Annotated in this window: 54 protein-coding genes and 1 other RNA gene (1 of these 55 running past the window's edge); 50 read left to right on the forward strand and 5 right to left on the reverse strand. The window is 52.5% G+C overall.

Annotated elements, in window-relative coordinates; translation table 11 throughout:
- Positions 1-339 precede the first annotated feature (339 nt).
- The 32 genes from addB (at position 340) to rnpB (ending at position 35,882) form a co-directional block, all read left to right on the forward strand.
- Positions 340-3,954: a helicase-exonuclease AddAB subunit AddB gene (gene addB, locus SBI19_RS15405; protein WP_317969680.1), complete on the forward strand. Its 3,615-nt coding sequence runs from the start codon at positions 340-342 to the stop codon at positions 3,952-3,954.
- On the forward strand, positions 3,935-7,873 hold the full coding sequence (gene addA, locus SBI19_RS15410; RefSeq protein ID WP_317969682.1) for a helicase-exonuclease AddAB subunit AddA: 3,939 nt from the start codon (positions 3,935-3,937) through the stop codon (positions 7,871-7,873). Before addB ends, addA begins: the two co-directional genes overlap by 20 nt.
- A gap of 41 nt (positions 7,874-7,914) precedes the next feature.
- Positions 7,915-8,526, forward strand: coding sequence for a hypothetical protein (locus tag SBI19_RS15415; protein WP_317969684.1), 612 nt, complete (start codon positions 7,915-7,917; stop codon positions 8,524-8,526).
- Positions 8,527-8,617: 91 nt separating this feature from the next.
- Complete coding sequence (locus SBI19_RS15420) at positions 8,618-9,136, forward strand: hypothetical protein (protein ID WP_317969686.1); 519 nt, start codon at positions 8,618-8,620, stop codon at positions 9,134-9,136.
- A gap of 206 nt (positions 9,137-9,342) precedes the next feature.
- On the forward strand, positions 9,343-9,699 hold the full coding sequence (locus SBI19_RS15425; protein WP_317969688.1) for a histidine triad nucleotide-binding protein: 357 nt from the start codon (positions 9,343-9,345) through the stop codon (positions 9,697-9,699).
- Between the two features lie 83 nt (positions 9,700-9,782).
- On the forward strand, positions 9,783-9,956 hold the full coding sequence (gene rpsU, locus SBI19_RS15430) for a 30S ribosomal protein S21 (protein WP_005547957.1): 174 nt from the start codon (positions 9,783-9,785) through the stop codon (positions 9,954-9,956).
- Between the two features lie 15 nt (positions 9,957-9,971).
- On the forward strand, positions 9,972-10,415 hold the full coding sequence (locus tag SBI19_RS15435) for a GatB/YqeY domain-containing protein (protein WP_317969690.1): 444 nt from the start codon (positions 9,972-9,974) through the stop codon (positions 10,413-10,415).
- Positions 10,416-10,576: 161 nt separating this feature from the next.
- Positions 10,577-11,986, forward strand: coding sequence for an NfeD family protein (locus tag SBI19_RS15440; protein ID WP_317969692.1), 1,410 nt, complete (start codon positions 10,577-10,579; stop codon positions 11,984-11,986).
- A gap of 15 nt (positions 11,987-12,001) precedes the next feature.
- The gene (gene floA, locus SBI19_RS15445; protein WP_317969694.1) at positions 12,002-12,997 is read left to right on the forward strand and encodes a flotillin-like protein FloA; all 996 of its coding nucleotides are present in this window, start codon (positions 12,002-12,004) and stop codon (positions 12,995-12,997) included.
- A gap of 5 nt (positions 12,998-13,002) precedes the next feature.
- Positions 13,003-13,494, forward strand: a complete 492-nt coding sequence (locus SBI19_RS15450; RefSeq protein ID WP_317969696.1) for a hypothetical protein — start codon at positions 13,003-13,005, stop codon at positions 13,492-13,494.
- 150 nt (positions 13,495-13,644) lie between these two features.
- Positions 13,645-13,920: a sporulation protein YqfC gene (gene yqfC / locus SBI19_RS15455; RefSeq protein ID WP_317969698.1), complete on the forward strand. Its 276-nt coding sequence runs from the start codon at positions 13,645-13,647 to the stop codon at positions 13,918-13,920.
- 14 nt (positions 13,921-13,934) lie between these two features.
- Positions 13,935-15,128, forward strand: a complete 1,194-nt coding sequence (yqfD, locus tag SBI19_RS15460) for a sporulation protein YqfD (protein ID WP_317969700.1) — start codon at positions 13,935-13,937, stop codon at positions 15,126-15,128.
- A gap of 6 nt (positions 15,129-15,134) precedes the next feature.
- Positions 15,135-16,106 (forward strand): PhoH family protein, encoded by a 972-nt coding sequence (locus SBI19_RS15465; RefSeq protein ID WP_317969702.1) that lies wholly within the window; start codon positions 15,135-15,137, stop codon positions 16,104-16,106.
- A gap of 17 nt (positions 16,107-16,123) precedes the next feature.
- Complete coding sequence (locus SBI19_RS15470) at positions 16,124-18,364, forward strand: HD family phosphohydrolase (RefSeq protein ID WP_317969704.1); 2,241 nt, start codon at positions 16,124-16,126, stop codon at positions 18,362-18,364.
- The gene (gene ybeY / locus SBI19_RS15475) at positions 18,361-18,858 is read left to right on the forward strand and encodes an rRNA maturation RNase YbeY (RefSeq protein ID WP_317969706.1); all 498 of its coding nucleotides are present in this window, start codon (positions 18,361-18,363) and stop codon (positions 18,856-18,858) included. Before SBI19_RS15470 ends, ybeY begins: the two co-directional genes overlap by 4 nt.
- Positions 18,858-19,220, forward strand: a complete 363-nt coding sequence (locus SBI19_RS15480) for a diacylglycerol kinase (protein ID WP_317969708.1) — start codon at positions 18,858-18,860, stop codon at positions 19,218-19,220. Before ybeY ends, SBI19_RS15480 begins: the two co-directional genes overlap by 1 nt.
- Before the next feature lie 48 nt (positions 19,221-19,268).
- Positions 19,269-19,697, forward strand: coding sequence for a cytidine deaminase (locus tag SBI19_RS15485; protein WP_317969710.1), 429 nt, complete (start codon positions 19,269-19,271; stop codon positions 19,695-19,697).
- Positions 19,698-19,748: 51 nt separating this feature from the next.
- Positions 19,749-20,678 (forward strand): GTPase Era, encoded by a 930-nt coding sequence (era, locus tag SBI19_RS15490; RefSeq protein ID WP_317969712.1) that lies wholly within the window; start codon positions 19,749-19,751, stop codon positions 20,676-20,678.
- A 146-nt stretch (positions 20,679-20,824) separates the two neighbouring features.
- Positions 20,825-20,986 (forward strand): YqzL family protein, encoded by a 162-nt coding sequence (locus tag SBI19_RS15495; protein ID WP_317969714.1) that lies wholly within the window; start codon positions 20,825-20,827, stop codon positions 20,984-20,986.
- A 78-nt stretch (positions 20,987-21,064) separates the two neighbouring features.
- Entirely contained in the window at positions 21,065-21,814 is a 750-nt protein-coding gene (gene recO, locus SBI19_RS15500) for a DNA repair protein RecO (protein ID WP_317969716.1), read from the forward strand.
- Between the two features lie 154 nt (positions 21,815-21,968).
- Positions 21,969-23,384: an MATE family efflux transporter gene (locus SBI19_RS15505; RefSeq protein WP_317969718.1), complete on the forward strand. Its 1,416-nt coding sequence runs from the start codon at positions 21,969-21,971 to the stop codon at positions 23,382-23,384.
- 369 nt (positions 23,385-23,753) lie between these two features.
- The gene (gene glyQ, locus SBI19_RS15510) at positions 23,754-24,632 is read left to right on the forward strand and encodes a glycine--tRNA ligase subunit alpha (RefSeq protein ID WP_110046503.1); all 879 of its coding nucleotides are present in this window, start codon (positions 23,754-23,756) and stop codon (positions 24,630-24,632) included.
- Between the two features lie 2 nt (positions 24,633-24,634).
- Complete coding sequence (gene glyS / locus SBI19_RS15515; protein ID WP_317969720.1) at positions 24,635-26,716, forward strand: glycine--tRNA ligase subunit beta; 2,082 nt, start codon at positions 24,635-24,637, stop codon at positions 26,714-26,716.
- A gap of 752 nt (positions 26,717-27,468) precedes the next feature.
- On the forward strand, positions 27,469-27,678 hold the full coding sequence (locus tag SBI19_RS15520) for a hypothetical protein (RefSeq protein WP_317969722.1): 210 nt from the start codon (positions 27,469-27,471) through the stop codon (positions 27,676-27,678).
- Between the two features lie 270 nt (positions 27,679-27,948).
- Positions 27,949-28,758 (forward strand): pyruvate, water dikinase regulatory protein, encoded by an 810-nt coding sequence (locus tag SBI19_RS15525; protein WP_317969723.1) that lies wholly within the window; start codon positions 27,949-27,951, stop codon positions 28,756-28,758.
- A gap of 327 nt (positions 28,759-29,085) precedes the next feature.
- On the forward strand, positions 29,086-29,574 hold the full coding sequence (locus SBI19_RS15530; RefSeq protein ID WP_317969725.1) for a YaiI/YqxD family protein: 489 nt from the start codon (positions 29,086-29,088) through the stop codon (positions 29,572-29,574).
- Positions 29,575-29,613: 39 nt separating this feature from the next.
- The gene (gene dnaG / locus SBI19_RS15535; RefSeq protein WP_317969851.1) at positions 29,614-31,464 is read left to right on the forward strand and encodes a DNA primase; all 1,851 of its coding nucleotides are present in this window, start codon (positions 29,614-29,616) and stop codon (positions 31,462-31,464) included.
- An 18-nt stretch (positions 31,465-31,482) separates the two neighbouring features.
- Positions 31,483-32,619 carry an RNA polymerase sigma factor RpoD gene (rpoD, locus tag SBI19_RS15540; RefSeq protein ID WP_317969727.1) on the forward strand — a complete coding sequence of 379 codons (1,137 nt, stop codon included), beginning with the start codon at positions 31,483-31,485 and terminating at the stop codon, positions 32,617-32,619.
- Positions 32,620-32,685: 66 nt separating this feature from the next.
- The gene (locus SBI19_RS15545; RefSeq protein WP_317969729.1) at positions 32,686-33,516 is read left to right on the forward strand and encodes a hypothetical protein; all 831 of its coding nucleotides are present in this window, start codon (positions 32,686-32,688) and stop codon (positions 33,514-33,516) included.
- Entirely contained in the window at positions 33,516-34,310 is a 795-nt protein-coding gene (locus SBI19_RS15550; RefSeq protein WP_317969731.1) for a tRNA (adenine(22)-N(1))-methyltransferase, read from the forward strand. The genes SBI19_RS15545 and SBI19_RS15550 overlap by 1 nt, the downstream gene beginning before the upstream one ends.
- The gene (locus SBI19_RS15555) at positions 34,286-35,407 is read left to right on the forward strand and encodes a Nif3-like dinuclear metal center hexameric protein (protein ID WP_317969733.1); all 1,122 of its coding nucleotides are present in this window, start codon (positions 34,286-34,288) and stop codon (positions 35,405-35,407) included. The genes SBI19_RS15550 and SBI19_RS15555 overlap by 25 nt, the downstream gene beginning before the upstream one ends.
- A gap of 74 nt (positions 35,408-35,481) precedes the next feature.
- An RNA gene (gene rnpB / locus SBI19_RS15560) (RNase P RNA component class A) lies at positions 35,482-35,882 on the forward strand.
- Between the two features lie 175 nt (positions 35,883-36,057).
- On the opposite strand, the gene SBI19_RS15565 is transcribed toward rnpB, so the two are convergent.
- Positions 36,058-37,932, reverse strand: coding sequence for a S8 family peptidase (locus tag SBI19_RS15565; RefSeq protein ID WP_317969735.1), 1,875 nt, complete (start codon positions 37,930-37,932; stop codon positions 36,058-36,060).
- 228 nt (positions 37,933-38,160) lie between these two features.
- Between SBI19_RS15565 and SBI19_RS15570 the strand changes: the two genes are divergently transcribed.
- The 6 genes from SBI19_RS15570 to thiI all read left to right on the forward strand — a co-directional run bounded on the left by SBI19_RS15570 (position 38,161) and on the right by thiI (position 42,948).
- Complete coding sequence (locus SBI19_RS15570) at positions 38,161-38,661, forward strand: DUF3907 family protein (RefSeq protein WP_317969737.1); 501 nt, start codon at positions 38,161-38,163, stop codon at positions 38,659-38,661.
- 52 nt (positions 38,662-38,713) lie between these two features.
- Positions 38,714-38,914 carry a DUF1540 domain-containing protein gene (locus SBI19_RS15575; RefSeq protein WP_110046452.1) on the forward strand — a complete coding sequence of 67 codons (201 nt, stop codon included), beginning with the start codon at positions 38,714-38,716 and terminating at the stop codon, positions 38,912-38,914.
- Between the two features lie 6 nt (positions 38,915-38,920).
- Positions 38,921-39,340 (forward strand): hypothetical protein, encoded by a 420-nt coding sequence (locus SBI19_RS15580; protein ID WP_317969741.1) that lies wholly within the window; start codon positions 38,921-38,923, stop codon positions 39,338-39,340.
- Positions 39,341-39,511: 171 nt separating this feature from the next.
- Positions 39,512-40,198 carry a lytic transglycosylase domain-containing protein gene (locus SBI19_RS15585; RefSeq protein WP_317969743.1) on the forward strand — a complete coding sequence of 229 codons (687 nt, stop codon included), beginning with the start codon at positions 39,512-39,514 and terminating at the stop codon, positions 40,196-40,198.
- Between the two features lie 359 nt (positions 40,199-40,557).
- Positions 40,558-41,712: a cysteine desulfurase family protein gene (locus SBI19_RS15590; RefSeq protein WP_317969745.1), complete on the forward strand. Its 1,155-nt coding sequence runs from the start codon at positions 40,558-40,560 to the stop codon at positions 41,710-41,712.
- A 21-nt stretch (positions 41,713-41,733) separates the two neighbouring features.
- Positions 41,734-42,948, forward strand: coding sequence for a tRNA uracil 4-sulfurtransferase ThiI (thiI, locus tag SBI19_RS15595; RefSeq protein WP_317969853.1), 1,215 nt, complete (start codon positions 41,734-41,736; stop codon positions 42,946-42,948).
- Between the two features lie 29 nt (positions 42,949-42,977).
- On the opposite strand, the gene SBI19_RS15600 is transcribed toward thiI, so the two are convergent.
- The gene (locus tag SBI19_RS15600; protein WP_483312301.1) at positions 42,978-43,697 is read right to left on the reverse strand and encodes a TerC family protein; all 720 of its coding nucleotides are present in this window, start codon (positions 43,695-43,697) and stop codon (positions 42,978-42,980) included.
- A 299-nt stretch (positions 43,698-43,996) separates the two neighbouring features.
- On the opposite strand from SBI19_RS15600, the gene SBI19_RS15605 reads away from it, so the two are divergent.
- From SBI19_RS15605 to SBI19_RS15635, 7 genes are all read left to right on the forward strand, one after another.
- Complete coding sequence (locus SBI19_RS15605) at positions 43,997-44,680, forward strand: TerC family protein (RefSeq protein WP_317969749.1); 684 nt, start codon at positions 43,997-43,999, stop codon at positions 44,678-44,680.
- A gap of 213 nt (positions 44,681-44,893) precedes the next feature.
- Complete coding sequence (locus tag SBI19_RS15610; RefSeq protein ID WP_317969751.1) at positions 44,894-45,382, forward strand: hypothetical protein; 489 nt, start codon at positions 44,894-44,896, stop codon at positions 45,380-45,382.
- A gap of 67 nt (positions 45,383-45,449) precedes the next feature.
- Positions 45,450-47,297, forward strand: coding sequence for a translational GTPase TypA (gene typA / locus SBI19_RS15615; protein ID WP_317969753.1), 1,848 nt, complete (start codon positions 45,450-45,452; stop codon positions 47,295-47,297).
- A 30-nt stretch (positions 47,298-47,327) separates the two neighbouring features.
- Positions 47,328-47,627 carry a YlaH-like family protein gene (locus SBI19_RS15620; RefSeq protein ID WP_317969755.1) on the forward strand — a complete coding sequence of 100 codons (300 nt, stop codon included), beginning with the start codon at positions 47,328-47,330 and terminating at the stop codon, positions 47,625-47,627.
- Positions 47,628-47,664: 37 nt separating this feature from the next.
- A complete protein-coding gene (locus SBI19_RS15625; RefSeq protein WP_317969757.1) occupies positions 47,665-47,940 on the forward strand; it encodes a hypothetical protein in 276 nt (91 codons plus the stop codon).
- A gap of 27 nt (positions 47,941-47,967) precedes the next feature.
- Complete coding sequence (locus SBI19_RS15630) at positions 47,968-49,044, forward strand: LCP family protein (protein ID WP_317969759.1); 1,077 nt, start codon at positions 47,968-47,970, stop codon at positions 49,042-49,044.
- Between the two features lie 68 nt (positions 49,045-49,112).
- Positions 49,113-49,253: a hypothetical protein gene (locus tag SBI19_RS15635; protein ID WP_317969761.1), complete on the forward strand. Its 141-nt coding sequence runs from the start codon at positions 49,113-49,115 to the stop codon at positions 49,251-49,253.
- Positions 49,254-49,318: 65 nt separating this feature from the next.
- Here SBI19_RS15635 and SBI19_RS15640 read toward each other — a convergent pair whose 3' ends face one another.
- Positions 49,319-49,897, reverse strand: a complete 579-nt coding sequence (locus SBI19_RS15640) for a YhcN/YlaJ family sporulation lipoprotein (protein WP_317969763.1) — start codon at positions 49,895-49,897, stop codon at positions 49,319-49,321.
- A gap of 118 nt (positions 49,898-50,015) precedes the next feature.
- On the opposite strand from SBI19_RS15640, the gene SBI19_RS15645 reads away from it, so the two are divergent.
- Both SBI19_RS15645 and SBI19_RS15650 read left to right on the forward strand, forming a co-directional pair.
- Positions 50,016-51,347 (forward strand): PhoH family protein, encoded by a 1,332-nt coding sequence (locus SBI19_RS15645; protein WP_317969765.1) that lies wholly within the window; start codon positions 50,016-50,018, stop codon positions 51,345-51,347.
- Between the two features lie 160 nt (positions 51,348-51,507).
- Complete coding sequence (locus SBI19_RS15650; RefSeq protein ID WP_317969767.1) at positions 51,508-52,785, forward strand: ABC transporter substrate-binding protein; 1,278 nt, start codon at positions 51,508-51,510, stop codon at positions 52,783-52,785.
- Between the two features lie 24 nt (positions 52,786-52,809).
- Here the strand turns inward: SBI19_RS15650 and SBI19_RS15655 are convergent, their stop codons facing one another.
- The gene (locus SBI19_RS15655) at positions 52,810-53,895 is read right to left on the reverse strand and encodes a hypothetical protein (RefSeq protein WP_317969769.1); all 1,086 of its coding nucleotides are present in this window, start codon (positions 53,893-53,895) and stop codon (positions 52,810-52,812) included.
- Positions 53,896-54,004: 109 nt separating this feature from the next.
- Here SBI19_RS15655 and SBI19_RS15660 point away from each other — a divergent pair, with 109 nt between their 5' ends.
- Positions 54,005-55,225, forward strand: a complete 1,221-nt coding sequence (locus SBI19_RS15660; protein WP_317969771.1) for a class I SAM-dependent methyltransferase — start codon at positions 54,005-54,007, stop codon at positions 55,223-55,225.
- Between the two features lie 44 nt (positions 55,226-55,269).
- Here SBI19_RS15660 and SBI19_RS15665 read toward each other — a convergent pair whose 3' ends face one another.
- Complete coding sequence (locus SBI19_RS15665) at positions 55,270-55,506, reverse strand: DUF2626 family protein (RefSeq protein ID WP_110046467.1); 237 nt, start codon at positions 55,504-55,506, stop codon at positions 55,270-55,272.
- A 372-nt stretch (positions 55,507-55,878) separates the two neighbouring features.
- On the opposite strand from SBI19_RS15665, the gene SBI19_RS15670 reads away from it, so the two are divergent.
- Positions 55,879-56,532, forward strand: coding sequence for an RsfA family transcriptional regulator (locus tag SBI19_RS15670; RefSeq protein WP_317969774.1), 654 nt, complete (start codon positions 55,879-55,881; stop codon positions 56,530-56,532).
- A gap of 184 nt (positions 56,533-56,716) precedes the next feature.
- Positions 56,717-57,671 carry the 5' portion of a ketopantoate reductase family protein gene (locus SBI19_RS15675; RefSeq protein ID WP_317969776.1) on the forward strand. The gene runs 44 nt beyond the window's last position, so the window shows 955 of its 999 coding nt (coding positions 1-955); it begins with the start codon at positions 56,717-56,719; its stop codon lies beyond the right edge, outside the window.

The following is a 57,671-nucleotide window of genomic DNA, read 5'->3' on the forward strand; positions in this document are numbered from 1 at the left end:
TGCTTCCGATGCGAGCTTTCCTCCGGAAAGCTTTTAGCTCGCCTTTGTCACTCGGATTGTTACAACTTCTGAATCTATAAAATCAGAACAATCCGAGGACAACAGCGATCGTCAGCATACCCTGACTCGCAGCGGCCCCACGGCGTCAATATCATTCATCTTCTCCGAATCATCCCCAAGCCATCTAATTCCTCTGCACCACCCCAAGTCCCCCATCAAGCCTTTTTCCCAGAATGTACGTTCGACTTCCCTGTGAAATCTATGTCGCAATATGCTAGAATAGAAGTCACTTCATGCCTGATTCTAGGCGTGAAAATGATCGGAAAAAGGTGGATCGAGATGGCGCTGCGATTTGTGCTTGGCCGCTCCGGGGCGGGGAAAACCCGGTACTGCATTGACGAAATACGCGACAAGCTGCGGACGGAGCCCGATGGTCCGCCGCTTATTATGCTGGTGCCGGAACAGGCAACCTTCCAGACGGAATACGAGATGCTAAGAGAGAGCACTCGCCCAGGCACCATCCGCGCCCAGGCGCTCAGCTTCCGGCGTCTCGCCTTTCGCGTAATGCAAGAAACCGGCGGCACAGCGCTTGTGCCGATCGACGAGAACGGCAAGAACATGCTGCTCTACAAGCTGATGCATCGGCTTGCGCCTGAGCTCAAGCTGTTCCAAGGGGCAGGCTCGCAGCCAGGCTTCATCGAGCGGCTCGGAGAGCTGTTGACCGAATGGAAGCGATATGGCGTCGACAGCGGACAGTTGGCGGAAGTGACGAATGCCAATCCCGCTGCAGAGACAGCTGCATCGCCGCTCCTCTCGAACAAAATGCATGATCTCCAGCTGCTCTACCAAGCGCTTGATCTGGAAACGGCGCATCTGTACGCGGATGCGGAGGATTATTTGACCTATCTCGCTCGGGGCTTCGCGCTGAGTCCTGCAGTGGCGGGCGCTGAGATCTGGATCGATGGGTTCCACGGCTTCACGCCGAAGGAATACGAAGCGCTCGCTGCCATTATAGGCGCTTCCTCCAATGTGACGATCGCGCTGACGCTTGATCGTCCTTACGAGGCAGGCGAGCAGCCGCATGAGCTGGAGCTGTTCCATCCAACGGCAGAGACGTACATCAAGCTCCGCGAACTCGCAGAGCTTCATGGCGTCCCAATTACCGAGACGATTACGATGAACAGTTCAGCCCTTCCGCGCTTCGAAGGCAGAGCTGCGCTTGCGCATGCGGAGCGAAGCTACGCGTCTCGCAGACCGATGCCGGCGTCCATCAGTACCGAAGCGATGTTCGACCCTGAGCAGTCTGCTGGTGAGGTATCCCTTCATGCTGCACCTAACCGAAGGACGGAAGCGGAAGCTGCCGTACGCGATATGGTTCGCCGTGCGCGCGAAGAAGGCATGCGCTGGCGCGATATGGCGATCATGGTGCGCAACGCGACCGATTATACCGACTATCTCACTGAGCTGATGCATGATTACGGCATTCCTTATTTCCTTGACCAGAAGCGTACCGCATCGCATCACCCGCTTGTCGAGTTTATTCGTTCGGCGATGGAGACCGTTCTCCATGGCTGGAGCTATGACGCGGTTTGCCGCTGTATGAAGACAGAGCTGCTGTTCCCGGATGGCAGCGAGTCGAGATTGACCCGTGAATCGTTTGACCTTCTCGAAAATTACGCCCTCGCCGCAGGCATCGACGGCTGGCGCTGGTGCGATAAGAAAAGCTGGAGGCCGCTCGTCCGCGAGTCGCTCGACAACGAAGAGGCGGCTGAAGCGAGCAAGAGCGAGCTCGCTCGCTTTCAAGTCGTGCTGGAGGCGCGAGAAGCAATCGTTGCGCCGCTGCAGCGCTTCGGCGATGCGCTCCGCAGCGCGAAGGACGTCCGGTCCATGTGCACGGCACTGTACCGGCTGCTTGAGCTCGCCGACGCCGCTGACAGGCTCGAACGATGGAGCCGTGCGGACGCAGAAGCGGGCCGCGTAAGGCAGTCGCGTTCCCATCGCCAGCTGTGGGATGGCGTCATGTCGCTGCTTGATCAGCTTGTGGAGATGACGGGGGACGAGCAGCTGACACCGGAGCTATTCGCAGGAATGGTGGAGACGGGTCTCGACAGCCTGAAGTTAGCATCGGTTCCGCCGTCGCTGGACCAGGTGTTGATCGGCAGCGTCGATCGGACCCGTTCGGGCGAAGTGAAAGTATGCTACGTGCTCGGAGCGAACGATGGCGTGCTTCCGATGCGGATGCAAGAGGACGGCATTCTAACGGAGCAGGAGCGGGACATGCTGGTGGACCGAGGTCTTCCGCTTGCGCCGAGCGTACGGCGTCGTCTGCTTGACGAACGTTTCATGATCTACAATGCAATCGCTGCGCCAAGCCGTCATCTGTGGATAAGCTATGCGATGGCGGACGAGGAAGGCAAGAGCTTGCATCCGTCTGAACTGATCCGCCATTTGCGCGCCATGTTCCCGCTGCTGCGTGAACGTTCGCTCAGCAGTGAGCCGAATGCAGAGATGAGCCGAGCAGAGCAGCTATCGTTCGTCGTTCGGCCAGCCGCTGTGCTCCCATATTTGAATGCGCAGCTTCGTGCATGGCGTCAGGGTGCGGAGATGGATGCTGTCTGGTGGGATATTTTCAACTGGTTCGCGATTCGCCCAGATTGGCAGGAGCCGCTGAGACAGCGAACCGCCGCGCTTGGTTACACGAATGATGTACAGCCGCTTGATCCTGAGACGGCCAGGCAGCTGTATGGGGAACGTCTGCGGGCAAGCGTTTCGCGAATGGAGCGGTTCGTGTCTTGTCCGTTCCAGCATTTTGCTGTATATGGTCTGCGTCTGGAAGAACGACCGATTTATCGGCTGGAAGCGCCGGATGTCGGGCAGCTCTTCCACGCTGCGCTCAGCCGCATCGCCGATCGTTTCGGCAAACGATGGGGCGCAGTTACCGAGCAGCAGGCGATTGACGTCGTCTCTGAGACGGTGGAGGCGATTGCGCCGCGGCTGCAATCGGAGATACTGCTAAGCAGCGGAAGGCATCGCTATATGCTGGTCAAGCTCAAGGCAATCATTACGCAAGCTGCGATGATGCTGGCCGATCATGCGCGGCGAGCAGCGTTTCATCCCGTTGGGCTAGAGGTCGATTTTGGACCTGAAGGGCACTTGCCTGCGCTGATCATACCAACGCCGGACGGCGGCGAAGTCGAGCTTGTTGGACGTATCGACCGCGTCGATGCCGCCGAGACGGACGAAGGACTGCTCCTTCGTGTCATGGACTACAAGTCGAGCTCGACCAGTCTGCGAATGGAAGAGGTTGCGTTCGGGCTGTCGCTCCAGATGCTTGCCTATCTCGATGTGCTGCTGACGCATGGTGCGGCATGGCTGGGCAGAGAAGTGAAGCCGGCAGGCGTGCTTTATTTCCACGTGCACAACCCGCTGCTCAGCGCATCAGGCGGCATGGACCGCGAAGAAGCGCGGAAGCAGCGGCTGAAGAAGTTCAAGCCGAAGGGACTGCTCGTTGCCGACGAGAACGTCGTACGGCTAATGGATGGCGAACTCGAATCCGGTCATTCGGAAGTACTGCCGCTTGCGATCAAAAAGGACGGATCGTTCTACAGCACCTCATCGGTTTTGGCCGAAGAAGGCTGGGATTCGCTTCGTGTATCAGTGCGGCAGGCTATTGGGCGGATTGGCGGAGCGATCGGCTGCGGCGCAGTCTCGATCTCGCCATATCGAATGGGCGGCAAGTCGCCTTGCACCTTCTGCTCGTACAAGCCGGTCTGCCAATTCGACCCGCTGTATGATGGCAATGAATATGCGAAACTGCCGAAGCTCGGCCGAGATGAGGTATGGTCCGTACTTGGACATCAGCAAAGCGAAGCGAACGATCATGTTCGCGAAACCGCAGCGGCTGCAGAGGCATTCATGACGAGGGGGAACGGGAATGACCGGCGTAACGTTTAGTCCGAAGCCGGAAGGCGCCACTTGGACGGATGACCAGTGGCGTGCTGTATCGGCTGAAGGAAGCAATATACTAGTGGCCGCTGCTGCCGGATCAGGCAAGACGGCGGTACTGGTCGAACGTATTATTCGCAAAATATCGAACGATACCGACGTCGACCGGCTGCTCGTCGCGACGTTCACGAAGGCAGCGGCTTCCGAGATGAAGGAGCGCGTCCGGATCGCCCTCGAAGGCGCGCTCGAACGCAACCCGGAATCGGAGCATCTGCGTCGGCAGCTCGCGCTCATCAATCGTTCATCCATCACGACGCTTCACTCGTTCTGTCTAGACGTGATTCGCAGCTATTACCCGCTGATCGGCCTTGATCCAGGCTTTCGAATGGCAGGCGAGACCGAGAGCGAGCTGCTGCGAATCGATGCGCTGGACGAGCTGTTCGAGCACAAATATGCGGGCGAGGACGCGGACAGCGGCATCTTCATGATGCTGGCCGACCGTTATGGCGGCGAGCGGGGAGATGAGCCGCTGTATCGTCTCGTTCAGAAGCTGTACGATTTCTCGCGAAGCAACCCTTGGCCGGATCATTGGCTGCGCGAGACGGCGGCAAAATTTCGTATTGCAGAGGAATCGTCGCTAGGCGACTCGGAATGGGTAGAGGCTGCCAAAGCGGATGTGCATCTAACCTTAATCGGAGCCGCAGGCCTGTTGGAGCAAGCGCTGGAGCTGACGAGACGGCCTGCTGGCCCTGCGCCATATGCGGACAATCTGTCTGATGATCTGCTGATGGTTTCAAACCTCTTAGGCGTAACGGCAGTTGAGCCTTGGGAGGATTGGGCGGATCGTTTTGCTGCAATCTCCTTCGGCAAACTGAAGAGCATGCGCGGCGATGAATATGATAAGGTGCTGCAGCAGCGGACGAAGGATATCCGCGATAAAGTGAAAGGCTTGCTGTCAAGCGTGATCGACCGTTGGTTCCGTCGTACACCGGAGCAGTATCGGGCCGAACTTGCCGAACTTACGCCAATGATGGAGACGTTGTCCGAGCTTGTTATCGACTTCGCAAGGCGGTATGAGGCGCTGAAGCGCGATAAGGGGCTGCTCGATTTCAGTGACCTCGAGCATGGCTGCTTATCGATTCTTCGTGATGCGAAGTCCACGCCGCACAAGGAACTCCCGTCCGTGGCGGCGCTTGAATACAGAGAACGGTTCGTCGAGATTTTGCTGGATGAATATCAGGATACGAATACGGTGCAAGAAGCGATCGTATCGCTCATCGCGCGGGCGGACAATCGGTTCATGGTCGGCGACGTGAAGCAGAGCATCTATCGGTTCCGTCTGGCAGAGCCGATGTTATTCCTGCATAAATATAAGACCTATACGCCAGCCGACCAGGTCGATAAGCAGACTGACGCTTCGACTCCCAATAACGGAGAACAGGGCGTTCGCATCGATTTAGCCCGTAACTTCCGCAGCCGGAGCGAGGTCGTGGACGGTGTGAACGGCATTTTCCGAGCGGTGATGCGGGAGAGCGTCGGCGAGCTGGAGTATGATGAACGGGCGGAGCTGGTGTGCGGTGCCTCCTATCCGCCGCCAGACATCGCAGGGCGCTGTTCGGCAGAGCTTGTGCTGGTCGATCGCAGCGGTGCCGCGGCAGCTCAGGCAGAGGCAGACGCGTCGGATTCGGACAATGAATCAGAGCACGAGGAAGGAGCGCCGCAGGCAGATGCAGCCGATCTGCAGACTGCACAGCTTGAAGCGCGTGTCATTGCCCGTCGTATTCTCGATCTTATAGCAGAGGGCCATCCTGTATGGGATGGCAAGCGTAAGGAATACCGGCCGCTTCAAATGCGCGATATCGTCATCCTGCTGCGCGCAACGGCGAGCTGGGCGCCTATCCTGATCGAAGAGCTCCAGACGTTCGGAATTCCGGCTTATGCGGAGCTGGGCACGGGATACTTTGACGCAACAGAGGTTGAAGTGATGATGTCGCTGCTGCGCGTCATCGACAACCCGTATCAGGATATCCCGCTGGCAGGCGTGCTGCGTTCTCCGATCTTCGGCTTGACGGCTGCGGATCTAGCCAAAGTGCGAATCGACGCAGGCAGAGGCAGCTTCTACGATGCGGTGCGCCGCGCATCTGCCCAAGCGACTGTCAGAGAGGATATTCGGCTTAAGCTGGAGCGCTTTCTATCCCAGTTGGAGCAGTGGCGCGAGACGGCGAGACAAGGCGCTGTGACCGAGATGCTGGCTGCGTTGTATCGCGAGACAGGTTACTACGACTTCGTCGGCGGATTGCCGGGCGGCTTGCAGCGTCAGGCGAATTTGCGCGCTTTGCTCGACCGGGCGCGTCAATACGAATCGACCTCGTTCCGAGGACTGTTCCGTTTCCTTCGCTTCATTGAGCGCATGCGGGATACGGGCGGAGATCTGGGCACGGCACGAGCGCTAGGCGAGCAAGAGGATGTCGTGCGCATTATGTCGATTCATAAGAGTAAAGGGTTAGAGTTCCCTGTCGTGTTCGTTGCTGGTCTTGGCAAAATGTTCAACATGCAGGACCTGAACGCGCCATTCCTGTTGCACAAAGAACTCGGCTACGGGCCGAAATTCGTCGATGCAGAGCTGCGCGTCAGCTATCCGACGCTTCCTTGCCTTGCGATCGGCCGCAAGATGCGAATGGAGATGCTCGCTGAAGAGATGCGTATTCTGTACGTTGCCCTTACAAGGCCGAAGGAGAAAATGATTCTAGTCGGCACGCTGACCGATGCTGTTGCGAAGCTGGAAGAATGGGCGGGAGCGGTTGACGGCAATGGCAGGCTATCTGACGACCGCCTCGCGGCTGCTCGCTCCTATATCGATTGGATCGGGCCGCTTGCGGCAGGCAGCGGCCTGCTCTCCACGACTACAATCGTGCCGGATGATTCGGCAGACACGTCGTTACAAGCTGCTGACGAATCGATCGCTTCGCTCGACGGACGAACCCCTGTCGATCGTCTGCCGTTAGAGGACTGGAGGTTCGCAGTCATGCCGGCGTCGCTGTTCGCTGAGGAATCGGCTATCGTCGTAGAGACGGATGATGAGCAGGAACGGGAAATGCGCGATCGGATGCAGGCAATCGGCGAGCTGGCGATCATGGAATCATCGGGAGCTGCCGAGGAAGTGGAGCGGCTGCTGTCGTGGCAGTACCGTTATCCTTCAGCGGCATTCGTTCCGGCCAAAACGTCCGTAACGGAAATGAAACGTCTGCATGCTGAGCGCGAGGCGGAAGCCGAGCTGCTTGCACAGCTTCAAGATATGGAACAGCAGCATGCCGCGGTCAGCGATGCAACTGATACCGACGCTACAGAGCGTGCTTCATACACCTTCCGGCTGCGCAGGCCTCGTTTCATGGAGGAGAATGCACTTACCGCTGCGGAACGCGGCACGGCGAGCCATTTGCTTATGCAGCACGTCCCGCTGGACAAGCCTGTGACGCAGGCGTCTCTGCAGTCGTTGGTGGATGATTTGATCGCGCGCCGGATTATGACGGTCAAGCAGGCGGAGGCGATCTTGCTGGAGCCTGTTGTCGAGCTGTTCGCCAATCCGCTTGGTCAGCGAATGCTGCGTGCGGAGTGGGTGAAGCGGGAAGTGCCGTTCAGCTGCACGTTCCCGGCGTCCCGCATCTATGGCGCTCAAGCTGAAGGCTCGGAAGACGAGCCTATTCTTATACAGGGCGTTGTGGACTGCCTGTTCCGTGATCAAGATGGGATCGTACTGCTTGACTACAAGACGGATCAGGTATATTCGGAGCAGTGGGACAGTGCGGCGGAGAAGCATCGATTCCAGCTGGAGCTTTATGCGGAAGCGCTTGAGCTGTCGCTTGGACTGCCGATTCAGGAGAGCTATGTTCACTTCCTGAGCGGAGGCGTGACGGTTCGATTGCGTTAGGTTATACGGTTTGAACACGGAAATGACGGAGGTTTTTACAAGTGGAAATGGAAACGCCGAAGAAACGTTCTTTCACTGTGCCAGTGCTGCTCATCCTGCTGACGTTCAGCTTGATCGGCAACGTATTCTTTTACTCGCAGAATCTGCAGAACGGACAAGACAAGAAACAAAGTGACGGACAGGCGATCATCAACCATGGTCTGGCAGCTAAGGCGCATGTGGATGCCGCATTGAACGCGCTGGGCGGGTTCGAGACATCGACGACTGCCGATCGTGCAGCGCTGCTGTACAAGCTCGGCCAAGCGTCTGCAGGCCAAGCAGATCTGTTTAAATTCATTGAGGATGCTCGAACCCATACCGTATCTCCATCCATTACGGACGAAGACAGTTTGAAGGCGCTTCAAGCATTGAACAGCCAATTCGCTGCTATTGGCGCAATGACAGGCGAGCTCGCCGCAGCGGATAAAGAAGCGATCCAATCGTTGCAGTCGCTGTATGCCAAGCTGAAAGATCAGCTTGCATCGTTCCAACTTGAGAGCGGGGACAAACTGGTGGAGATGTCCGTGTTAACCGGGGGCAGCTGGGTCGATTCAGGCCTCGCCCTCGAACAGGCGATTGTAGAAGCGCAGTCCCATACCGCTTCCAACAAGTAAGCAAAGCAGAGAAAAAGGGCGCACCAAGCGCCAATCAGTAGCCAAACGCCTACTTCTGCATACATTGTAGGAGACAGGAGGGTGAACTGACATGGAGCTTGGTAAATTGGGTCAAAAACAGGCACCGGCCAAAACAGAAGCCGCGGCTAAGCCGGAAACGGCAGCGAAGCAGGATACTGCTGTGAAGCCTAGCGCTGCTGCGAAGCCTGGAGCCGTCTTGAAGCAGCCGACAGGTGTGAAACAGCTGACGGCGCCAGTACCTGCGCTGCCGCAAGTAACAGCGCCTGCAGCAGGCGACAAAACGGAAATGAAGCATTGGTGCAAGCATCATGTGCATCGTTATGTACTTGCGCGGACGTACAACGGCTGGTGCGTGGACGGTATCATCGAACATATCGATGATCAATTCGTATGTCTGGCTGTGCCGTGTGGTGTCGTCTATGTGGATTCCCGCGGATTTTCGCCGTTTGGCGGACCGTTTGGCGGACCATTCGGAGGGCCGATCGGCGCGCCGTTTTATCCATACCCGTACTACCCGCGCCGCCGCTTTATTCGGCAGACGCTGCCGCTCGCCGCGCTGGTGGGGCTGTCTGTGCTGCCATTCTTTTGACAGTATCGAACGGCATGGCGCCTTGGATGCATCCTTCCACGCGAGGATCTGGCATGCATCTGGCGCCGAACGTTTGCAGACGATTGGACGAGCTGTTCCGAATTCGATATGATGGAATTATTGTACAAGCAGAGGTTGTTCAAGCGACTAAGAACCGAACGTGTTGAAAACGTACATAACGCCTTCGGGCTGAGAGGGTGTAGAAGATGAGTTGTATTTTTTGCAAAATTGTAAACGGCGAGCTGCCATCGCGTAAAGCATATGAAAGTGATACGGTTGTCGCTTTTCATGACATTACGCCGCAAGCGCCAGTTCATGTCATCATCGTTCCGAAGAAGCATATCGATACGATGAATGAAGTCGAGATCGGTGCGGATGATGCCGTTATCGCTGAGCTGTTTAAGGCCGCACGTCAGATCGCTCGAGAGCTTGGCATTGCCGAATCGGGTTATCGACTAGTCAACAATTGCAACGCGGATAGCGGAATGGAAGTTAGTCACTTGCATATCCATATACTAGGCGGCCGAAAATTGGGTACAATTGTTTCGCGCCTAGAAAGTTGACACTGCCTTTCCTTATCCTCTATAATGAAATTTGATTACGGTGAAATGCTCTGGACGGTCTGTTTCGGAGGGAGGGAAAACTGGTGTCTGAAACGAAAGTTCGCAAAAACGAGACTATCGATGCTGCACTCCGCCGCTTCAAGCGCTCCATCGCAAAGGACGGCGTTCTTGCTGAGGTTAAGAAGCGCAAGCATTACGAGAAGCCAAGCGTGAAACGCAAGAAGAAGTCCGAGGCTGCGCGGAAAAGAAAGTTTTAGGAGGATCATGTCCCAATGAACCTTAGCGAAAGATTGAACGACGATATGAAGCAAGCGATGAAAGACAAGGACAAGTTTAAACTTACTACGATTCGCATGATTCGTTCGTCCATCAAGAATGCGGAGATTGATTTGAAGCGTTCCTTGGAGGATAGCGAAGTGCTTGATATACTGAGTCGTGAAATCAAACAACGTAAAGATTCCCTCCAAGAATTTAATAAAGCCGGCCGCGATGACCTTGCTAAAGATGTTGCCGCAGAGATCGATATTATTGGTGTATACCTTCCCGAGCAGCTGACAGAAGAAGAAATCAAGTCAATTGTACTGCAGACCATCCAGGAAACCGGTGCTTCTTCGAAAGCGGAAATGGGAAAAGTCATGACCGCACTTATGCCTAAGGTAAAAGGGCGTGCAGATGGTAAACTGGTAAACACGATTGTGCAACAATCCTTGCAATAAATTCATACGGACACATAAACACTCCCTCGTTAGAGGGGGTGTTTTTTCTGATTTTCTCGTATAATAACAATGCGTACATACAACATCTGTAAAATAACGCAACGAAAGGCCTAGTTGTGCGTATGCATCTGTAAACGGAAGTAAGGGGGAGGCATCGTCATTTGTATGTTCGAAACCTGAAAGTAAGCAACAATCCGCTGCTGCGCTGTGCTGTTCTGATGTTAATGGTTATCGTTATGCTCCCGTGGCTGCTCGTTACGTCAGCTTCGGCAGCAGCCGCTGACGAGCAGACGAAACCGGTATCCGCTGCAGGTGGAGCCGTGTACATCGTAGAAGCGAAGAAAACCGTTGAAGCGGGACTGGAGTCATTCCTAAAGCGTGCCTACAAGGAAGCAGTTGAGGCGAATGCGGAACGCGTTGTGTTAGTCCTCAACACATTCGGCGGGCGGGTCGATAGTGCGGAAGGCATTGGAGAGCTGATTCGTACGAGCAAAGTGCCAACGACTGTGTTCGTCGAAGGCAAGGCCGTATCAGCCGGCACGTACATTGCTCTTAATGCCGAACACATTGTCATGCAGCCCGGAAGCACGATTGGCGCCGCGGCTGTCGTGGATGGATCAGGAGAGTTGATCGATAATCCCAAGACGATTTCCTTCTGGACAGGCGAGATGATGGAAGCTGCTCGTCTGCATGGTCGAAATCCAGATTATGCAGCAGCGATGACGGATGTGAATGCTTCTATCGAATTGAAGGAGATTGGGCGGAACAAAGCGAGCGGAGACATATTGACGCTGACCGCGACCGAAGCAGAGAAAGCGGGTTACGCCGATCATGTAGCAGACAGTGTACAAGATACGATTCAGTGGCTCGGACTTGAAGGACGTACCCAGATTCCGATTGAACCATCTTGGGCTGAGAATGTTGCGTCTTGGCTTACCTCGCCAGTCATTGTTACGCTGCTGCTCATTCTTGGTATCGCAGGCATCGCCATTGAGATGCTGATGCCAGGCTTCGGCGTTCCAGGCATCATCGGAATTGCATCGTTCATATTGTTCTTCTTCGGTCATTATGTTGCGGGCTTTGCCGGTCAAGAATCTGTTCTGCTATTCGTTCTCGGGCTCGTATTGCTCGTCTCTGAGCTGTTTATCCCGAGCTTCGGCATTCTGGGTACCCTTGGCGCCATCTCGCTTGTATCAGGCGTTGTGACCGCCTCGCACGATGCGGTTACCGCGCTATATGCTCTGCTTATCGCGTTTGTCGCAGCAACCATTATTGTGTATGTTATGGCGAAGAAATTCAGTCATCGAGGCATTTGGAACAAATTTATTCTTCGCGACAAGCTGTCCACCGAGCAGGGATATGTCTCGAACCCGTCCCGCGATACGCTGGTTGGACGAACGGGCATTACGCTGTCGCCGCTCCGACCAGCTGGCGCTGTCGATCTCGACGGCGAGAGATTGGATGTTGTAACCGATGGCCGATTTATAGGGGCTGGCATATCGGTCGTCATCGTAACCGTGGAAGGCGCGAGAATCGTCGTCAAGGAAACTAACCCATCCCATAACGAATAAAAAGGAGTTGTATGCATGGATCCACAAATCGTCACCTTGCTTATCATCGCGGTCGTTGTTATTTTTGTGATCATTTTCCTTAGCTTCTTCCCGATCATGCTCTGGATATCCGCATTTGCATCGGGCGTGCGCATCAGCATCATTACGCTTGTAGCAATGCGTCTTCGCCGCGTTGTACCGAGTCGGATCGTTAACCCGCTTATCAAAGCGACCAAGGCTGGATTGGGACTAAACATTAACCAGCTGGAAAGTCACTTCCTCGCAGGCGGTAATGTCGACCGCGTCGTCAATGCGCTTATCGCTGCAGAGCGTGCCAACATTCATCTAGTGTTCGAACGTGCGGCAGCAATCGATCTCGCCGGTCGTGACGTGCTTCAAGCCGTGCAGATGAGCGTCAATCCACGTGTCATCGAGACGCCTATCGTTGCTGCTGTAGCGAAAGACGGTATCGAAGTGAAGGTCAAAGCGCGTGTAACCGTACGTGCGAATATTGAGCGTCTCGTCGGCGGTGCGGGCGAAGAAACGATCATCGCTCGCGTTGGCGAGGGTATCGTTACAACGGTAGGTTCGTCGAACTCGCATAAGGATGTCCTTGAGAATCCGGATATGATCTCGCGCACGGTGCTTGGCAAAGGACTCGACGCAGGTACGGCATTCGAAATTCTCTCGATCGATATCGCGGACGTAGACGTAGGCAAGAATATCGGGGCGCATCTGCAGACGGAGCAAGCGGAAGCAGACAAGCGAATTGCGCAAGCGAAGGCCGAAGAACGCCGCGCGATGGCAGTCGCGCAAGAGCAGGAAATGAAGGCGAAAGTTGTCGAAATGCGCGCGCGCGTCGTTGAATCGGAATCGCAGGTGCCGCTTGCGATGGCTGATGCCTTGAAGAGCGGCAAGATCGGCGTAATGGATTACATGAATCTGAAGAACATTGAAGCAGATACGCAAATGCGCAGCTCGATCGGCAAGCCGGATGTATCTAGCAGTCCGAATGACGATCAGAAGGCGTAGCTCCTATGGAGAAGCTGATTGATTTTCTTATCGATAACATTTACATCGTCCTCGTACTTGGAGGCTTCCTGCTGTCAGCGATCGGCAAGATGAGAGGCGGCAATAACAGACAGCCACGGCAGATGCCGCCATTCGGCAGCGGCGAATGGCAATCGCCAAGCGATGTTCGCCCTGCATCGGCGAATCATACACCGGCAGGACGGCCCAACTGGGATGACGACGAGGAAGATGAAGACTATAAAGAATATTCACCATATGCCGCAAGCGAACCACCCGAGCAAGAGGCGTCTGCTAGGTCCGTCGATCGGGCGGTATCAGCAGCACCTGCAGCACCGCGAAGATCGCAGGCTGCAGCCAGCGACACGCCCCACGTTGCTGTCTCTGATGCGTCTTCACGCCCGCAACAGGAGTTGTCTGCAGTTGCGCTGCGACAGGCGGTTATCTGGTCCGAAGTGCTTGGGCCGCCGCGTGCCAAACGTGCATGGCGTAACAAATAGCACACCGTCTAATTGCAACACCGGTCGCCGATTACTGGCGCCGGTGTTTTTTTGTTCCGAAAATACCGTTACATCATGGAGGTTCGCTTCATATTCGGGCTTCGATGCGCATAGGTTGGTAAAGTACGGGAGGAGGGAGCTGATACCGCTATGCGTCGAATGAACCGCAGATTACAGAAGTGGACGGCGAACCTGTTGGAGCTTCCTCAGGATGTTGTATATGACCTTCCGCGTTTGACGATGATCGGCGACCGGCAGCTCTATATTGAGAACCATCGCGGCGTGCTTCATTTCTCCAGCGACCGGCTTCGTCTTGCGCTCAGCAAGGGCGAACTTGAGGTGACCGGCGAGGACTTGGTCATTCGGACGATCTGGACGGAGGAAGTGTTCGTTGAAGGGGTCATTAAGCATATTGAAGTACGTTGAAAGGAGCGACCGGCATGAAGGGGACATGGATGCACTGGGTGAAAGGCATCGTCACGGTGCGGGCGCGAGGGGGCGAGCTGGAATCATTCGTCAACCAGGCGCTTCAAGGCGGCCTTACGCTGTGGTCGATTAGACGGACAAGCGAGGGACAATTGGAATTCGAGACGACGGTGGGACATTTTTTCCGTCTTCGTCCCTACTTGAAGCGGACAAGCTGTCGCATTCATGTAACGGGCAGAAACGGCATGCCGTTCTGGATACTGAAGGTGCGGCGCCGCGTCTTTTTCGGTGTCGGACTTTTGTTGTTTTTTGTCGGATTGTATTTGCTCTCCTCTCTTGTGTGGAACGTCCAGGTGTCCGGCAATATTCGTATATCGGACGAGCAGATTCTTAAGGCTGCGGAGGCAGAGGGTATCCGCCAAATGCAATGGTCGTTCAAGCTGGATGATCCGCAAGTATTGTCCAAACGGATCGCTGCAAGGCTGCCGGATGCCTCGTGGGTCGGCGTTGAGAAGAAGGGGACTTCAATCATCATCAATATCGTAGAGTCGACGAAGCCTAATCAAGGCCCGCTGCTAAGTCCTAGACATCTCATCGCAACGGATGATGCTGTAGTTACGGACATCCAAGCGGATGCAGGCCGACCGGTGGTCAAGCGCAATATGCGCGTGAAGAAAGGCGATATCCTCATTTCCGGTTCGCTGGGCGATGAGACCAACATACAGACGGTCATAGCCAAGGGGAAAGTGCGCGGTCTTGTATGGCATGAATACAACATCGTTTCTCCTCTGACGGAAAAGGTTAAAGTATATACAGGAGAATCGACAACGAAGTGGCATGTTGTCGCAGGAGGACGAGCGCTGCAGGTCAGCGGTTTCGGTAAAACCTCTTATTCGGACTTCGAAGTAGTGCAAAGGGAGGAGCAGTTGTCCTGGCATGGGATTAAGCTCCCATTCGGCAGAATGAAGGAGTCGGTACTTGAGGTCCGGTTGGATGAACGGAAGTTGACGGAGGAAGAGGCCGTAACGAAGGGAATACAGCAGGCCAAGGCCGATTTGATGACGAAAGCTGGGACAGACGCGGTTATTGTGGCGGAAAAACTTTTGCATGAAAAGACGGACAATGGTAAAGTTTATTTGAAAGTGCTTTTGGAAGTCGAACAATCTATTGTGACCGAAATGCCAATCGTGAGTACGCAAGGAGAATGAGTCTATTTGCACAATGAGACGAAATCGGTAAAATTAACGCTGCGCAACGCAGCGGAAGGTCTTGCAGTATTCGGTCCTCAGGATCGATACTTGCGGCTGATCGAAGGACAGATGAGTGCTTCGATTCAATCGCGCGAAGCGGAGATTGTTATCCACGGCGAAGCGGCGGAGGTCGAATCGCTGGAGCAGCTGTTCAGTGTTCTGCTGCAATTGATTCGCGGCGGATTCACGCCGACGGAGCGGGATGTTACGTATGCGCTGGAGCTGGCGCGTTCGCTGCAAGCCGATCAGCTGCTTGATTTGCTGACATATACGATTACAACGACGTATAAAGGCAAGCCGATTCGCGTGAAGACGATCGGCCAACGTCATTACATCAAGACGATCAAGAAGAAGGATATCGTATTCGGTATCGGTCCTGCCGGCACCGGTAAGACGTATCTAGCGGTCGTGCTAGCCGTTGCGGCGCTGAAGGAAGGCGCTGTCAAACGCATTATGCTTACGCGTCCTGCTGTTGAAGCAGGCGAGAATCTGGGCTTCCTGCCCGGTGATCTGCAGGAGAAGGTCGATCCTTACTTGCGTCCGTTGTATGACGCTTTGCATGATGTGCTGGGACTTGAGCAGACGACGAAGCTGTTCGAGCGCGGCATGATCGAAGTGGCACCGCTTGCTTACATGCGGGGGCGGACGCTTGACGATTCGTTTATCATTCTCGACGAAGCACAAAATACGACACCCGAGCAGATGAAAATGTTTCTAACGCGTCTTGGCTTCGGCTCCAAGATGGTTATAACAGGTGACGTGACACAGATTGACCTGCCAAGGGGCAAGAAGAGCGGTCTCATCGAAGCTTCTCGCATTCTCCAAGGCATAGATGAAATCGGATTTATTACCTTCTCTGAGCAGGATGTCGTACGTCACACCTTGGTACAGAAAATTATAACGGCTTACAACCACGACGCGGAAAACCAAGCATAGAGAGGATTGTACGCTGCATGAACCGAAACAAGGACAACCGTCAGAATCATCGGACGAGAACGACAGGCTGGAAGCAGAGCGCGGGCGTACGCTACGCGCTGCTTTTTCTGTTCATGCTGCTGTTCTATTTCAACTTCTCTCCTTATCTCGTACCGCAAACCTACAATGTAATGAAAGGCGCGGTCAGTGAGAAGACGATTGAAGCGCCGAAGCAAATATTCGATGAGAAAGCGACGCTGCAAGCGCAGGAGAAAGCCGCAGATGCAGTGGAACAGATCTATACGTTCGTCGCGCTCCGCGGCGATCAGTTGGCGGACCAGATTTTCACCCGTATGGATCAGTTGAATATGGATGATGGTGTCACGACGGAAGAGAAGATCGAAATCTATCGGAATGAAATTCCGCGCAAATATGATGAATACCTCGAGCAGTACGCGAAGTCGAATCGTGGTCTTGGTTCGTACAACGATACGCTGCTCGACGAGATGCTGCAGACCGCGAAGGGACAGAAGTACGCGATTCCAGAGGAAACGTACTATAAGCTTCCTAAGCTGACGCAGGATCAAATGTCCGAGATGCGCACTGTCGCAATGGAAACCGTTCGCAAGTTGATGGGCGAACAGCTGCGCGATGCGGAGACAGCGCGTGCGCGCGTATCCGAGCTCGTCAACACGAGCACATTGACCGATCGGACTGCGCGAGAGATCGTGCAGGAGCTGGCGCGGTATGCGATCATGCCGAACAAGTTCTTCGATAAAGAAGCGACCAACGAAGCGAAAGCGAATGCGCGCGAGCTGACGCAGCGCGTCACGATTCCTGAAGGGGAAGTGATCGTTGCCAAAGGCGAGATGATTACGGCCGAGAAGTACGAATTGCTTGAGAATGCAGGTCTTCTTCAAGACAAAAAGACGTACTGGCCGCAGCTCGGATCGTTCCTGCTCTCCGTGTTGTTCGTCGTCATTCTCTTTAATTTCATGGCGCAATCCGGCGGCATAAGCGGTGCGAAGCCGAAGTATGGCAATCCGCAATTGCTCATGCTGCTGCTTATCTTCGTTCTCAATTTGACGATGATGCAGATCGTCAGCTTGCCGCAGACGGCCGAAACGTCATACGTCGGCTATCTAGCTCCTGTTGCTACAGGGACGATGCTTATCGCCCTCCTGCTGGATATGCAAGTTGCCATCGTCAGCTCATTCTTGTTCGCGATTGCGGGCAGCATCATATTCAATGCCAGCCACGAGCGGCTGTTCGATTTCGATTACGGCTTCGTTATTGCTGTCGTATCGTTCTCGGCGATCTTTGCCGTCCATCGTGCAAGCCAGCGCTCCACGATTCTTAAAGCCGGCATTATGGCGAGCTTATTCGGGGCGTTGTCCGTATTAGCCATTCAATTGCTCGGTGAGAAAATCGATGAAAGCCAGCTGCTGTACGCTACCGGCTTCGCATTCGCCAGCGGATTGATCACCGCTGTTCTCGTTATCGGTATTATGCCGTTCTTCGAAGTGTCGTTCGGCATTCTATCTGCGCTGAAGCTGATCGAATTGTCGAGTCCGAACCATCCGCTTCTGCGCAAGCTTCTGACGGAAACTCCTGGTACCTACCATCACAGCGTCATGGTAGGCAACTTGTCCGAGGCGGCCGCTGAGGCAATCGGAGCGGACGGTCTGCTCTGCCGGGTCGGATCGTTCTACCACGATATCGGGAAGACGAAGCGGCCGAACTATTTTATCGAGAATCAGACGAACATCGAGAATCCGCATGATTCGATCGAGCCGAAGCTGAGCAAATCGATTATCGTTGCGCATGCGCGGGACGGCGTCGAGATGCTGCGCGGATATAACATTCCGCGTCCGATTCGCGATATTGCAGAGCAGCATCACGGAACGACGTTCCTGAAATATTTTTACCACAAGGCATTGAAGCAAGCGGAGGAACAAGGCGTCGAACCGGATTTCACGGCGGACGACTTCCGTTATCCGGGACCGAAAGCGCAATCGAAGGAAGCTGCGATTGTCGGCATTGCCGACTGTGTAGAGGCTGCGGTTCGCAGCTTGCGGAAGCCGACGATGGAACAGATCGAAACGATGATCCACAAGATTATTAAAGACCGTCTGGATGATAACCAATTCAACGAGTGCGATCTGACGATGAAGGAGCTCGATAAAATCGCGCAGACGCTTAAGGAAGCGGTCATCGGCATTTTCCACTCGCGGATCGAATATCCAGAAGACGTCAAACCGAAGGAGCGGCTGGCATGAGCTTGCAATTGGATTGGAGCAATGAGCAATCGAAGATCGAAATTCCTGAAGCCTGGATTACCCGTCTGGAGCAGCTGCTCCAGATCGCTGGAGAGCAAGAAGGAATTACAGAAGGTGAAGTGTCGCTTACGTTCGTCGACGATGAAGAAATTCATCGGCTGAACCGAGAGTTTCGTAACATTGACCGTCCTACCGACGTCCTGTCGTTCGCGATGCAGGAGGAAGGCGAAGAAGAGCCGGAGATCGTCTTCGAGGTCGTATCGGAGGATGAGCAGGATCCGTTCTCGGGCATGCTTGGCGACATTATCATTTCGACTGAGCGCGCGAAGCTGCAGAGCGAAGACTACGGCCATTCTTTGGAGCGCGAGATAGGCTTTCTGTTCGTGCATGGCTTCCTGCATCTGATCGGTTATGACCATCAGGATGCAGAAACCGAAGCTGAGATGACGGCCAAGCAAGAAGCGGTGCTGCAGAAGGCCGGTCTGCCGCGTTAATGCGGCGGTTCCTCAAGAGCCTGCGCGCTGCGACTGCAGGAATCGGATATGCAATACGCACGCAGCGGCACGTGCGTATTCATCTGACAGCAGCGTTGCTCGTATCAGCGGCTGCCATATGGCTGGAGCTGAAGGCGATTGAATGGGCGCTGCTGCTCGTCCTGTTCGCGCTCGTTATCGCGCTTGAGATCGTCAATACGGCGATAGAACTGACGATCGACCGCATCGGGCTCGAGCGGCATCCGCTCGCCAAGGCAGCGAAGGATACGGCGGCAGGCGCTGTTCTCGTCGCAGTCCTGTTCGCGATCGGGGTCGGCTTGCTGCTGCTGGGCCCGCCGATGTGGCATCGGCTGTTCGGTTGATAACGCTGACTCGATATTCGATGCAATTAGCCAGGGAGGTCTGGATGCATGTCTGAAGCGGCAAACAGGCTGCAACGATGGGGCGATTTGATGAATGCGGCGCGTGAGGCTCGTAGTCGAGCTTACGTGCCGTATTCCCATTTTCAAGTCGGTGCAGCATTATTGGATCAAGAAGGCCGTATTCACCACGGCTGCAATGTGGAGAACGCCGCTTACGGGCCTACGAACTGCGCAGAGCGGACGGCGTTGTTCCGTGCAATTGCCGACGGCTGCAAGCCGGGGACGTTTCAAGCCATTGCCGTTATCGGCGATACGGAAGGCCCTATTGCGCCGTGCGGCGTGTGCCGCCAAGTGCTGCTGGAGCTGTGCGGGCCTGACATGCCCGTCGTGATGGGCAATCTGCAGGGCGACCGAACGGTCATGACGGTCGGCGAATTGCTGCCTGGCGCGTTCTCGGCGGCTGATTTGAACAAATGAACGTATAATAGAGTAAGCTAAGCAGAGCAAGCATAGAAGGAGTATCAATTGATGAAACAATCGAATCAAACCGAACAACGCGGTAAGCGCAAATTTCATTCTGGCTTCGTAGCCATTGTCGGACGGCCGAATGTCGGCAAGTCGACGCTTATGAATCACATTATCGGACAGAAAATTGCGATCATGTCGGACAAGCCGCAGACGACGAGGAACAAGATTCACGGCGTCTACACGAAGGATGACAAACAGATCGTTTTCCTCGATACGCCTGGTATCCACAAGCCGCAGTCGAAGCTCGGCAACTACATGGTGAAGTCGGCCATTAGCGCACTGGAAGAGGTGGAAGCTGCCCTATTCTTGATCGACGTGTCGGAAGGTCTTGGCGGCGGCGATCGTTTCATTATTGAGCAGTTGAGCAAGGTCAAGAATACGCCAGTATTTCTTGTTATGAACAAGATCGATAAAGTTGACCCGGAGACGCTGCTGAAGACAATCGTCCAGTACAAAGACTTGTATGATTTCGCAGAAATCGTCCCGATCAGCGCCCTGCAGGGCAATAACGTTGAGACGCTTCTGGATCAGATCGGCAAATATTTGCCGGAAGGACCGCAGTACTATCCTGCTGACCAGATCACCGACCATCCGGAGCAGTTCGTTGTCGCAGAGCTGGTTCGCGAGAAAATCCTTCATCTGACGCGCGAGGAGATTCCGCACTCGATTGCTGTGCAGATCGAAGATATGCGCGTGCAGGAGAATGGCGTCGTCTACATTGGCGCCGTCATCTTCGTCGAACGCGATTCGCAGAAGGGCATTATCATCGGCAAGCAAGGCGCCCTGCTGAAGGAAGTCGGGAAGAAGGCGCGGCGCGACATCGAGACGCTGCTTGGCTCCCGCACATTCCTTGAGTTGTGGGTCAAGGTGAAGAAGGATTGGCGCAACCAAGAGCGCGTACTGAAGGATCTTGGCTTCCAGAACGACTGATCAGCGTTAGGTCGTTTCGGATGATGCAAACAGCATCTGCTGCGATTGACGAATTTTGACAAGGATACGTATTCCCCATTTATCGCAAGCTATGGTTGTCAGGCAACCTTAAGCGATTTCTGGCAGGGCGGAAAGGGTGAATACGTATGCGAGATTTTTCGTGGAAGTATTTTTCGTTGACCGGCAACGTCGACGCGTTTTTGCTCTACAAGGAAATGCACCAGCTTAGCGAGAACAATTCCGCAGATGATGCAGCCTCCCTCGACATGCAGGAGAACGAGGAGGAAGGAGCGGCTGCACCCGTGTAGGGTGGCAGTTGTGGTGCGTCGCGTTAATTGCTCCTGAACTGGCGCAGGGCGAATGCCTGCGATGGGAGAAGATAGGGGATGCTGTACCGAACCTGCGCCATCATTATTCGAAGTATGGATTATGGGGAAGGCAACAAAATCGTTACCCTGCTGACGGAGGGCGGCGGCAAGGCGGGTGTCATCATTCGCGGTGCGAAGAAGGCCAGAAGCCGTCACGGTTCGCTCGCCCAGCCGTTTACATACGGGGAATTCGTGTATTTCAAAGGAAACAGCGGTCTTGGGACGTTAAATCATGGTGAGATTATGGAATCTCACCATTTGCTGCGCGAGCGGCTGGAGCTGGCTGCATACGCGTCGTACGCTGCGGAGCTGACGGATCGAAGCCTGCAGGACGATGAGGCTGATCCGTTCCTATATGTCCAATTGAAGGCGTGTTTCGAGGCGCTGCAGGCGGATAAGGATCCGCAGATCGTGAGCCATCTGTATGAGATGAAAGTATTGCAGCGCGCCGGCTACGATCCGCAGCTGGATCACTGCGTGTCGTGCGACACGGAGGAAGCGCCATTCCTGCTGAGCGTTGGAAGCGGCGGCGTATTATGCAGACGATGTGCGCATCGCGATCCATACGCGATTCGGCTAAGCGATGGAACGCTCAAGGTGCTGCGGTTGTTCCGCAAGCTTGACCTACGGCGCTTAGGCAGCATTGCCTTGAAGCTGGAGACGAAGCAAGAGGTGAAGAAAGTGATGCGCCGCTTGCTGGATTCGCACCTCGGATTGCAGTTGAAATCCAGGAATTTTCTCGACCAGATGGATAAATACGAGATATAACGGCACGGATAGGCTAATATGGAAGGGATGTTCGGAAATCGCGAACATCTCTTTCTTTTTTGAGCGTAAATGGATGAATTCGATTACATTTGCGGTTTGACGGTCTTTCCGCATGCCTTTACAATTGCGTCAGACAGGAGGGGCGGTTGACCATATGTTTAATCGAAAAAAAGCTTCGTCCTTATCAGAAGAGTCGAAGCTGTCGATCTGGGCGCTGACATGGCCTATTATGATCGAGATGACGCTTCAATTCATGCTCGGTACAGCAGATACCGTCATGGTAAGCCGTATTTCGGATGATGCAGTCGCCGTGGTTGGCATCTCCACGCAGTTTTTCAATGCCGTAATCGTATTATTTTCGCTTGTTTGCAGCGGCTCTGGCATTCTCATTGCTCAGAAGCTGGGGGCAAACAAGCGGATGGAGGCGAGGCAGATCGGCGTGATGTCGGTTGCCATTACAGCGATGATTGGCATCGTTGTATCCATCCTGCTTGTCAGCTGCACGAATTTGTTTATTGGCATGCTGAATGTTCCGACTGAGATTCGTCCGCTGGCGCACACGTATATGTCCATCGTCGGAGGCGGCATGATCATTACGGCGCTCAATCTGTCGTTCAGCACAACCGTCCGCAATACGGGGGATACCCGATCGCCGATGCTCATTGCCGTTGGTATGAACGTTCTTCACATCGTGCTGAACTACGGCTTTATATTCGGTGCCTTCGGACTGCCGAAGTGGGGGCTGTACGGCGTTGCCTTGTCGATGATTATTGCTCGCGCGACTGCGATGCTATTCCAGCTGCGGTTGTTCCGGCATGCATTCGGCGAACGAATTCAGTTCCGCGAGTTTTTGCAGTTTAACCGTAAACTGCTGAAGGAAGTCGTCAAGCTCGGCTGGCCGCTTAGCATGAATGGCGCGTCTTGGACGTTCTCGCAATTAACCATTTTCTCATTCATCGCAACGATGGGTGCTGAGCAATTGGCTACGCGTACATATCTGAACACGATCGAGTCTTTCGCCTTCCTATTCGGGATGTCGCTTGCGATGGGCATACAGATTCGTATCAGTTATTTGTACGGAGCCGGCCGTTATCGAGAGATGTACTCCGATTCCTATAAGGTGCTCGTGCGGGGAATCGTCATCGTGCTTGTGAATACAGGCATTATCCTGTTGTTCCGTCATCAGCTGCTTCAGTTGTTCACCGACGATCAGCGCATCATCGACGCCGCCTTGTCGCTGCTATGGCTTAATCTCATCCTACAGCCAGGAAAAATGTGGAACATGGCGATCGGTCAGGCGCTTAATGCAATCGGCGACAGTCGAAACGTCATGTACTATACCCTTCCGATCATGTGGTTCTGCGCGGTTGTCGTCTCGTATTACCTTGCCGTACCGCTCGAGTATGGGCTTCTAGGTATCTATATCGGGATGATCAGCGATGAATATGTACGCGGAACGGTCAGCTTCTTACGCTGGCGTCATCATAAGAAAACCAAGTTCGCATCGGCATTTCATCCTTCGGCCGCACAGCTCGCAGAGGATGGTTCGACAAAGCCGGTTTCGATTTGACAATGGGATAAAAAACGAATACTATATTTCAAAGGTAAGTTGAATATTGTACGATGATGGAGAGAGTAATCGGATTGGATCGGCCGTTTAGCGATTCGGGGACAGTGGAAGCCCGGACGGATCATTCGATGAAAGGGCGCTCTGGAGTGCATTTTGTGGAAAAGAGGGTAGGATCGTTGCAAGCCGTTCGGCTTCATGCAGCCCCTGCCAAGTAGGGTGGAACCGCGGGAGCATGCTCTCGTCCCTACGTCTGATCAATCAGGCGTAGAGGCGGGAGCTTTTTTGTGTCTACATACGGACCGAATAGCGATGCCTTGAGCTTGAACATTGTGTTAGAGGTAAAACTAAAAAGGAGTAGAGCTTATGAAAATGAATTTCCAGAACATGATTCTTACGCTGCAGCAATTCTGGGCAGAGCAAAACTGCATTCTCGTACAGCCATATGACGTCGAGAAGGGTGCAGGTACGCTGAACCCAATGACTTTCCTTCGTGTAATCGGTCCAGAGCCTTGGAACGTTGCTTATGTCGAGCCTTCCCGTCGTCCTGCGGACGGCCGTTACGGCGAGAACCCGAACCGTCTGTATCAGCATCACCAATTCCAAGTCATCATGAAGCCATCGCCTGACAACATTCAAGAGCTGTACCTGGAGAGCTTGAAGCGTCTCGGGATCGACCCTGCGCATCATGATATCCGCTTCGTTGAGGACAACTGGGAGCACCCAGGTCTTGGCGCATGGGGCCTCGGCTGGGAAGTGTGGCTCGACGGCATGGAAATTACGCAGTTTACGTACTTCCAACAAGTCGGCGGCATCGATATGAACCCGATCGCTGTTGAGATTACGTACGGTATGGAGCGTCTGGCTTCGTACATTCAAGAGAAAGAAAATGTGTTCGATCTGGAGTGGGTTGGCGATGTCAAATACGGCGACGTATTCTTGCAGCCTGAGTTCGAGCATTCCAAATATACGTTCGAGAAGTCTGACACGGCAATGCTGTTTAAACTGTTCAACATGTACGAAGAAGAGTCGAAGAATGCTCTGGAGAGCAATCTCGTATTCCCAGCGTATGATTATGCACTCAAATGCTCGCATGCATTCAACCTGCTTGATGCGCGTGGTGCAATCAGCGTAACGGAACGTACGGGCTACATCATTCGTGTCCGCAACCTCGCCCGCGCTTGCGCAGCGACGTACCTGGAAGAACGCGAACGTCTTGGATTCCCGCTGCTTAAGAAAGGAGATGCATAAGAATGGCTAAGGATCTATTGTTCGAGATCGGTCTTGAAGAGGTGCCGGCACGCTTCGTGCGCGCTGCGGTCAACCAATTGAAAGATAAATTGTCCAAATGGCTGGACGATTCCCGCATTGCTTATGGCAAGGTAGAGGCTTATGCGACGCCACGCCGTCTTGCTGTTCTCGTAAGCGAAGTGGCTGAGAAGCAATCGGACGTGAACGAGGAAGTGAAAGGTCCATCGCGCAAAATCGCTCAAAACGAGCAAGGCGAATGGAGCAAAGCAGCACTCGGCTTCGCGCGCAGCCAAGGCATCGAGCCGGAACAGCTTTATTTTAAAGAACTGGCTGGCGTTGAATACGTGTACGGCAATAAAAGCAGCGTAGGCGTCGATACGGCATCGGTGCTGTCCGAAGGTCTCGTTGGCATCATTACATCGATGACGTTCCCTAAGAACATGCGTTGGGGCAGCTACGATCTGAAATTCGTTCGTCCGATCAAATGGTTGATCGCGCTGTTCGGTACGGACATCGTTCCGCTCGAGATTACGGGTGTTCAGAGCAGCAACGTTACTCGCGGCCACCGTTTCCTTGGTTCCGAGACGACGATTGCGAAGCCGGCTGATTATGTGGAAGCACTGCGCGCACAGCATGTCATCGCTGACATCGCAGAGCGTGAGGCGGAGATCGTTCGTCAGATCGAAGAGCTTGCTAAGGAGAAAGACTGGGAAATCGCAGTCAAGGAAGATCTGCTAGAAGAGGTTCTGTTCCTGGTCGAGACGCCAAGCGTTCTGTTCGGTACGTTCGATCCATCGTTCTTGAACATTCCGCAAGAAGTTCTGATCACGTCGATGCGTGAGCATCAGCGTTACTTCCCTGTCCTCGATAAGGAAGGCAAACTTCTCCCATTCTTTGTTACGGTTCGTAACGGCGACCGCACATCGCTTGATGTTGTTGCCAAAGGCAACGAGAAAGTTCTTCGCGCCCGCCTGTCCGATGCGAAGTTCTTCTACGCAGAAGATCAGAAGCTCGCGATTGCAGACGCGCTGGCGAAGCTCGAGACGATCGTTTACCAAGAAGAGCTTGGTTCGGTAGCAGATAAGGTTCGCCGCATCCGCGCTATCGCTGACAAGCTTGCATCGCATGTTGGTGCTGACGCGACGGCAACGGGTGACATCAGCCGCGCTGCCGATATCAGCAAGTTTGACCTCGTTACCCAAATGGTCGGTGAGTTCCCGGAGCTGCAGGGCATCATGGGTGAAGACTATGCGCGCAAAGCTGGCGAACGCGAAGAAGTTGCGAAAGCAATCAATGAGCACTACCAGCCTCGCTTCGCAGGTGACCGTGCGCCGGCGACACTGCCAGGCGCAATTGTCAGCCTGTCCGACAAAATCGATACGATCGTCGGCTGCTTCTCGATCGGCATTATCCCGACGGGTTCGCAAGACCCGTACGCACTGCGCCGTCAAGCTGCAGGTATCGTGCAGACAGTTCTGGCGCAAAGCTTGCCGCTCGCGCTCGGCGACCTGTTCGATATTGCAATCTCGGTTCACGAACAGCGCGGTTTGAAACGTTCTGCCGCTGACATTCGTAAAGAGCTGTATGACTTCTTCTCGCTGCGCGTGAAGAACGTGCTGACGGAGCAAGGCGTTCGTTACGACGTTGTTGATGCGGTGATGGCTGCAGGTTTCGACGATTTGAAATTGACAGTTGAGCGCGCTGCAGTATTGGCTGCACGTGCAGCAGGCGAAGCGAAGGATGAGTTCAAGCTGGTCGTCGACGCTTGGAGCCGTGTGAACAATCTGGCGGCGAAGGCAGAGACGTCGGAAGTGAACGAGACGCTCTTCGTGGAAGCAGCGGAACGTTCGTTGCACGATGCTTGGAAGTCCGTTCATCCGGAGTATTCGGAGCAGCTTGCTAACGGCAATGTTGCAGGCGCGCTGGAATCGCTCGCATCGCTGAAGGCACCAATCACGGGCTACTTCGACTCGGTCATGGTAATGGCGGAGCAGGAGGAAGTGCGTCGGAATCGTTTGGCTACGTTGGCATCGATCTCGGCGGATATTGTGAAGCTTGCTGATGTTAGCAAGTTGGTTTGGTAGGCTAGTTTCTGTAAAAGAGTGTGGGTTAATCGACCGCTCCGATGACAGATCATTCTTCCGATTGCTGTTGTCCTCGGATTGTTCTGATTATATGAATTCAGAATTGGTAACAATCCGAGTGACAAAGGCAAACGCTGACGCTTCTACAGAATGATTCTGCCCTCTCCGCTGAAGCGGACGCTGCGCTCACAATATTTTTGATGGGGAAAATGATCGTTCGCGTCGTTAGACTCCGCTCACGTAATGGAAAGACTGTGATGGATTATTCGACCGCTGCGATGACAACTCCGTACACGGAATAAGGGAAGCATGAGGGGGCCATTATTGGCCCAACATCATGAATAACTTCGCCGTGTGAAGGTAAAATATACCTTCATGTCTAATAGGTATCAAGCGTCTCAAAACGTATGTTGCTTACGTAATATGTATGGTGCACTCTAATGCAGCGAATGCTGCACTTTTTTCGTTTTATGTGAGTCTAGAACGGCTATATCGCTTATTAAGCTCTAACGGCGCATTTCGAATAGTAACGGTTGTGACAGTGCTTATTTGTAGTAGATTACGATCTATTAGTGCGATCTGTACCAAATAGTCGCTGTCGTAACCGTTATAGATATGATTTGCCCATAAAGAGCGGAATAGCGACTATGGCAACCGTCAGGCATCACTGAGTGAGAAAAGTAACATTGGTTTGCCGTTCCGCGAGTCCGGATTGGACGAGCGATCAATCATTAAAAAGGGAAGCAGTTGGCATGAGACGGACGTGGAGCGAAGGGGTGGAATTGTTCCGTAGAAACGTAGTGGTTGCTTTTGTCTCCGGATTGATACCTATTCTGATCTTATCTAATCAGAACAATCTGGAGACAACGGCAATCGAAGGAACATTCCACACCGCAGCGGGCTATCCGCCAAGTAACAAAAGCTTTCCGCGAGTCCGGATTGGACGAGCGATCAATCATTAAAAAGGGAAGCAGTTGGCATGAGACGGACGTGGAGCGAAGGGGTGGAATTGTTCCGTAGAAACAGGGGATTATGCTTCCGAAGCAGCTTTTCTCCGAAAAGCTTTAAGTGTTCGCCTTTGTCCTCGGATTGTTACATTGTGACGATCTCATAAATTCAGACAATCCGAGGACAACAGCGATCGAAGGAACATTCCACACTGGAGCGGGTTAGAACGCCTAAGTAAGTATCTAACCCACCGAGTCTCATGACAAATGCTAAGGGAGCCGGGTATGGAACAAAATCTGATCGTTTATGTCGTGTCTGACTCCGCGGGCGAGACAGGCGAATTCGTTGTCAGAGCAGCTGCGGCGCAATTCCATCCGATTCATGCGGATATTCGCAGAGCTCCCTTCATTCAAGATGTGTCCGCCCTTGAGCGTGTCGTACAGCGGGCCAAACAGACAGGCGGCATCATTCTGTTTACGCTCGTTATCCCTGAGCTGCGCGAGGCGCTGATTCAGCTCGGACGTACGCAAGGAGTAGAGTGCATAGATTTGCTAGGACCGCTTGTCGCGAGTCTCGAACGTCAAACGGGCAAATCGGCAAGGCAGGAGCCGGGGCTCAACCATGTGCTTGATGCCGATTATTTTCGCAAAGTGGATGCTGTCGAATTTGCTGTCAAATATGACGATGCTCGCGATACGACAGGCGTACTCAAAGCGGACATCGTCCTCGTCGGCGTATCTCGAACGTCGAAGACGCCGCTGTCGATGTATTTGGCACACAAGAAATACAAAGTCGCCAATGTTCCGCTCGTACCCGAGCTGAAGCCGCCTAAGGAATTGTTCGAGATTCGCAAGGAGAAGATTATCGGCCTGACGATCGGCGTTCCATACTTGAACATTATCCGCAAAGAACGACTGAAGGCACTAGGTCTTCCGGATAGTGCTGCATACGCGGCGACGACGAGAATCGAGCAGGAACTGGCGTATGCCGAAAGTATTATGAAGCAGCTAGACTGTACGATTATTGACGTATCGTTCCGAGCGGTGGAAGAGACCGCAAGCCTAATTATGGAGCGGATTCGACTTCAGACATAGCGGTGAGCAGGATTTTAATAAACAATGCCGTATATATATAGTTCGTGTTCAAAAAGAACGGATGTTTCGTGATCAAAAGCGGACTTTTTGAACAACCTCTAATAGTACGTGTTCAAAAAGAACGGTTTTCAGCACCGAGAAGATTGGATCAAGCGGGGAATGAGGATCGGAGCGTAGTGGTTTGCTACGTGAGAACCGGAAGTCACAGCTTCATCCAAGATTCGATGCCGAGATTTCTTCTAGTGATGCTTCGTGATCAAAAGCGGACTTTTTGAACAACCTCTAATAGTACGGTATTTCATTAATCGATGAATGGTGAGGGTAGCTATGCAGCCCCAGATGCAGCCTGCTGCGCAAGAAAGAGTGATCCTTGTCGACGCCGATGCTTGTCCGGTCAAACGCGAAATTGCTCTCGTTGCAGAGCAGTTCAAGGTTCCCGTTATTATGGTATCGTCCTACGACCATTGGCTTGAGCCGGCGGCGGGAGTTCAAGTGATTCAAGTTGACCGAGGGAACGATTCGGTCGATTTGTATATCGTCAATCTTGTGAAGCGAGGGCACATCGTTGTGACGCAGGATTTGGGGTTGTCAGCGCTTGTTCTCGCCAAAGGCGGTTTGGTGCTTTCTAACCGGGGGGAAGAAATCGTCGAGGAACAAATCGGTTACTTGCTGGAGCGTCGTCACGAATCGGCACGCAGACGCCGTGCAGGCGGTCGGACGAAAGGCCCTAGGGCATTGACCGAAGAGGATCGATTGCGGTTTCAGCAAAAACTGACAAAACTTTTGAGCCCGCGGCAGGAGTTTAGTCAACCTTAGCGAATAGTAATTAGGTGCAAGAGGATAAGGGTGAGTAATGTGGCATACGGAAAAATTCCGGAATCCGCCATTGAAGCGGTACGCAATGCGCATGACATCGTGGAGACGGTTGGGAAATACGTGCATCTCACCAAAAACGGGAAGTACATGAAAGGCTTATGTCCATTTCATTCCGAACGAACGCCGTCGTTTACCGTCACGCCCGAGATTCAAATCTTCCACTGCTACGGCTGTGGCAAGAGCGGCAATGTCATACGTTTCATCGCTGAGATCGAAGGGTACTCATTCCCTGAGGCGGTACGCGTAATGGCTGAAGAGGCGGGGATTCCCGTTACATGGGCTGATGCTGCAGACGCAGGACCACCAGCAGATCCGAACCGTGATAAGCAGATTGAAGCGCATGAGCTGACTGCCAAGCTGTATCATCATTTATTGATGAATACGAAGCAGGGCCAATCAGCGCTTGCCTATTTGCGCGGACGCGGAATATCGGACAAGCTGATCGATCAATTCTCGATCGGATATGCACCGGAGTCTTGGGACACACTCGCCAAATTTCTTGAATCAAGGAAGTTTCCGCTTCCATTGATGGAGAAAGGCGGATTGTTGTCTGCGAAGCAGGACGGCAGCGGATATGTGGATCGTTTTCGCGGTCGGATCATGTTCCCGATCTGGAATCGAGACGGCAAAGTCATTGCTTTTGCTGGACGCATCATGGGAGATGGACAACCCAAGTATTTGAACTCGCCGGAATCACCGTTATTTACGAAGAGCCGAATCTTATATAACTTCAACAACGCTCGGCCCGACATACGCAAACGGCGCAAGGTTGTTTTGTTCGAAGGGTATATGGATGTCATCAAGACATGGAGCGCAGGCATTCGTAACGGTGTTGCGACAATGGGTACGGCACTGACGGAAGAGCATGCGGCGATCTTGGCCCGTTCGGCTGACGAAATCATCATTTGTTATGATGGCGACTCGGCAGGTAAAGCGGCTGCCATGAAGGCGATCCCAATGTTCGAGAAAGCAGGGTTGGTCGTATCGGTCGCGATGCTGCCAGGCAACATGGATCCGGACGAGGCAATTGATGCTTACGGCCCTGATGCATTCCTACGCGACGTAATGGATCATCCCGTTTCGGCTGTGAAATTTAAGCTTATATATTTGCGAAAAAACCATATGCTAGAAGAAGATGATGGCCGTCGCAAATATTTGCTTGAAGCAGCCAAAATCGTGGCTGAGCTTGAAACAGCGACGGAGCGCGAGATGCACATGAAGGAGCTGTCACGCGAGTTTGGCGTTTCGATGGAAGCGCTGAAGCAGGACGTCCATGCTGTGCGCTTGACAAATCAAAATTTGCAAGCTCCAAGGGATAATAACGATTTTTCGTGGAATAATGGTAGGAATGAAAAGCGTCCTTCGCTCTCTGGACCGCCTGCATTGTTGCCTGCCTACCAACAGGCTGAACGGAAGTTATTGTCCGTCATGATGCGCGATGCGGCAACGGCTCGAACGGTGCACGATCAGTTAGGCGATGCTTTTAATGTTGAGGATCACGCAGCGCTTGCTGCTTATTTATATGCATTTTATGCGCAAGGTCATGATCCTGATGTCAAACGGTTCATCTCCACGCTTCAAGACGATCGTCTTGAGCGAACAGCCGCTTCGATTCTGTTAATGGACGGCGATTTTCCATTCAATGAGCAGCTGCTCGATGATTTTATCCGGGAAATTCGTAAAGTTCCTCGTTTACGCGAGCTTGAACAGAAGAAGGAACAGTTGGTGCGAGCGGAGCGATCCGGAGACATTGCGCAGGCTGTGCAAATTGCAAGTGAGATTATAGCCCTAGAGAGACAGCTGAAAGGACGGCAGGACGATCGTTTCTAGGGAGGAGGGAGTCGGAATATGGCGAATGATCAACATACTGAACTAGATACGGAGCAGAAGCTTGAGTTGGTTAAAGACCAACTGATCGATCACGGTAAGAAGAGATCCTCCTTAACGTATAAAGAGATAATGGAGAAGCTTGCCCCGTTCGATCAGGATCCGGAACAAATCGATGAGTTTTTCGAGCAGCTTGATGACTTGGGAATTGAGGTCGTCAACGAGAATGACGATGACTCCCCGATGAGTCGGGACGAGCATGATCGGGAGAGAGATCAAGAGCACGACGAATTCAATTTCGATGATGATCTTTCATTGCCGCCAGGCATTAAGATCAATGATCCTGTACGCATGTATTTGAAAGAAATTGGACGGGTTCCGCTGTTATCGGCTGATGATGAGGTGGAACTGGCCAAACGGATCGAGAAGGGCGATGAAGAAGCGAAGCGCCGTCTTGCGGAAGCGAACTTGCGTCTCGTCGTAAGTATCGCGAAGCGCTATGTCGGACGCGGCATGCTGTTCCTCGACTTGATCCAAGAAGGCAATATGGGTCTGATCAAGGCTGTTGAGAAGTTCGACCATACGAAGGGGTACAAATTCAGTACTTACGCGACATGGTGGATTCGTCAAGCCATTACGCGCGCGATCGCCGATCAGGCGCGTACGATTCGGATTCCGGTCCATATGGTAGAGACCATTAACAAGCTTATCCGGGTATCCCGTCAACTGCTGCAAGAGCTGGGACGCGAACCGACGCCAGAGGAAATCGCGGCGGAGATGGAGCTTAGCACCGATAAAGTAAGAGAGATCATGAAGATTGCTCAAGAGCCTGTATCGCTGGAAACACCGATTGGTGAAGAAGACGATTCGCATCTTGGCGATTTCATCGAGGATCAGGAGGCGCTTGCGCCGGCTGACGCAGCCGCTTATGAGCTGCTGAAGGAGCAGCTTGAAGACGTACTGGACACGCTGACTGAGCGGGAGGAGAACGTACTTCGCCTTCGTTTCGGACTCGACGACGGGCGTACGCGCACGTTGGAGGAAGTCGGCAAAGTGTTCGGCGTTACGCGCGAACGGATTCGCCAGATCGAGGCTAAGGCGCTTCGCAAGCTGAGACATCCAAGCCGCAGCAAGCGGTTGAAAGATTTTCTTGAATAATCGCCAAGGGACCTTCCTGCTTCATGCAGCAAGGTCTTTTTTTCCAAATCTGAGGGGGAGCGGATTATGGATCAGCAACGAAGAAAAGTCATCGTGCAAGAAATCGAGCATTGGCAAAAAAGCAAGCTGCTGCCGGATCACTATTGTGACTTCCTGCTGAACCTGTATGCCGAACAAGCGGAACAACCCAAGCCTTCGGCCCGATTAACCGGGCGTGCTGCTGAAGCTGCCAGAAGCGCTTCGGGCAAACAATGGCTGTTTGCAATTGTCTTTTTTTCCTTGATTTGCTTCGTTGTACTTCATTTTAACGCTTTTCATCCGCTATTGCAAATAGGCATAACGGCCGTCGGCTTCGTTCTTTTGCTATGGTATGGCCAACGAATTCGGCGTAAGAATGAGGCGGCAGGCATCGCAGTTATCGGGATGGATATGCTAGGACTACTCGGTATGGGTGTCTATTTGCTTCATCAGCATGGCTATGACGGCTGGTCGTCCAAGGCGCTGCTGCTTGCTGGCAGCGCACTGTTATGGATCGGTTATGGAATCGGCGCACGATTGTCGCTTCTGCATTTAGCCGGTTGGGTCGTACTGCTGCTTCTGTATGCTTGGGTATTAGCAAGACGCGATGCGGAGCCTCCTTGGTATGAGATTCAGCTCTACTGGGTGCCGATGACGTTCGTATTCGCATGGTTCAGCTGGTTTATTCAGCGTTGGTCGCGTCCAGTTGCAGCCGTATTGTTTATCGTTGGTTGCTTTATCTGGTTTATGCCAGAGTTGTACAGCGCGTTGTTCGTAGAAGATCGTGCTTGGCCTCAGCTGCTTCTGTTCGCTAAGATTGCCATCGGCGGCGGGCTGCTGTTCGGATTAAGAAAACAATGGATTGCGTGGGTCGCTTAATGATTACGAAATTGTCTCATCGCCTTGGCACGATTGCCGGGCTAGTGCAAGAAGGTGCGCGCGTAGCCGATATTGGCTCGGATCATGCGCTGCTGCCGGTTTATCTTGTGTCTAAAGGTCAGTGTCCATCAGCTGTTGCAGGGGAATTGAACCAAGGGCCGTTCGAAGCGGCGCAAAGACAGGTCCGCGAAGCAGGCCTTGCGAATCGGGTTCAAGTCCGCAAAGGGAATGGGTTAGCAGTCATTACCCCTGGGGAGACGGATACCATTACGATCGCGGGGATGGGCGGCCATTTGATCGCTACCATTCTTGAAGAAGGGCGTATTGCAGGCAAACTGGAATATGTGACCGAACTTGTCCTGCAGCCTAACGTAGGAGAGGATGCGGTTCGACATTGGCTGACTCAGCATGGCTGGGCATTGATGGATGAACGGATCCTCGAGGAAGACGGTAAAATTTATGAGGTGCTGCGTGCTGTACGTGCTGAGAACGCCGCGACTCATAACAATGAGCTGTACAACGCTTCGCGTTTGCCTGTTCAATCGGGATCAGAGGTGGCCATTACCGAAGAAGAGGCAGTTGAACTGCTGTATCGATTCGGGCCGCATTTGTTGAATGAACCAAACGAGGTGTTCTATCTCAAATGGGAAAGCGAGCTCGGCAAAATGGACCGCATATGCCAGCAGATGGAGCGGTCCGGCAATGATGAGGCCATTAGCCGCGCGAAACAGTTCCGTCATGAGATGGCACAAATGGAGGAGGTGCTTGCATGTTTGCGAAAGGACAAACGGTAGCGCAGCTAATGGAGCAGCTTGCTCCTAAACATTATGCCGTTGAAGGCGATCGAATCGGTCTTCAGCTCGGGACGCTCAGCAAGCCGATTCCGAAAGTACTGGTTGCGCTAGACGTGACTGATGCGGTGGTAGATGAAGCGATCGAAGCAGGAGCGAATTTAATTATCGCGCATCACGCGATTATTTTCCGACCGCTCGCTAAAATCGACACATCAACGCCTGCCGGCAAGCTGTATGAGAAGCTCATAAAGCATGATATCGCAGTCTATATCGCCCATACGAACCTCGATGTGACGGACGGCGGCATCAACGACTGGATGGCGGATATGCTCGGTATCGTATCTGAGGGGCGTGCAAGCCTCGAGGAAGTGCATACGGACAAGCTGTATAAGCTCGTTGTTTTCGTTCCGCAGACGCATGGAGAGCTTGTGCAGCAAGCGCTGTGGAATGCAGGTGCAGGAGCGATCGGCAACTATGACAGCTGCAGCTTCGTTATTGAAGGAACGGGTACGTTCCGTCCGGGAACAGGCACAGATCCGTTCATCGGTCAGCAGGGCAAGCTGGAGAAGGTTAAGGAAGTGAGGATCGAGACGGTGGTGCCGCATAGCATCCATCGTGCAGCGATCCAAGCGATGCTTAAGGCGCATCCGTACGAAGAGGTTGCTTATGATTTGTACCCGATTGATCTGAAGGGCCGTTCATTTGGACTTGGCCGTGTCGGCAAGCTGGAACAGCCAGCAACATTGGCTGAGCTTGTAGAGCGGGTGAAGGCTGCATTCGACGTGCCATTCGTCCGCGTCGTAGGCGATTTGAATGCTCCTGTGAAAAAGCTTGCCGTACTCGGCGGCTCCGGTGCGAAGTACGTCAGAGCGGCTTCGTTCGCAGGCGCTGATGTGCTTGTTACGGGCGATATCGATTACCATACTGCGCATGATGCACTAGCAGACGGCATGATGATTATTGATCCTGGCCACAATATCGAGAAAATTATGAAGCAGAACGTTGCCGACTGGCTTGCTGCTCGTCTAGCAGAGCGCAAGTCGACAACAGAGGTTGTTGCATCGGGTTTATCGACTGAACCATTCCAATTCGTATAACGATTGGATGCATTGGTTAACGATAATGGGTTGAGCTTTCGTAAATTTGCAGGTATACTAACTAAGCGAACCGGAAAGTTTGACAGACAATCGCTGGCGGCTATGCCGCGAGAGGAAAGTCCGGGCTCCGTAGGGCAGGATGCTGGATAACGTCCAGTCAGCGCGAGCTGAAGGATAGTGCCACAGAAATGGACCGCCGATGGCCGGCTTACGCCGGATCAGGTAAGGGTGGAACCGTGGTGTAAGAGACCACGAGGAGCATGGGTGACTATGTTCCTGGTAAACCCCATCTGGAGCAAGACCGAGAGAACGCAGCGCCGCAAGGCGCACCCTTGCCCGGGGCGTGTTCGGGTTGGTTGCTTGAGCCGTTTAGCAATGAACGGCCTAGATAGATGATTGTCGCTAAGTAGGTGGGAGGGTCGTTCCCGATTGCACCACCGAAAGTACAGAACCCGGCTTACGGCAAACTTTCCGCACGAACCAATTAACGCCAACGAACAAGGAGCTGGCACTGCGTCATGTTTTTCATGACAGCAGTGCTCAGCTCCTTTTTTGTTATTGTTCCGACTTGCCTTGGATCCGTCTGTTGAGGTTGAAACCCGAGATAAGCGTTACAGGGCAGCGCCTACCTCGGTTAGGGACTAGATGATCTATTTCAGCTTACCCAGCTTACGAGCAACATTGTGCGGATAACGCTGCAGGGAGACTGCGGATTGCTCTGCTGCATCAAGCGCTTTAACAACGTCGATCTGGCCGTAGCCGAAATCGTTGTCTTTGCCTTTAGCGCCTAGATCCTTCGCTGTCTGGCGAATGATGTCCATCACCTCGGTGTTCTTAAGCTCCGGGTTGATGGAGCGGATTAGCGCAGCAAGCGCGGCTACGTGCGGGCTTGCCATCGAAGTGCCCGAAAGTGCTGCGTATTGGCTGCCTGGATAGGTGCTGGCAATGGCGTCTCCTGGTGCGGCCACATCGATATAGTCGCCATAGTTGGAGAAGGAAGCACGCTTGCCGTTCTGATCCGTTGCTGCAACTGCCAGTACTTCTGGATAAGCGGCTGGATAACCAGGGCGCTCTGTATTGTCATTGCCGCTGGCAGCAACGAGCACGACATCATGGTCGAAGGCGTATTTGAGCGCATCATGCAGAAACTCCGCTTCCGCGTAGTTGCCGAGGCTCATATTGATCACTTTGGCGCCATGGTCCGTTGCCCAGATGACGCCTTGTGCGACCGAGTAGGTGGAGCCAGCGCCGCTGCTATCAAGCACCTTGACCGGTAAAATTTTGTTGTACCAAGTCATTCCGGCAACGCCCTCTCCATTGTTCACGGCTGCTGCGATAATGCCTGCTACGTGCGTGCCATGACCAACATCATCTTCAGGCGCGTCTTTTTCGCTGACGATGTTCATGCCTTTGATAAGCTTGCCCTTCAGATCTGGATGATCGGCTTGAACGCCGGTATCTAGCACGCTGACGATGACGGAATCGCTGCCGCGGCCTACACTCCAGCCTTTCTCCGTGCTGATCGTAGGCAAATTCCATTGATATTGCTTATACAGCACATCGTTAGGTATGACCGACTTATGGCTATCCGATAATGCAGATGGACGACTTGATGGTATTTGACGATCGTTCGTCATATATAAATAATGGGGCTCAACATAAACCGGGTTCCACCGCTGCTGGAAATACCGCATCATGGTCTTGGTCTCCATCTTCTGGGAGCGGAACACATACGTATAACCAAGCTTCTGAATCGTCAGCGCATTAATATCTTTACGGATTTGCGCTAACTCCAGATCGGAAGGGTCTTGGCGGAAACGAACGACGACTTCATTAATATGGTAATGACTTGCACCGCCATTATCTTCGCCTGTGCGAACGGTCGTTTCCTCCGTGGAGTTCGCTTTCACCGATTCTACCCGATAGTGGCCTTCTGCCGGATACGGGACAAGCCGCAAATTACGGCGCTGATGACGCTCCACTTGGCCGACGACATCCTGCATGACGAGTCCAACAACGCCGCTGCCGGGATGCTTCGGCTCGGGACTGCCAAGCACGATATACCGATGTCCATCATGCAGGAATGGAGAAGACGTGTATTTATCGCCTTTCTTGACAGCGGTGCGCGCATCCTTCAGCAGCTTATCTGCTTTGTCACGCACACTGGCTGGAACGGCGCCGCGTTCGACAGAACGCTTGGCGTTCATCCAGCTGATGTACAGCATGTGTTTATGCATGTCCATCATATGTTTTATTTTCTCGTCTTTCGTGGAACCCTCCGTATGACCGGACACCAAGTGAGCAAAATCTTTGGTACATTCCGTCGTACAGAGCATCGAGGTGGCATCCATATCATGCTGCATGATCTTGAGTTTGCTTGCCGTTTCGGCTTTGACGGATTCCGCACGTGATTTGGCGGTTGGTGAAGGCTTGTTCGACTTAGGCTCTGAGCAGGACGTGAGCGGCATAACGATCAGTGCGGCGGTTGCTAATGCAATCCAGCTTTTCCATTGTTGTTGTCGCAACGAGAATTCCTCCATCTCCCCGGGTGCGGGGCTATTCGCAGCATTCCTCCTTAGAGTAATAAAACGGCATGTAAATTATGCGGAGAATGAGGCGAAGGAGTGTACCATCAAGCAATCATTTATGGTACGATAATAAAGATTTTGTTGAAATATTTGAACCAATAAGTCATGGACTTAAAAGTGAATCTGATATTTCATCTCGACGGACATGAAAGGGGAGCAACTCATATGCCAGTTGCCAACGTTAAAGGTTTAAGCGAAACAACGCACGCGAAGCTGAAGGAAGCCATTGTTCAATTAGAGTCGTTCCTGAACGAATATGCAGTGCCGCAGCTTGTGAACGGCGATACGAGTGAAGGCGCGGCGCTCTTCTATAAAGGGCTGCTCGCAGATCTGCGTCATCTGCTCGTGTATTCTGAGACGGTCTATGAGAAAATCGGCATCGTGCTTCGTCGTCCGAACTTCGATACGGAGTCGGCTGAGCGCAGCCTGTATGAGGCTTATCATCAAGCGGTAGCTGCATTCTTCTATCCGAAAAATGAATGCTATTCCGAAGATGGACGATATGCTTACACAGGTCAGGATGCGATTCGTTTCCGTTTCGTTCCAACTCGTCCTGCACGTGAAATCGTGCTGTCGGTATCCAAAGTGTATGAAGAGCTTCGTGATGAGCTCGCTTATTATGAGAATGACTATATGACCCAGCGCCGCATGCAAGGGCAAAAATAACCTCGCATGCGCGCACCTCCGCTGCGGCAAGCTAGTAGCGGAGGTGATGAAGATGCCAAGTGGCGTCAAGTGCAGCGTATCGAATTGTACGTTCTGGAAGGAAGGCAATCGTTGCAATGCGGATCAGATCGAGGTCGATTTAGACGCACATGCCTCGTTTTATGCGGAGTTTGCAAGTGAATCATTTATCGATCATCAAGATGAAGCAACTGAATCTTCTGTCACCTGCTGCCAAACGTTTCGGAAGAGGTGACATTAGATGGGCAACGATTGGGAAGATTGGGGCTCACAGCCGGAAGAACCGAACAATCATCATCCGCGCCGTACGGTCTGGAGACGCAAACGGTGGGACGATACGGAGATCTCTGCTGAAGCAGGTGCATTCCCGAGCTATACGGGCTATTTGCCAGATGCGCATAAGCGTCATGAGGCGCATGTGTATGAGGAAACGACGCGAGGATCATCATCGGTCTCGTCTACGGTGGGATGGATTGGTCTCATATTCGCGATCGCTTCTTGGTTTCTCTGGCCGGTCATCATGGGGCCGACCGCTGCCGCATTAGGCTTGTACGCATTTAGTACAGGCAGCCGAGCGCTTGGCATCTGGGCGATGACGCTTGGCATTATTGCAGCTGCTGTCTACCTGGTACTCATCCCGGTTTATATGGCGGCTCGATGAATGAAATAAAGCCGGTATCTCGGATTCTGCGGAGATACCGGCTTTTTGTCGAAATGCGACTTTAAGAAGGTATAGTTAGGACTGGCGAACTTCCTCGAAACCATGTAAAATAATATCGAAACATGCGAAGGTATTATTTTCAACCTATTACATGACATCGGGAGAGATCATATGAGTATCGATCCACGTACTATGGCAACGCTGCTCCAGATGCAGTGGACGAATCGGACAAGCGATTATGCAGCATCGCCGTTCACAGCGGCAACAGGCGAAGGGGAATCTTCCATATTCGATACGCTGCTGTCGCAATATATGATGGCGGGCTCGAACATGGATACTTCAGATCTATCGTCGTCAATGGCTTCGCTTGGACTAGGTGACAATATAATTCCGCCAATCGCAGGTCTGGACGGTTTGTTATATGCAGCGACGCAGCAATCGGATGCTGCGGCTTCTTCTACGGAGTACGATGCATACATTAATGAGGCTGCGGCGAAGTATGGCATTGATCCTTCATTGATTCGAGCGGTAATCCAGACAGAGTCATCATTTAATACGAATGCGGTTTCTTCTGCAGGAGCGAAAGGGCTCATGCAGCTTATGGACGGCACAGCACGAAGCCTTGGGGTTTACAATTCATTCGATCCAGCGCAAAATATTGAAGGCGGCACTCGTTACCTAGCCTCTCTGCTGGACAAATATAATGGCAATGAAGCAGTGGCCCTTGCCGCGTACAACGCAGGCCCAGGACGCGTCGACCGTCTTCAGATCTCGACGAACGAACAGCTTCAGCAACTCGCGTCCTCACTCCCAGTTGAGACGCAGCGTTACGTCGCCAAAGTGCTGGCAGCTAAGTAATTTTCTTAGCAATTCATGCAATCATACAAATCGTTGTCGAAAGGCTCCGTGAGGGGCCTTTCTTGTTTTGCGTATAGAATCGCGAAGTCCTAAGTCCTTATTATTAATTTTTCAACGCTCGAACAAAAGCTGTACCCGCAGGCACGCGACTCCCAGCACGCAGTAGCTCATCCGCGTCTCTGTACAACTCACGTTATTCATACCGGGGTCCCGGGGTTGGAAACCCCGGGGGTCCTCCCTAGCAGGGAGGATTTAGGCGGGTAGAAATTTATGGATTAAATCGGTTTAATAAAACAATTAAAATTGTTGTTTTAAGAAATAACGGGGTATAGGGGCAGAGCCCCTAAGGAGGAATGCGTATGCATTACTTTGATCATTGCGCTTCAACGCCGCCGCGCGAAGAAGTCATACAGACGTTAGCTGAAGTGATGCGGATTCACTATGCGAATCCCTCTTCTATACATCAAGCAGGCGCAGATGCCGGCCAGCTTATTGAGCGCTCTAGAGGGCTTGTAGCGAAGCTGTTCAAGACGAAGCCGGAGGAATGGGTATTCACTTCAGGCGGTACCGAAAGCAATAACCTTGCGATTCGTGGGGCAGCCAAGCAGTTCGCCGGCCGCGGGAAACATTTGATTACGACAATGGTGGAGCATGCTTCGGTATATGAGACCTTCCAGCAATTAGAGCAGGAGGGATACGCTGTTACGTATTTGCCTGTAGATGAACTGGGGATCGTATCCGTCGAATCTCTTGCTGCGGCGCTAACAGAGGAGACCATTCTCGTGAGCATAATGCATGTGAATAATGAGACTGGAGCTATTCAGCCGATTGAGGAAATTGGCGAGCTGCTTAAGTCACGTCCGAAGACGCTGTTCCATGTAGATGCGGTGCAGAGCATCGGGAAGCTGCCGATCGATCTCGCTGGATGGGGGATTGATCTATTGTCAGGTTCTGCGCACAAGGTGCGCGGGCCCAAAGGTGTCGGCATCGTCTATATTCGCAGCGGACTAGCCATTGCGCCGCTGTTCACTGGCGGTGAGCAGGAGCGTGCTCTACGGGCAGGTACGTCGAATACGCCGGCGATCGTCGCTTCCGCGAAGGCGTTCCGAATGGCGATAGAAGCGGCAGAGAACCATAACAAGCAGTGGACACTGCTTAGAAACCAATTAATCGATCGGCTGGCCGCAATACCGGAGCTGATTGTGAACAGCAGCAAGGACTCGCTGCGATCAGCTCCGCATATCGTTCATTTCAGTTACCCCGGCATGAAGCCGGAAGTAATTGTCCATGCCCTGGAGGAGCTTGGTTTCATCGTCTCGACCAAATCAGCCTGCTCCTCGAAGGATGACAAGCCATCGCGCGTTATCATGGCGATGACACGTGATGCAAGACGAGCGGCCAGCGGGATCAGAGTCAGCTTCGGAGATGAGCATACGGCAGAGGATGTGGATAAGCTTGCCGATGCCATTGCGCGTACAGTGGTTGATCTGAAGCCTATGGAGAGGAGAATTTAATTGTCGTCAAACATTTATGATATGGTGCTGCTGAGACTCGGCAGTGAAATTACGGTGAAGGGAAAAAACCGTCACCGATTCGAACAGGTGCTTGCGGACCATGTCCGCAAAGCGCTGCGTCCGTTTGCGAAGGTAGATGTAAAGCATACGTACGGTAGATTGTACGTCATGCTGAACGACCATCCGTATGAAGAGATTGCCGCAGCACTGCGTGACGTATTTGGTTTGGTCTCTTTCAGCCCTGTTAAGAAGGCAGAAGCGGAGCTGGATGCGATTCGCGACACAGCGCTTGCTGTTTTCCGAGCGAATAAGGGACCGAAGAGCACGTTCAAAGTGACAGTAAAGCGGGGCTGGAAGCAGTTTCCGCATGACTCGATGGAGATGAATCATCTCATTGCCTCGCATGTTCTTCGTGAAACGCCGGAGTTAAAGGTAGATATCCGTAATCCGGAGGTTGAGCTTCGCGTTGATATCCAGCAGGGTGCTGCTTACGTATACTGCGACGTCGAACAAGGAGCAGGCGGTTTCCCGTATGGAGCGAACGGCAAGGGGCTGCTGCTGCTGTCTGGCGGCATCGACAGCCCGGTTGCTGGCTGGTTAGGGATGCGGAAAGGTCTAACGCTGGAGGCGGTTCATTTTCACTCTTATCCGTTCACTAGCGAGCAGGCGAAGGAGAAGGTTGTCACCCTTGCGAAGCGTCTTCTTCATTATACGAATGGCAAATTCAAGCTTCATCTCGTTCCGTTCACGGATATTCAGACAAGCTTCGTTCAGGCGGGTCAGGAACGACTTATCATTACGCTGATGCGGCGCGCGATGCTGCGCATTACGGAGCAGATCGCAGAGCGTGAAAGCGCGCATGCGATTGTTACCGGCGACAGCCTGGGCCAAGTCGCAAGCCAGACGCTCGGCAGCATGAATGTCATCGGCCGTGCAACTAATCTGCCGATGTTAAGGCCGCTCGTCATGATGGACAAAGTCGATATCATACGGATTGCGGAGCGTATCGGAACATATGAGACGAGTATTTTGCCATTCGAGGATTGCTGTACGTTATTCGTACCGAAGTCGCCAACGACGAATCCGAATTTGGAGTCGGTGGAGAAGACCGAAGCTTTGATCCCGAATCTCGACGAGATGATTGCACTCGCCGTGAAGAATACGGTGACGGTTGTATTGAAACAGGACGAGCCCGAGAAGAAGGCTCAAGCTGCAGAAGAAGATCGGTGGTTCTAACCACTTCATACAAAGAAAAACAGGGGCTCCTATGCGGAGTCCCTGTTGCTTATTACGGCTTGGTTAGCCGAGCGCTGTCTGCGTCTGCGTTTCAAGTTGTTTGTTCCTATGCCTGCAGCAACAACCAACAAGATGCACAGTGCGATGAATCCCCATAACACCCATGCGCCTTGATCGAAGAACGACTTGAGTTTCTCTTCATGTGTAATCATCTTAGCGGCGGTGTAGGCCAGAACGCCGGAACCGATATAGACAATCCATGGGAAGCGATTAATGAGACGGATGAACAACGTGCTGCCCCATACGACGATCGGAATGCTGATGAGGAGTCCAAGAATAACGAGCAGGTCGTTGCCGTGTGCGGCGCCTGCAACAGCGATGACATTGTCTAGACCCATAGCGGCATCGGCGATAATGATTGTGCGGATCGACTGCCACAACGTACCGCCCGCCTTAATGTTGCCGTGATCCTCTTCCTGAACCAGCAGCTTATAGGCAATGAATAGAAGGAGAACGCCCCCGACGACCAGAAGCCAAGGAATTTCTAACAAATGAACTACAAGCAGCGTAGCGACGGCACGTATGACGACGGCACCAACCGTACCCCAAATTACGGCCTGGCGCTGCTGCGCTTTCGGGAGATTCCGAGCGGCCATGCCGATAACAATTGCGTTGTCGCCTGCAAGTACCAGGTCTATGAACACAATTTGCAGCAGAGCAGCAGCAAAAGCCCACGATAAAATTTCCAGCTCCATTTCCAAAAAACCTCCTCATGCATTCGACTAGTACTCCTTACGGACGAACAAGAACTTACGTTTCAACCATTTTTGTGATCATATTCGGACAGGCGTGGACATACCTCTGATTAAGCGGATGCTTTTTGTTGTGAGCAAAATGCTAAGCGTATGCTTTCGAAGCGAGCAATTTGCTAGCAGGTAGTTATTTCGAAGAAGTAAGCAAAATGCTAAGCGTATGCTTTCGATGCAAGCAATTTGCTTGCAGGAGGCAGTCTCAAGGAAGTAAGCAAATTGCTTTAAGGAGTGTGTACATGTTGGATAGCCTACTCGTATTTATGCAGATCGTCCTCATTAATATGCTGCTTAGCGGAGATAATGCTGTCGTCATCGCGATGGCGAGCAATGGGCTGCCAAGCGCCCAGCGGAAGAAAGCGGTGTGGTGGGGAAGTGCTGCGGCTGTACTGCTTCGTTGTGTATTGACGGTTGCGGCGGTTGCGCTGCTGCAGATTCCATATTTGCAGGCCACCGGCGCGCTGCTGCTTGGGATCATCGCGGTGAAGTTGTTCCGTGATGCATTTAACGGCGAAGAAGCGGGTCCGCCTGGCAGCGGCAAGAGCAAACGATCGGTATCGCTAATCGCAGCTATCCGCACGATCGTTGCTGCTGATTTCATAATGAGTCTCGATAATGTGCTTGCGATTGCGGCGATCGCAGACGGTGAACCGATATTGCTCATCCTTGGTATTGTCGCCAGCATTCCGATTATCATATGGGGGAGCCATTTTGTCGGGGCGCTGCTTCGAAAGTTCCCGCCGCTTGTTTATGTAGGTGCTGCATTGCTTGGTTATGCGGCTGGAGAAATGCTTATCAGCGACCCTGGCTTAAACGGTTTGTTTAACGGTTCGTCGACTTTGCACGAGGCGATTCCGCTATTTTGCATCCCGATCGTCATTATTGCAGGAATCATTGGCAAACCCAAATTGCACACGCATTAATGGCAATTATGTAGGAGTCAGCGTCGTCTATCTCTGCGGAGTGGATGAGCTGACTTCTTCTTTTTGTAAGCAACCTGTTGTTTACACTGGTTTTTTATGCTCAGTTCTATTACACTAGAGGTTGCGAGAAGTGACGGGATCGTGTCGTCTTTCGTCGAAAGAGATTGGCGGCGATACAGATACCGATTGTAACCGGAACGATCGGGGGGAAACATGGTGTCTAGACAGCATTATGCGGGAATCGCTCTGCTTGGCGCAGGGCTTGTCATTCTGCTTGGCAAATCAGGCTTTTTCAGCTTTATTGGCAGTGTGCTGTGGCCAGTTATACTGCTAGTCGCAGGTATTCTTCTGCACGTGCTCTACTTCGGGAGGATGCTTCCGACAGTGGCGCTCGTACCAGCAGGCACACTATCTGTTTATGGACTGTTGTTTCTGATCTGCAGCGTGTTCGGATGGTCTTCGTTTGACCACTTATGGCCGTTCGTGCTGTTCGGTCCGGCAGCAGGTTTGTATGAGTATTATGCTTTCGAACCGTTTAAGCCTCGCCTTGCATTGCAACTAGCCGTCGGCTTGGGGGCCGTGACGGTAATTGCTTTCGGGTTCATTCTCATTTCAAGCTGGAGCATTTATGTCATCGGGCTTGTATTGATTGCAGCCGGGCTGTGGCTGACTGTAGGACGCGGCCGCAAGTCGCGCTGGTAATGTTGGCCCCCTGTTTCGCAACCGGTAATAATATAGAAAATAGACAAATTGGAGTGGATTAAGAATCATGAAAGAAAGACAGAATATCCGCAACATCGCGATCATTGCACACGTTGACCACGGCAAGACGACACTCGTAGACAAACTGCTGCAGCAATCCGGTACGTTCCGTGATCATGAAGCGGTGCAAGAGCGCGCTATGGACTCGAACGATATTGAACGGGAGCGCGGTATTACGATCCTGGCGAAGAATACGGCGATCAATTACAAAGAGTATTTGATCAACATCGTCGATACGCCAGGCCACGCCGACTTCGGCGGCGAAGTAGAACGTATTATGAAAATGGTTGACGGCGTATGTCTCGTTGTCGACTCCTTCGAGGGCTGTATGCCACAGACGAAATTCGTGCTTCGCAAAGCGCTCGAATCGAACCTGACTCCGATCGTAGTCGTAAACAAAATCGACCGCCCGAACGCTCGTCCTGCGGAAGTAATCGACGAAGTGCTCGATCTGTTCATCGAGCTTGGCGCGTCGGATGAGCAGCTGGACTTCCCAGTCGTATACGCATCGGGACTTATGGGGACGTCGAGCTTGGAGCCGGAAGTAGAGAAGCAAGAAGAAAACATGCGTGCCCTGTACGATACGATCGTGGAGAAAATTCCAGCGCCTACGGAAAGCGTAGACGAGCCGCTGCAATTCCTCGTTACGCTGCTTGATTATAACGAATATCTGGGCCGTATCGCTGTCGGCCGCGTTAACCGCGGTATCGTAAAACAAGGTCAATCCATTGCTGTAATGACGCGTGAAGGCGGCATTAAGCAAGCTCGTATCGAGAAGCTGTTCGGCTTCCACGGTCTGAAACGTATTGAGGTTGAAGAAGCTGGAGCTGGCGACATCGTTGCCATTGCTGGTATCAAAGATATTAATATCGGTGAAACGCTTGCTGATCCTGCTAATCCAGAAGCGCTGCCTGTCCTGACGATCGATGAGCCTACGCTGCAAATGACGTTCCTCGTGAACAACAGCCCATTCGCAGGCCGCGAAGGTAAATGGGTAACATCCCGTAAGCTTCGCGAGCGTCTCTACAAGGAGCTGGAGACCGACGTTGCACTGCGCGTTGAAGATACAGACAGCCCGGACGCATTCATCGTAGCTGGCCGCGGCGAGCTGCACCTCGGTATTCTGATCGAGAACATGCGTCGCGAAGGCTTTGAGATGCAAGTGTCGAAGCCTGAAGTTATTATCAAAGAAGTGGACGGCGTGAAGTGCGAGCCGTACGAACGTCTGCTCATTGACGTGCCAGAAGAAAGCATGGGCGCGGTAATGGAAAGTCTCGGAACGCGTAAAGCTGAGATGGTGAACATGATCAACAACGGCACGGGCCAAGTTCGTCTTGAGTTCATCATGCCGGCTCGTGGTCTGATCGGCTACCGTACGAACTTCCTGACGATGACGCGCGGTTATGGCATTATGAACCACGCATTCGACAGCTTTGGTCCGGTTATCGCTTCCAATGTTGGCGGACGCCATCAAGGCGTGCTCGTATCTAGCGAGAACGGCACGTCGACGTTCTACGGCATGCTGGGTGTAGAGGACCGCGGTATGCTGTTCCTCGAGCCAGGTACGGAAGTTTACGAAGGCATGATCGTTGGCGAGCACAACCGTGACAATGACATCATCGTTAACATTTGCAAAGAGAAGGCTCTGACGAACGTTCGTTCCGCTACGAAAGAAGATACGGTTAAGCTGAAAACGCCGATCCTGTTCTCTCTCGAAGCTGCGCTGGAGTACCTCAACGACGATGAATATTGCGAGATTACGCCGAAGTCGGTTCGTCTTCGTAAGAAGATCTTGAACAAAAGCGAGCGTGAGCGTGCTGAGAAGCATCGCAAAATGGCGCAAGCTAACGCGTAATGCTTCGAAAGTTGAAGGAGGATTTGTGCGATGCAAGAATGGTTTAGCAACCATCCGCTCGTTACGTACGTCTTAATATTGGCGTGCATCATTTACATCTTCAATGCGGTGTTTCGAGTCAAGCGACTGCCGATCCTCAAGGAAGTACTTGCACACCTCGTCATGGCGATTGGAGCGTTCGTATTGTACATTCTTCAGGTCGATAAGCTGCCGATCATTCAATGCATGGCAGTGGCGATCATCATGATGATGATGCTTCGCGGGCGTCAGTTGTATGACAAGCTGCGCAACAAGCGCAGCGGAGATGTGAAGACAGATTCCAGCCGGTAACCATTAGCGTGATATAGGCGAGGAGCGATGAGGTCAGATGAAGCTGGACGATGCTCTCTTCAATTGGCTGCAAATCGAACGTGTGGCAGCGGCGCGGCCCGATGACGAGGCCGCGCTCGATACACGCGATTTTTTCCTGCAAGTGCTTCGGGAGGATCACGGCGTTAACAAGGTCATTGTGACTTCCGAAGATGCGACGATGGTGTATGTGCGCATCGAGAAAGAGGAAGGCGGCACGAAGCTGTTTTTCTTCGATCGTGAGGCGGCAGACCAGCTGGTGAATGATGTCTATAATGATCGCTGTCAATCATGAAAGACACATGAACAGAAGGTGATTACGATGGATTCCAATACGCCGCTGCCGCCCCGCTCGGGCAAAGGGTTGTCCAAATCAGGCATCCAGAAGCAGACGTATAAGACAAGTAAGGCGGTTAAGCCGAGGAAGCGCGTTCGTTGGGGCAGAATTATCGGCATGCTTATTCTCGCAGCCGTTCTGTTGGTCGGATGGTTTGTAGTCGATTTATTCTTCAAGGCTGACGAAGCTATTAAGAAGGTATCGCTGCCATCGGACAAGGCGGTAGAGGTTCCAGCCGAAGAGTCGGTGAAAGTAAAGCCGACAGCCATCCTGCTGCTTGGACTCGATTCGCGTGAAGCGACCGGGACGATGAATACGGACGTTATTATGATCGCTGCAATGAATCCGGATACGAAGAAAGTAACGGTTGTAACCGTGCCGCGCGATACTCGGATCGAACAGTCCGGTTATGCGAAGCACAAGGCAAACAGCTATTATTCCAACTTCTATCATAAAGCGTTAAAGACGACGAAGGATAAAGATCAGGCAAAGTTGATGGCGCTCGGCGACATGAAGAAAATGTTCGGCCGCTACTTCGGCGTCGATATCAAGTATGCATCGATTATTAACTTCCAGGGCTTTGCGGACGTTGTTGACGCCCTGGGCGGAGTCGAGGTTGACGTCGATATGGACATGCATTATGTCGATAATGCGGACGGTACGAATATTGATCTGAAGAAGGGCCGTCAAGAGCTTAACGGCGAAGATGCGCTTGACTTCGTTCGCTATCGCAAATCGAATGATGGCAAGAATATGTCGAGCGACTTCGACCGCAATCGCCGTCAAGGCGAAGTGCTCGGGGAAATTGTCGATCGCCTGAAATCGCTGGGAGGGGCAACGAAGCTTGGTTCGGTCATCAAAGCAGTAGGCGGCAACATGAAGACTGACATTCCTGAATCGGAAATCCACCAATTGATGTTCACCTATTTCGGTCTCTCGCGAGCTGACGTCGAGTTTAAACCTCTGGAAGGCAAATGGATCAGCCCATACGTTTATGCGGATGAACAGAGCTTGGCGGATACCCGCCAATCGCTTAGAGCCCAATTGTCTGCACAGGAGTAGTACGAAGCGTATAAGCTGTGTTATAATGGGAATACGCAGTAGACGCCATAGCCAAGGAGGTCATGCGGATGACCGAACTTATCCGAGCAACATCCAAGATTGCTACGATATCTTTGAATGGCGTACCATTAGCACCAGCATGCCGCCTTGAACTCAATGTGAATACGATGGAAGGACAAGTATGGTCTTCTGTCATGAAGAAAGCCTAGCGATTATCGCTAGGCTTTTTGTGTACTCATTTGGTCTTCACATGTTCTTAACATCTTGCTGTCGCTCATCTCCGAGCATCATGATTGAGCGATTTCTCATTCATTCTCGGCGCTTGCTTGATGCTTTCGGTATGTTCATCCTTGGGCATCGTATCGCGCGGCAGCTGCGGAACGATGCGACCGATGATATCCGCCATCTCCTCGGAAAAGCCTTGGATCGGCCGGCCATTACGTATATCTGCGCCAATCTCCTTCAGCCGTTCGGATAGGTCCATGTCAGCGGTTACGACTGCATTGACACCGTATGGATCTTTGCGGAACGCTTCGGCAACCGAATATTTGATCGTACCGATGCGTGAGCGCTCCAGCTTCGAGTCCACATCAATACCGACGACTGCAACGTTGCCGGCAATGACGCAATGCGCATTATGAACGCCTGGAATACCCATTGCTAACGATTCCAGATGCTTCGCAACGGCTTTGCTATCGGTAATTGGCTTGGCTCTTGGTTCTGTCTGCTGTGCCCTTACATTTGGATTATTCTGAGGAGAGGGTGATGTCTCATTGCGCGCCACGGTGCCGCACCCTGCAGTCAGCAGGCATAGCACGGTAGCAGACGCAAGACAACCCAGAAGTGTGCGCATATCGCCACCAGACCTTTCACAATTCACTTTTGTCGTCGCTGCATAGTTTGCCCGAAGCTGAATATGGTTATGTATGCCTTTCGTCACCAGATCGATTTCGGCGCCAGGAGGGTCCGCGATGAAAAAAATTTTCGTGCTCGATACGAATGTGCTGCTCCACGATCCGCAAGCCATCTTCGCATTCGACGACAATGAGGTCATCATACCGGCGATAGTACTCGAGGAAATCGACTCCAAAAAGCGGCTTGCAGACGAGTTGGGCCGCAACGCACGTTCGGTCTCACGCCTCCTTGACAGCATGAGGGAGCAGGGACACTTGCACGAGGGCATTGTGCTGAAGAACGGCGGGCTGCTGAAGGTGGAATTAAACCATCGAAGCTTCGTCCGCGTTCAAGAAATGTTCGGCGAAATGACCAACGACAACCGGATTCTCGCAGTGGCGCTTAATTATGATATGGAGGAGCAGGAGAAAGGGTCGAACGTAAGGACCGTGCTCGTGAGCAAAGACGTTCTTGTCCGAATCAAGGCTGATGTGCTCGGCTTGGCTGCGCAAGATTATTTGTCCGACCGAACGGTTTCTGCAACGGATTTATACGCCGGCTACTCTACACTCCATGTACATCCTTCTGTCATTGATGAGTTCTACACGTACCGGTTTCTGTCTGTAAAAAGCATGAACTTGTCGTTGAAGCTCTATCCGAATGAGTTTATCATCCTGCGGGATGAAATGGGAACTTCGAAGTCAGCGCTGCTTAAGGTAAGTCAGGATGGGGTGAGGCTGGAGCCGCTTTATCTGAGCAATGATGCGGTGTGGGGGATTACGGCGCGCAACGCGCAGCAGCGAATGGCGCTTGAGCTTTTGCTCAACGATGACATTCCGCTCGTCACATTGACCGGCAAGGCCGGTACCGGCAAAACGCTGCTGGCGCTCGCAGCAGGCCTATTGAAGGTTGAAGATGAACATAAGTACAAGAAGCTGCTTATCGCCCGGCCAGTCGTGCCAATGGGCAAGGATATCGGGTATTTGCCCGGGGAGAAGGAGGAGAAGCTGCGTCCGTGGATGCAGCCGATCTATGATAACCTGGAGTACTTATTCGATACGAAGAAGAGCGGCGATATTGATAAAATATTAATGGGACTCGGCAGCATTCAGGTCGAAGCACTTACCTATATTCGCGGCCGGTCGATCCCAGGGCAATTCATCATTATCGATGAAGCGCAAAACTTAACGAAGCACGAGGTGAAGACCATCGTCTCGCGCGTCGGTGAAGGCAGCAAGATCGTGCTGATGGGCGATCCGGAGCAGATCGATCATCCTTATCTGGATTCCATCAGTAACGGATTGACGCATATCGTTGAGCGATTCAAGGGCGAGAGTTCCAGCGGGCATATTACGCTGGAGAAAGGCGAGCGATCGAAGCTGGCGCAGCTCGCGGCAGATTTGCTTTAAAGGACGATATGGATATCGAAGACGGACGCAGCGGCGTCCGTCTTTTTATTATGTTTCGGTGATGTGTAGGAGGAAAGTCATAAAGTAGTGGAAGACAATGCATCAGCGCATTTGATATGATAGAACTATACCTGCATTTGGAAAGGAAGGAAAATGTGCTGTGGTATATCGTAAATCAACACTGCTGCTGCTGACGGGTTCTTTAGCGGCTGTTATTGTCGTGTTCCTATCGCTGGTCAATTTGCCGAATGGAAGCTCCTCGCCATCGACTAAACGCGGCGAAACTGTCACACCGCTGCCCGCAGGCCAAGCAGGTGACGATTTGCAGCACATTATCGTAAGCGTTTCCATTCTAGACAATGAATTTAATGACATGCTGGAAGCAACGTCTCGCTTTATGGAGGAGCACCCGAACATTGTCGTCGAGCTGCGGAATGTGAACCCCGAACTGGCATACGACAGCTTGAAGAGCGATGCGCAGCTTGGCATCGGGCCGGATATCGCGCTAATGGATAACGGATGGGTGAAGGAATTTGCAGTGCTCGGCTATCTGAAGCCGCTCGACTCGCTGGTCGCAGCGATGCCTGGGGAATGGCTGAGCGGACTGCTCGAGCCGCTCAATTGGAATAATTACTGGTGGGGGCTGCCGAAGGATGCTGACCCGTTGGTAGTCGCGTGGAGCAGATCATTATTGGATCAGCTTACGGGAGGGACGATTCCGCCGGATTGGAGCTCATTCGCTGATTTAGCAGCCTCTGAAGGGGCCGAGGTACAGGATGTGCCGCTGGTGCGATTAGATCCAACAGATGCTCGTCAATTGCTTGTATGGCTGGCTTCATTCCCTTCGAAGGAGCGCACAGAGCTTCTTCAACCATTTGAAACCGAACTGAAGGAACGGTTATCCTTTCTTGCAGAAGGTCAAGGTTTAACGTTTGCGGTAAGCCTGGCAAGTGACAAGGACAATGCGGAGAAGCTTGCAGCAGGTGAGCTGCTGTCAGCCGTTATGCAATGGTCTGAGCTGCAGGCAATGACGCTGGAGAGGCGTTCGAAGCTGGCAATCGGTTATCCCAATGGCTGGTATGGAGGCAGGAGCTTCGTCGTATTCTCGCACAGCCGCGCGAAAGATGAAGCTGTATCATTGTGGCTGAAGATGATGGCTGGAGAAGACGAGCAGCAGGCAGCGTATGATCGATACCGGCTGCTCCCTTCGCTTAAGCCGCTTTATGCAGCGCGTGAACAAAGTACCATGGATTTCGAGATGAACAATCTGGCGGATTTCGTCTGGTTGAAGCAGTTGGACGCCGTATCCAGCCAAACGTTTGATCCGCAGTGGCCGATTCGACTGGCGAACTGGGACCGAGTCTGGAATGAGCTTCGTCAATCGGACAGCTGGCTGGATGAATTAGCAGATCGATGGAATGACAGCTTTCGTTCATAAATTTATATCGTATCGTTATGAGAGCTAGAATTGGACTGCCAGCGATACGACAAGCTCGCCGTCGTCGATCGCGACGTCTTTCGCCGTTAGAAACTTCAGAATCTGCTGCGGATAGAAGCTGAGATCGAACGTTTCTTCCAGCTCCTTTCTTGTCGTATCAGGCAGCGGAATGCCGTTGAATTTGAGCGAAACGATATGAAATTGGATATGATTTTTGGGCTTGGACTCGACGGTATAAGAGCCTGTCACCTCAATGGAGATGCCGTCGCGCGAGCCGCTGGCTGTCACTTGTCCATTTTTAAATTGAAACGCGAAGACGTTGAACAGATCATTTTGCTCACGGAGAAAATCATTAAGCGAATCCTCTGGAATGCGCAGCTTGTAGTTGAAGCCGTTGATCTCCAGATAATCTTTGTTGTTCTGTGCCCATTCCGGCAAATGATTCATCGCATCGGACAATGCTTGGAAATAGGTGCGAACCTCGCGTACGCCAACATTGTTCCAATAGGTGTTGAGCTCGTTCATCAGCAGTCTGAGCTTGTCTGCATCGGACCTTCCCTCCAGCGTAATGTTCATCTCCTTCTGCAGTTGAGCGACACGATCACGCTGTTTCAACAAATCCTCTTCTACTTGATGCAGCTTGCGCTGCTGCTCGGATTGCTCCTCGTATTCTTGCCGCAGCAAGCGGGCCTGCTCTGCGTATTGCGTCATTAACGTACGATCCCTTGAGAAAATAATGTCGATATAGTCCAGCAGCTTCAGCCAATCTTGCAAAGAATGGAAGGAGAGAAGCGCCTTAAGCAGCCAGTCTCGTTCGCCCATGTAATAGGAGCGGAGAATTCGTCCTGTCTCTTCGCGCTGTTCGGCAAGCTGCTGCTCCTGATGATCGATGCGAGTTTGCGTTGTGGAGAGAAGGGATTCTTGCTTCGTCTGCTCCTGCTGCACTCGCGCTATTTCTTTATCGATTTCAACAACGGACAGGCTTTTCTCCAGCAGCTGTTGAATCTCTATATCATCAGGGGTAAGGGCGGAGGCTGTACCGACCGTCTCGAACAAGAGGAGAGCAGCTGTAAGGGCGGCTATGCTCGTACGCCGAATCCAGGCGATCATGCTAGTTTCCTCCTTATCCATAGCGTCAGCGAATGTAGTCAAGCCTAGCATTACTGTATGCGGTCATCTCTCCTATTATATCTCAATCAGGCTAAGGAGTGGCAGAGGAATGGAAATGCGGATGCATCGATTTAGCAGTCGAATTGCAGACATAATAGAGACGGAAGGTATACAAGCAGAGACGGCTCAAGGCACGCCTTGCAAGGCGATCTCTTTCAGTCGGTATATGGAGCTGTGTTTGTATGACGAACAGGATGGCTATTATCGAAGCGGCAGTGTTCGCACGGGCCGACAAGGCGATTTCTACACGAGTGGGGCAATCGGCGGCATGATGGGTATGATGATGGCCCGTTACATCCACGGTGCCGCAGTGCAGAATGAAGGCAGATTTGTGATCGCCGAATGGGGAGCAGGAGCGGGAGCGATGAGCGCTCAAATGCTGGAGGCTTGGGGAAACGAGCATTCGGCGTGGATGCAGCGATTGGATTACCATCTTGTTGACGACCATCCGCTTCACCTGGAAGCAGCTCGACAGCGGATCGAGGACATGAAGCTAATGGAAAGCCAGGACAAGGTGCGTTCAATAAGCTACTTCAGCTCCAGCGACGCAGTTGAAGCTCTTCGTGCTGCGGCAGTAGATTCTACTATTATTATCGCAGCGAACGAACTTATTGATGCCATGCCTGTCCATCGGGTCGTTCGACGCCAAGGGAAGCTGATAGAGCTAGGCGTAAGCTATGTGGTGACGGACGATGGCCCGTTATTCAAGTGGGCGTATATGCCGCTGTCGTCGAATGCGATTGCGCATTCCATCGAAGCTGACGGTACGAGGATAGCGGAGGGGCAGGAAACGGAAGTGAATCTTGCCGCGGAGCAGTGGCTTGCGATGCTCGGTGGAATCGTACGCAGCGGCATGTTGTTCTTAATCGATTATGGTCATCATGCGGAAGAATATCGCGCGATTCATCGGATGAACGGTACGCTGCTCTGTTATAAGCAGCATATGGCGCATGATGATCCATTCCTTGTACCGGGAGAGCAGGATATTACTGCGCATGTTAACTTCACGGCATTGCGGAGGGCGGCGGAGCGTGCAGGGTGGAGGACTGAGATCGAGACGACGCAATTGCAATTTCTGATCGATCAAGGCATTCTCGATCTGCTGCGCAGCCATCATGACCGCGATCCGTTCAGCGAGACAGCCAAACGTAATCGTGCGATCCGGCAGTTGCTGTTATCAGACGGCATGAGCGAAACGTTCAAGATTATCGTGTTGACTAAAGGTGATTTTCGAATACAGCGCATACAAAAACAACCGGAATCGGTATGATTCCGGTTGTTTGCTGTCTTGCGGTATCGATCGCTTGAAGTGTATTAGAATGGGAGACCCATCTTAAATACGGTCCAGTAGCTGAAACCGACAAACGAGAATACCATGTAGCCCCAGAACATGAGTATGTATGTACGTTCCGAGAAGTTCAAATAGCCGAGTAAGATGAACGCGGCGGCTTGCATGAAGAACAAGAGCGACATTTCGGTCATGTCCCCTGCAAACGACATCAGGCCGATGACGAAACACCAAAAGCCCAGAACGCGAAACATGCGTGCCATTCTCCATCCCCCTCTCTTCGATTCGACCTTTTTTTCTATTGCCAATTATAACGTTACGTACAAGCAGTGTAAACCTGAATCAGTGACAAACCAGAAAACTTTTTACAAATCCATGCAAGGATTTAGTTAAACGTATTCCCTTGGCATGGATTGTCTGGAATGAAACGCCTCTACGCCTAGAGTAGGACATTGACAGACGTCTCATCTTCATCGTTTGGGCAACTTGCACCACTAGTTTGCACACAATCGATACCGAACATGTATGAGCTTATAAAAAAATGGATATATAAATTAGTATCCGATAGATTCTATGAAATCTACCAAGGGCATAGAGATAACTAAGCGCCTTTAACGTTAGGAGGTTTGGGTAGCATGACAGCAGTCAGACAAGATGCATGGAGTCCAGACGACGACATCATTCTTGCGGAGGTAACGCTGCGGCATATTCGAGAGGGCAGTACGCAACTTGCTGCCTTTGAAGAGGTCGGAGAGCGGATCGGAAGAACCTCTGCAGCATGCGGGTTCCGTTGGAACAGCTGTGTTCGCAAACGGTACGAGGAAGCAATTCAAATTGCTAAACAGCATAGACAGAAGCGTAATTATTTGAAGAAACAATCGTCTTCTGTTGCTGCCGCACCGCATGTATCGTCCCTTTCTATTGTGGACGAGGACACGAAGTCATTCAAGCAGGATGTAATCTCTGAGGAAAGCATTACGATAGACGGTATAATCCGCTTCTTGCGGCAATGGCGAGGCGCATATCAAGAGCTGCAGCGCCAAGTGAAGCTGTTGGAGAAAGATTTGCTCGATCGCGAAGAAGAACTATCTGAATTGCGGGCCGAGAATCACCGACTTAATAGTGAAGTCACGAATGCACAGACGGATTATCGGACCGTTAACGATGACTACAAGACGTTGATTCAAATTATGGATCGAGCTCGCAGACTAGCAGTGCTGAATGAAGAGGATGAATTAAAGCCTCGGTTCAAAATGGATGCCAACGGCAACTTGGAGCGCATTGAATAACCGAATGGAACAACTATAGCAGACGCCCTCGCATGAGTAGATGCGGAGGGCGTTTTTGCGTTAAAATTCAAATAAAGCTGGCTGCAGTTAGTATACGCTGGGATGTTGGAATGGAAGGGCTGGTAGTTGGACAACCATTCGGTGTCCGTTCATTCATCTCATTTGAATAGAAGGAAGTGTGTGAATGATGAGATTTGATATTGTAGGCGGCGGCGCGATTGGACTGTTGTATGGAGCAAGACTAGCATTGGCCGGTCACCTTGTGACGATATGGACGCGAACAGCCGAGCAGGCAGAACGTCTCATGGATGATGGAATTGAACTGGTGAGTCAAGGCATGATTCAAGTTGCAGACGTGAATGCATTCCCTTTGCATGATTGCAGCCGCGCAGCTGTTCAGTCAGTGGAGGGGGAGACTAAGACGAATCATGCCATACTCATCGCCGTCAAACAAACGCAGTTAACAGTCGATCTTCTCGAACAGATCGGTAAGCTGGCTGGTCCGGATACGCTCGTTATTGGATTGCAGAACGGGGTCGGACATGTCGATAAGCTGCTGCAGGCAGTTCCGAATGCCAATGTGCTTACAGCCGTTACGACCGAAGGTGCGCTCCGTCATGGACCGAGAACGGTTGAACATACCGGTGATGGAATCATTGCATTCGGGGATCCAGTGGGGGAGATGGGACGAAAATCAGCGAGCAATGACGAGCAAATGGAACGAATGAAGCAGTCTGAGCAAGAAATAAGGCATAAAATGTTATTGAATACGTTTTCATCAGCAGGAATTACGTCTGAGTTGTCGAAAGAGATGAATAATCGTATTTATCAAAAATTGCTCGTTAATGCTGTAATTAATCCGCTTACCGCACTGTTTGATGTTCGAAACGGTGAACTTCCGCAGCATCCTCGTCGTGCTTCGCTTATGCGATCGCTGTTCGAGGAGACTGTTCGAGTGCTCGCTGCTGCAGGGATGACAGGCGATGAGGATCGCTGGCAGCAGGTGCTGCAGGTGTGCGAGCGGACAGCAGGTAACATATCGTCCATGCTCGCCGACGTTCGGGCAGGGCGGCAGACGGAGATTGAATGGATCAACGGCAGTGTTTGCCGTTTAGCGGCACAGTATGGTCTAGAGGCAC

The organism is Paenibacillus sp. CCS19 (genome assembly GCF_033239625.1).
In the GTDB taxonomy this organism is placed as follows: Bacteria; Bacillota; Bacilli; order Paenibacillales; family Paenibacillaceae; genus Paenibacillus_T.

What these genes read in the sequence shown, in the direction of transcription:
- SBI19_RS15670 (WP_317969774.1), top strand. Translation starts at nt 55,879, where the DNA reads ATGACAGCAGTCAGACAAGATGCATGGAGTCCAGACGACGACATCATT.
- SBI19_RS15485 (WP_317969710.1), top strand. Translation starts at nt 19,269, where the DNA reads ATGTCTGAAGCGGCAAACAGGCTGCAACGATGGGGCGATTTGATGAAT.
- SBI19_RS15420 (WP_317969686.1), top strand. Translation starts at nt 8,618, where the DNA reads ATGGAGCTTGGTAAATTGGGTCAAAAACAGGCACCGGCCAAAACAGAA.
- recO (WP_317969716.1), top strand. Translation starts at nt 21,065, where the DNA reads ATGCTGTACCGAACCTGCGCCATCATTATTCGAAGTATGGATTATGGG.
- SBI19_RS15665 (WP_110046467.1), bottom strand. Translation starts at nt 55,506, where the DNA reads ATGGCACGCATGTTTCGCGTTCTGGGCTTTTGGTGTTTCGTCATCGGC.
- floA (WP_317969694.1), top strand. Translation starts at nt 12,002, where the DNA reads ATGGATCCACAAATCGTCACCTTGCTTATCATCGCGGTCGTTGTTATT.
- addB (WP_317969680.1), top strand. Translation starts at nt 340, where the DNA reads ATGGCGCTGCGATTTGTGCTTGGCCGCTCCGGGGCGGGGAAAACCCGG.
- SBI19_RS15435 (WP_317969690.1), top strand. Translation starts at nt 9,972, where the DNA reads ATGAACCTTAGCGAAAGATTGAACGACGATATGAAGCAAGCGATGAAA.
- SBI19_RS15625 (WP_317969757.1), top strand. Translation starts at nt 47,665, where the DNA reads ATGAAGCTGGACGATGCTCTCTTCAATTGGCTGCAAATCGAACGTGTG.
- SBI19_RS15580 (WP_317969741.1), top strand. Translation starts at nt 38,921, where the DNA reads ATGGGCAACGATTGGGAAGATTGGGGCTCACAGCCGGAAGAACCGAAC.
- rpoD (WP_317969727.1), top strand. Translation starts at nt 31,483, where the DNA reads ATGGCGAATGATCAACATACTGAACTAGATACGGAGCAGAAGCTTGAG.
- yqfD (WP_317969700.1), top strand. Translation starts at nt 13,935, where the DNA reads ATGAAGGGGACATGGATGCACTGGGTGAAAGGCATCGTCACGGTGCGG.
- ybeY (WP_317969706.1), top strand. Translation starts at nt 18,361, where the DNA reads ATGAGCTTGCAATTGGATTGGAGCAATGAGCAATCGAAGATCGAAATT.
- SBI19_RS15655 (WP_317969769.1), bottom strand. Translation starts at nt 53,895, where the DNA reads ATGATCGCCTGGATTCGGCGTACGAGCATAGCCGCCCTTACAGCTGCT.
- SBI19_RS15660 (WP_317969771.1), top strand. Translation starts at nt 54,005, where the DNA reads ATGGAAATGCGGATGCATCGATTTAGCAGTCGAATTGCAGACATAATA.
- addA (WP_317969682.1), top strand. Translation starts at nt 3,935, where the DNA reads ATGACCGGCGTAACGTTTAGTCCGAAGCCGGAAGGCGCCACTTGGACG.
- SBI19_RS15630 (WP_317969759.1), top strand. Translation starts at nt 47,968, where the DNA reads ATGGATTCCAATACGCCGCTGCCGCCCCGCTCGGGCAAAGGGTTGTCC.
- SBI19_RS15555 (WP_317969733.1), top strand. Translation starts at nt 34,286, where the DNA reads ATGTTTGCGAAAGGACAAACGGTAGCGCAGCTAATGGAGCAGCTTGCT.
- SBI19_RS15545 (WP_317969729.1), top strand. Translation starts at nt 32,686, where the DNA reads ATGGATCAGCAACGAAGAAAAGTCATCGTGCAAGAAATCGAGCATTGG.
- SBI19_RS15480 (WP_317969708.1), top strand. Translation starts at nt 18,858, where the DNA reads ATGCGGCGGTTCCTCAAGAGCCTGCGCGCTGCGACTGCAGGAATCGGA.
- SBI19_RS15645 (WP_317969765.1), top strand. Translation starts at nt 50,016, where the DNA reads ATGAAAAAAATTTTCGTGCTCGATACGAATGTGCTGCTCCACGATCCG.
- SBI19_RS15505 (WP_317969718.1), top strand. Translation starts at nt 21,969, where the DNA reads ATGTTTAATCGAAAAAAAGCTTCGTCCTTATCAGAAGAGTCGAAGCTG.
- glyQ (WP_110046503.1), top strand. Translation starts at nt 23,754, where the DNA reads ATGAATTTCCAGAACATGATTCTTACGCTGCAGCAATTCTGGGCAGAG.
- SBI19_RS15590 (WP_317969745.1), top strand. Translation starts at nt 40,558, where the DNA reads ATGCATTACTTTGATCATTGCGCTTCAACGCCGCCGCGCGAAGAAGTC.
- SBI19_RS15635 (WP_317969761.1), top strand. Translation starts at nt 49,113, where the DNA reads ATGACCGAACTTATCCGAGCAACATCCAAGATTGCTACGATATCTTTG.
- glyS (WP_317969720.1), top strand. Translation starts at nt 24,635, where the DNA reads ATGGCTAAGGATCTATTGTTCGAGATCGGTCTTGAAGAGGTGCCGGCA.
- SBI19_RS15640 (WP_317969763.1), bottom strand. Translation starts at nt 49,897, where the DNA reads ATGCGCACACTTCTGGGTTGTCTTGCGTCTGCTACCGTGCTATGCCTG.
- SBI19_RS15610 (WP_317969751.1), top strand. Translation starts at nt 44,894, where the DNA reads ATGGTGTCTAGACAGCATTATGCGGGAATCGCTCTGCTTGGCGCAGGG.
- SBI19_RS15530 (WP_317969725.1), top strand. Translation starts at nt 29,086, where the DNA reads ATGCAGCCCCAGATGCAGCCTGCTGCGCAAGAAAGAGTGATCCTTGTC.
- SBI19_RS15525 (WP_317969723.1), top strand. Translation starts at nt 27,949, where the DNA reads ATGGAACAAAATCTGATCGTTTATGTCGTGTCTGACTCCGCGGGCGAG.
- SBI19_RS15605 (WP_317969749.1), top strand. Translation starts at nt 43,997, where the DNA reads ATGTTGGATAGCCTACTCGTATTTATGCAGATCGTCCTCATTAATATG.
- SBI19_RS15570 (WP_317969737.1), top strand. Translation starts at nt 38,161, where the DNA reads ATGCCAGTTGCCAACGTTAAAGGTTTAAGCGAAACAACGCACGCGAAG.
- yqfC (WP_317969698.1), top strand. Translation starts at nt 13,645, where the DNA reads ATGCGTCGAATGAACCGCAGATTACAGAAGTGGACGGCGAACCTGTTG.
- SBI19_RS15620 (WP_317969755.1), top strand. Translation starts at nt 47,328, where the DNA reads ATGCAAGAATGGTTTAGCAACCATCCGCTCGTTACGTACGTCTTAATA.
- SBI19_RS15585 (WP_317969743.1), top strand. Translation starts at nt 39,512, where the DNA reads ATGAGTATCGATCCACGTACTATGGCAACGCTGCTCCAGATGCAGTGG.
- SBI19_RS15575 (WP_110046452.1), top strand. Translation starts at nt 38,714, where the DNA reads ATGCCAAGTGGCGTCAAGTGCAGCGTATCGAATTGTACGTTCTGGAAG.
- thiI (WP_317969853.1), top strand. Translation starts at nt 41,734, where the DNA reads ATGGTGCTGCTGAGACTCGGCAGTGAAATTACGGTGAAGGGAAAAAAC.
- SBI19_RS15425 (WP_317969688.1), top strand. Translation starts at nt 9,343, where the DNA reads ATGAGTTGTATTTTTTGCAAAATTGTAAACGGCGAGCTGCCATCGCGT.
- typA (WP_317969753.1), top strand. Translation starts at nt 45,450, where the DNA reads ATGAAAGAAAGACAGAATATCCGCAACATCGCGATCATTGCACACGTT.
- SBI19_RS15495 (WP_317969714.1), top strand. Translation starts at nt 20,825, where the DNA reads ATGCGAGATTTTTCGTGGAAGTATTTTTCGTTGACCGGCAACGTCGAC.
- SBI19_RS15520 (WP_317969722.1), top strand. Translation starts at nt 27,469, where the DNA reads ATGAGACGGACGTGGAGCGAAGGGGTGGAATTGTTCCGTAGAAACGTA.
- SBI19_RS15470 (WP_317969704.1), top strand. Translation starts at nt 16,124, where the DNA reads ATGAACCGAAACAAGGACAACCGTCAGAATCATCGGACGAGAACGACA.
- SBI19_RS15550 (WP_317969731.1), top strand. Translation starts at nt 33,516, where the DNA reads ATGATTACGAAATTGTCTCATCGCCTTGGCACGATTGCCGGGCTAGTG.
- era (WP_317969712.1), top strand. Translation starts at nt 19,749, where the DNA reads ATGAAACAATCGAATCAAACCGAACAACGCGGTAAGCGCAAATTTCAT.
- SBI19_RS15450 (WP_317969696.1), top strand. Translation starts at nt 13,003, where the DNA reads ATGGAGAAGCTGATTGATTTTCTTATCGATAACATTTACATCGTCCTC.